Origin of the sequence: Oceanospirillum beijerinckii DSM 7166, from assembly GCF_000422425.1 — a bacterium.
GTDB classification, from domain to species: domain Bacteria; phylum Pseudomonadota; class Gammaproteobacteria; order Pseudomonadales; family Halomonadaceae; genus Oceanospirillum; species Oceanospirillum beijerinckii.
Genome location: NZ_AULT01000044.1, coordinates 1 through 57671, shown reverse-complemented (window position 1 = coordinate 57671; position 57671 = coordinate 1). Strand labels below are relative to the sequence as shown.

Sequence of the window (57671 nt, the reverse complement as noted above, 5' to 3'; positions counted from 1 at the left end):
CCCCCCTGATTCCATCTGCTATCTATCGCCGCAGCGCACAGAAGTGAAACGGCTCAGCGCCGATGGTAGTGTGGGGTCTCCCCATGTGAGAGTAGGGTATCGTCAAGCGCCTATTTAGTCTTTTTAGAAAAGACAGCAAACCCTGATCAGCAATGGTCAGGTTTTTTTCGTGTGGGTGGAAGAAAAGTCTGTAAGAAAAACAAAATCACAAAGTAGCTTGCAGGAACCCCCTGATCCTGAGTGAGGCTTGCACAAGGTGAGCAAAGAGAGGCGTCGATACCAGTTTATTTACGCAGCTGTATTTACTGTTGCCTTGATAGTTATTACTCACCTATCGATCTAAAAATATCCCCTGGGTGGTATATATCCAATATACAGATCAGTCGTATCTTATTAACCATCGAAAAAGCCGAGAATCGACATTATTTTGATGAATTGGCAACGATATCACAACAAGCCTGCCCGCAGGCTCGAAGAATTATTAGTGATACTGAGGTTTATTATGACTGCACCTTCGCATACCAGTTCTTATTACGCTGCATCGGCGAATGATAAAAACATCCGACCTGAGCTGACCGGAGAAGTAACCGCTGACGTATGTGTCATAGGTGCCGGTTTTACGGGTCTATCAACGGCCATTCATCTGGCGGAAAGTGGCTTTAAAGTTGTTGTAGTTGAAGCAAGTCGCATCGGTTTTGGTGCTTCTGGCCGCAATGGCGGTCAGATCGTACACAGCTACAGCCGTGATATGGACTTTATCACTAAACACTATGGCAAACAGACCGGCGATGAGATGGGGGCGATGGCCTTTGAAGGTGGCAAGATTATTCGCCGCTTGGTGAAAGATTACAACATTCAATGTGACCTGAAAGATGGCGGTATCTTTGCAGCCTGTAATAGCAAGCAGCTGAAAGAGCTTGAAGGGAAAAAAGCCCTGTGGGAATCCCATGGGCACACTGAGCTAGAGATGCTGACTGAGTCGAGTATTCAGCAGTATGTCGGCACTGATCGTTATAGTGGTGGACTGCTGGATAAGTCCGGTGGTCACTTTCATCCACTGAATCTTGTACTGGGTGAGGCTGCAGCTTTTGAATCTCTGGGAGGGGTGATTTATGAGGCCTCTCCTGTAACCCGGGTAGAGGAAGGTGCTAAAGCCAAAATTCACTCTGCCCGTGGTTGTGTCACGGCAGACTATGTTGTTGTAGCGGGTAACGCTTATCTAAATGGCCTGATTCCTAAGCTGGAACAGAAAGCGATGCCCTGTGGTACTCAGGTGATCACTACTGAACCTCTAAGCGAGCAGCAACAGAAAGAGTTATTGCCACAGGATAACTGCGTTGAAGATTGTAACTATCTGTTGGACTACTTCCGCCTGTCTGGCGATGGTCGTCTGATCTACGGTGGTGGTGTAACGTACGGTGCCCGTGAGCCAAGCAAGATCGAGTCTCTGATCGTGCCTAAGATGCTGAAAACTTTTCCTCAGCTAAAAAACACCCGTATTGATTACGCCTGGACCGGCAACTTCCTGTTGACTCTGATGCGCCTGCCACAGTTTGGCCGTATTGGCACCAATATCTACTATGCACAAGGTTACAGTGGTCATGGTGTCACCAGCTCACACTTGGCAGGTCGTGTGCTATCTGACGCGATCCAGGGGCAGGCAGAGCGTTACGATGTGTTTGCCAGCCTGCCGCAGTACCCATTCCCAGGTGGCCGTGCCTTCCGCGTGCCTTATACCGCCATCGGTGCAGCTTATTACAACCTGCGCGACAAACTGGGTATCTAATAAACACTATAATTCGACCCTGTTCCCAGTGATGAGCATCTTCTCTCTGAAGCTTAGCTCGAATGAAGGTGCGGCATATACCCCTATGGCTGCACCTAATAATGATAAAAAGTTTTGAAAAATCGATAAAAAGTATAACTAAGGTTCTGTTATGAGTAGTGAAATAGTTCATCCAATAATGGATCGGGAAAACTCCGGTATGGGGGTGAAAAGCTCGCCAACTACTTGGTTGGTTTTCTACGGTTTAATCTTTGCGGGCTTTGCCTATCTCTCGACACTTCATGTTGAAGGCGAGTCCTTCGGCTTTCACAGCATCCTTCCTGTCAGTTTTATTCTGATCGTTGCAGCTATCAGCCGAAAGGCGCTTGAAGCACTTTTTGCGGGTATTATCGCAGGTCTGTTGTTGTTGGATCCCGTCAATATCTTTACCAGTCTGGGTGATGTCTCCATGAATGTGGTAATGGATGAAACCATTGCCTGGATCGTGCTGGTGTGTGGCATGATGGGCGGTCTGATCAATATTCTGGAGCGTGGTGGTGCGGTTCTGAGCTTTGGTGATATGCTGGCCAGTCGTGTTAAAAGCAAGCGTAGTACCATGGTGACTACAGTTGTTCTTGGAATGCTGGTTTTCATCGATGATTACCTGAACTCTCTGGCGGTGTCTTCATCAATGAAGAGCTTGACTGACCGCTATAAGATCTCTCGCGAGAAGCTGGCTTTTCTTGTGGACTCTACTGCTGCCCCTGTCTGTATTCTGGTGCCTATCTCTACCTGGGCAGTGTATTTCGCTGCTCTGCTGGAAGAGAATGGTGCTGCCGCCGAGGGAGCCGGTATGTCTTTGTACATGCAGGCTATTCCCTTTATGGCCTATGGCTGGATCGCATTATTGGTCGTATTTCTAGTGGCTTCTGGTTTGTTAGGAGACCTAGGGGCAATGAAGGATGCGGAGAAGCGTGCTCAAGCTGGTCAACCTATTCCTGATGGTATTAAGCAAGACGGCTTCGATACCTCCCATACAAAAGCAGTAAAGCCTGTTGTTGGCCTATTTAACTTTCTGGCACCTATGGCTGTACTGGTTGCAGCCAGCGTTTACTACGAAATTGATCTGCTGCTGGGCGCACTGGTTGCATCTACTTTTACCATCGTGCTGTACTTCTGGCAGAATCTGCTGAGCTTCACACAACTGGTTGAGTCTATGATTGACGGCTTCCGTGTGATGCTGCACCCAATTGCAACTGTATGTGCGGGCTTTATGCTGAAAGAGGTCAATGACCAACTGGGCATGACCCCTTATATCATCGATACGTTGGCCCCTTTCTTGTCTAAAGAGATGATGCCCGCGCTGATCTTTGCCACCATGGCAGCGGTTGTATTCGCCACCGGTTCAAGCTGGGGGGTCTATATCATCACACTGCCAATCGTAGTGCCTATGGCGATGACTCTGGATATCAATATGCCGTTGGTTGTCGGTGCGCTGCTATCATCTTCTGCTTTTGGCAGTCACGCCTGTTTCTTTAGTGACTCCACTGTACTATCGGCACAGGGCTCCGGTTGTACCCCAATGCAGCACGCAGTGACTCAAATTCCTTACGTGGCTTTGGGTGCACTAATGACCTTCTTCGTATTCGTAGCTCTGGGCTTTGCCTTGGCCTAATCCTCTTTAACTGAACGCTTCACTGGTGCCTCTGCTTCTTACTGAAGTGGGGGTACTTCGTGTTTATGCTGATAAAAAATAGTTGTTTCCGACAAGGCTTTTGATCTGTAGATCAAAAGCCTTGTCGGAGTCTCCTTTTACTGCAACTAAATAAATATAAAACATGGAGTTTTTATGGTTATCCGATCTCATCGGGCGGCTTTACTGATATTGTCTGCCGTTAGTTTTGTCTGGGGCGCGGAGTTTGTACTAATTGATATGGCAGTAGAACAGATGCCTGTACACACTTTTAACGCTTTTCGTTTTACTCTGGCCGGGTTATCACTGATTCCCTTGCTAATCCTTTCCAAAGAGTTGATCCGGCCCGATCAGTTTTGGCCTTTGCTGCAAAAAGGCGCCATTCTGGGGTTTATGCTGTTTGTAGGCTTTTACGCGCAAACAGAGGGTTTGCGCCATACCAGCGTGTCTAATGCCGGTTTTATCACAGGCCTAAACGTGCCTTTAGTGCCTGTACTGGGTTTCCTGATCTTTAGAACAAAGGTCGCCAGAACAGTTTGGTTAAGTGTACTTTTAGCCACCGTGGGTCTATATATGCTGACTATGGGCGACAAGTTAGAGTTTAACAAAGGTGACTTGATGGTCTTGGTCTGTGCCTTTGCTTTTGCCATTCATATTGTGATGACCGGACGTTATGTGGATCATTTACCGGTAGTAGCGCTCAGTGTCGTACAGCTGCTGGCGGTAGGCTTTTACAGTATAGCCGGAGCGGTTTTGTCGTCAGAACCGGCTTTTTATTATCTGGAAGCCCAGCCGATGACCTGGGTCGATCAACTGATCGATCCTTTGATTATTGCGGCAATTCTGGTAGCCGGTTTATTGGGTACTGCTTTTGCCTATTGGGGCCAGTCAGCCTGTCAGAAAATTTTACCGGATTATAAAGTTGCTTTGGTCTTTGCTACAGAACCCGTCTTTGCATATATCACTGCCTGGCTGGTGTTAAGTGAGACTTTAGGTTTTATCGGTATTCTTGGTGCAATAGGCATTATTGCGGGTATGTTAGTGGCAGAGCTGGGGGATAGAAGGCATCCTCTAGAAGTCCAGGTACTTGATCAAACTGTAGCGCCTAAGTAAGCACTGGTACAAGAGTCTTTGACATTTATGCTGTTATTCTCTCAGGCCACCGCCTGGAGAGAATAGAAATATTTATATTGGGTGCATAGCCATTAATGCTTGGCTTCACTAATGCAGATAATAGAGGAATGAGTATTCGTTTTTAGTTTATTGACTGGGCCTCGTAGTTTCTTATGGAAAACTGCGAGGCCTTTAATTATTTTATGCTTTTATCTTACTCTCCTCAGATCCAACCAAGCAGTTGCCACCATAGATAGTTAAGAGGTAACAACAACAGAATTGTAGCGGCGGCTAAATAGAGACACAGTTTAGCCGCATGACCAATAGCTACTCCACCTAGAGGTAGAGCCATCAGTAAGGGGACTGACTGGTAGGGGAGTACCACTGTTGAGAAACCAAAAACTTGTGTCATCAAAACGGCTTCCAAACTAAAACCGGTATTAGCGCTCAGTTGTTCTGCCATCGGTGTAAGTAAAGCAGGAACCGATGCCAGGGTTCCGCTAATTCCGACAAAAAGTGCAGTCATGGATAAAGCGATAAAGTTCTGTAGATCATCACCTTGTTGTAAGGGCAGTTTATCGACTAACTGATCAGCCAGCAGTGCCCCCAGTCCCGTATGGTTAATGATAGCTCCAAGAGCCAATAAGCCCGAAACCACCAGTAATGAGTTTACATTCACCTTTCTACTAAAACTATCCTGACTAACTAAGCCAATTTTAGGCATTAGCAGTAAAGTCGCTGCTGCTAAGCCTACCCAAGCGGATGAGATATGGTGAATAGAATCCGTTACCCACATCAGCAGGGTTACTGACATAACGGCTATCAGCATATATTCATTTCGACTGACTCTTTCGGAGCTTTTTTGCTGATTACTGGCTTTAGGCTGATCAGGATAAAGCCATAGAATCAGCGCTATCAACAGAACTGATTTCAAGGCCCCCAGGACAGGAAAATGCAGAAGAAGGTATTCCGCATATTTAGGTGTCCATTGATGGATAGTTTCTGCTGTGCCTATCATGACCATATTAGGGATATTGGCTGGTAATATGGCAAAGGTTGGGATATGGCAGCCAAAGGCAGCAGCTAACACCAGTCCTATACGGCCATTGCTGTTGTCATCAAAACCGCAGTTGCAGGCAATGGCTACTACAATTGGCATCAGGACTACCACACGGCCTACGGAAGAGGGCATGACAAAACCCAATAGAATACCAATGACCACGATGCCGGTGACAAGCTGCAGATAACCTGAGTCTAACTTATGGGAAAATACACTGGCCATGCGTGCAGCCAGTCCTGTTTCTGTAATTGCGATGCCGATCACTAAACCTGAGAAAATTAGCCAGCAGGCAGTAGAAGCAAAACCGGAAAAAACAACATCAGCTGGTGCAATGGATAGCAGCATGGCCAACACCATGAGTAATAATGCTGTAATAGGTTCAGGAATCACACTGGTGGCAAACAGAACTATAATGCTTGCAACCAGTGTGGCTGATGTAGATTGGTTAAAGTCCAGATAGCTTGCTACTGGACTTATGAAAAAGGTTGCACATATGACTGTAATCAAGCTGAGTGCCAGTACCGGCTTGATGCTTGATGGCTGAAGCTTGGTTAACCGGGCTAATAAACTCAGTTTGGGTTGATTCATATTGTTTTCGCTCAACATAATCACCTCCTGTGGGAATTAGTATAATGACTCGTCAGAGTCCGCTGAACCCATTATGCCGCTAATTAAGAAGTGACGAAGGCGATAAAATGCCAAATAATATCGAATATAGGACAAATAATCAGGTGGTTAGGTCACCGTGTGCTCCTAGGAACAGATCCAACATTGGAGGGTTAGATAACCCCAAATGTCCAATTTTAGGCATTAAAGACACTATCTTATCTAGCAATGAGTTGGACTCTCATCGTCATATTCGTGGGCAACTGGCTTATGCCACAGCCGGAATCATCAAAGTTTATACTGAGGACGGTTGTTGGGTGATTCCATCCTCTCAGGCCGTATGGATTCCAGGTAATATGAGTCACTCGGTCACCGCTGAGGTCGATGCAGAAATCCGGCACCTGTTTGTTGATCCGGCTTGTTTAGGCCGATTCCCCAATCAGTGCAGCGTGTTAGATATGACGCCTTTACTCAGGGAACTTATTATGCGGGTAGCTGACTTTGGTGCGGACTATGAAACAGATAGTCCTGCAGCAAGAATTTGTGCTGTTATTCTTGATGAGCTTGAAGGTTTGAAACCCTCTTTGTTGTATCTGCCTGGTGCAGAAGATCGTCGTTTGCAGAAAGTGATGCAGGCGATGATTCAAAAGCCACAAGCTGAGCTTGGATTGAACCATTGGGCGGACTATGCCGGAGCCAGTATACGCACTCTGAGTCGATTATTTATTAAAGAAACAGGGATGAGTTTTCAGCAATGGCGTAAGCAATTATTACTTCAGGTTGCAGTTCATCGTTTGGAGCAAGGCACTAGTGTGACAGAGGTTTCCATTGAACTGGGTTATAAGAGCAATAGTGCTTTTGTGGCCATGTTTCGTCAGGCTCTTGGTAAAACGCCTGGTCGTTATTTCAAAAAAATGGTTCTTTAACAGTAGGTTTTAACAATATTCTCTCATATATCACCCAGGCTTGATAATGAAGTGTTTGATGAGGGAGTCATATCAAACACTCATCTTTATCTTTGCTATACATGTCGGTGATAACCTGAGACAGGCTTAGGCGACCAGGTTTTCATTGTGATCGATATGTTCCATCAGTTGTTCTAAAAGGGCATGGCGTTCAATCAGACCGATCACTTTACCCTCCTTTACCACGGGTAAAATACTGCGGTGATTTTTTAGAAAAGTTTCAGCAATATCCACGATATTAGCTTCCGGGCCAATACTCTCAACTTCTGTAGTCATGCGATCTCTAACCAGTTCGCCGACACTGGTGTAATAACTCCCCATTAGGGTGCCGCGCATACAATCCGCTTCTGAGATAAAGCCCACCAGATGCTGTTCCTGGTCGACTACAGGAGCACCGGATACTTTCGCTGATAATAGTTTGCGCAGTGCTCGAATCACACCGGTATCAGGCTCAATAGCAAGTGGGGCTGGATCCATAAAATCCTTGGCTTTAATGTTTTGCATAACAAGCTCCTAATTGGGCATAAAGTGAGCAAGAAAATTCTTCGTGCTGTACCTGTGCTATCGCAAAGAATAGGCCAAAAGTTTAGGTTTTTATTTTGTTGTTTAATTTCAGTTGGTTGGGTCGTTTACAGAGGGATGAAGTTAATACAGCACGGTTAAATCACGTATATAAATGATGCAGTGTCGGTTTGGATTTTAAAAAAACGCACGCCTTAGGTGCGCTTTTAAAAGTCTGGAATGGATCAGGAAGCGTTTCCAGGTTGAGTGAAAAGTACTGGCTGGATATATCAGCTAAGATGCTGTAGTGACACCTCAGTATTATCCACTATTTTTCTCATCACAAAACTGGAATGAACACCGGTAACCCCTGGAATTTGAGTGATAGTATCAAGCAGGAACTTTTGGTAGTACTCCATATCCGGTACGATGACTTTGACGGTGTAATCGGCGGATTGACCGGTGACCAGATAACATTCCACCACTTCCGGGCAGTTACGCACGGTTTTATCAAACTCTTCAAAACGATCCGGTGTATGGCGATCCAGTGCGATCTGGATATAAGCGGTGAGCTTCAAATCCAGCTGTGATTGGTTTAATCGTGCAACATAGCGATCAATATAGCCGTCTTCTTCCAACTGTTTGACCCGGCGTGAGCAGGGGGAGGGGGACAGGCCTACTTTCTCTGCCAGATCCTGATTACTGATACTGCTGTCTTTTTGCAGTTCATCCAAAATTCTTCTATCGGTGCGATCCAGCTTCATAAATTAGCCCTGATTTGCTTAAAACTACGAAATATACGGTTAATATAGCGTGCTATTTTTGGAGCTTGCAATAATATTGCGTATTTATTTTTAATGGTGAATAAAAATTGTCCAAAAATCCATTTTTTCTCTAATATTCGCAATCTTTATGCGCAGACATTGCTATATACTTGTTTTCGTTGGCAGAAATTAGCCAATGTGTCCCACAAGGACGCGTTTTTTGTGTGGTATAGCGCTCCACAAGAGCCTGCTGATAAGGGCAGCGTATTGCACCTGCCAACATATTTAATTTTGCTGTGATGATAAATAAGGATTTCACCGTGAACCGTTTTGACCATAAGAAATATGTCCCTTTCCCTGCTGTGCAGATTGAAAATCGCCAATGGCCTGACCAGGTTATCGACAAGGCACCGACCTGGTGTAGCGTTGACCTGCGTGACGGTAACCAGGCGCTAATCGATCCAATGACCGTTGAGCAGAAGAAGCGACTATTCTCTTTGCTGGTTAAACTGGGTTTTAAAGAGATTGAAGTGGGTTTCCCTGCAGCATCTCAACCGGATTTTGATTTTGTACGTGCCCTGATTGATGAAAATATGATCCCTGACGATGTCACTGTTCAGGTATTAACCCAGGCCCGTGAGCACCTGATCGACAGAACTATCGAAGCGTTAAAAGGTGTGAAGAAAGCCATTGTGCACGTATATAACTCAACCTCAACCGTTCAACGTGAGCAGGTGTTCCGTATGGAGCGCAGCCAGATTGTTGATATCGCGGTTTCCGGTGTGCGCATGGTGAAAGAGCGCGTTTGTCATCACACCGATACCGAGTGGCGTCTGGAGTACTCTCCAGAGAGTTTTACCGGTACAGAACTGGACTTCGCAGTAGAGATCTGTGATGCCGTAGTAGCCGAATGGGGACCAAGTCAGGACAACAAGATTATTCTGAACCTGCCGGCAACCGTCGAAATGTCGACACCTAATGTATTTGCAGACCAAATCGAGTGGTTCTGCCGTAATATTAAACACCGTGACTGTGTTGAGATCAGCCTGCATACCCACAACGACCGAGGTTGTGCCGTAGCCGCTGCTGAACTGGGCGTGATGGCTGGTGCTGATCGTGTTGAAGGCACCCTGATGGGGAACGGTGAGCGTACCGGTAATATGGATATCATCACCATGGCGATGAACCTTTATAGCCAGGGTGTTGATCCTGAACTGGACCTGTCCGGAGCGGAAGAGATTGTTGAGGTGGTTGAAGCCTGTACCAATATCCCTGTTAATCCACGCCACCCTTATATCGGTGAATTGGTTTATACCGCATTCTCTGGCAGTCATCAGGATGCGATTAAGAAATGCCTGAGTACTTACGATGAAGGCTCGGCCTGGAATATCGCTTATCTGCCGATTGATCCCCGTGATCTGGGGCGTAGCTATGAAGCGGTGATCCGTATTAACAGCCAGTCCGGTAAAGGTGGTGTGGCTTATATTCTGGAAAGTGAGTACGGCTTACAGCTTCCGCGTTGGATGCAAGTTGAGTTCGCCAGGAAGGTACAGGCCAGAACAGAAGCCGAAGCCCGCGAGCTTAAACAAGCCGAGATCTGGGATACGTTTAATCAGGCATATCTGCAAAACCCAGTGAATGCAGAACTGGTCAGCTATAAACTGGAGCGCAGCGATAAAGACTACCTGGAAGCGGTTGTGCGCCAATCCGGTGAAGAAAGTGCTCTGAAAGGTGAAGGCAATGGTGCCATTCATGCTTTAACTCAGGCGCTGCAGGTTGAGCTGGGTGAGATCATTGAAGTCACAGAATACAGTGAACATGCCCTGTCTTCTGGTAGCGATGCGAAAGCAGTGACCTATGTTCAGGTGAAGATCGGAGAAGAGACCGTTTACGGTGTCGCCGTGAGTGAAGATACCGTAGCGGCTAACCTGAATGCGGTACTGGCTGCTGTCAGTCCTGTATTAGCTGTAAAGGAAGTCGCTGCAGCCTGATTAGCCAAAGAGATTAAATTCAGACTTGCCATCTGATAAGACCGCTATCACCCGGAAGTGATCAAATAGCGGTCCGGTTGAGAGGGCTATTAACAGCCACAAGCTGATGAGCCTCCAAAACCACTTGTTAACCCGTTGCCTGAATACGAGCAGGCTGCGGGTTTTTTTGTGCTTTACTGATCGCCTTGTCCAAGTAGTTAACGTTTTTACACTATTTTTTAGTTCTATTAGCCCATTCTTTGTATGGCTTCCCTGTGTTACATTTTGTTAAACAATAGTTGTTCAAAGCGACTCTTCTGATCGTTTGTTAGCTATTTTTTATACAAATACTAATCAGGATTGGTGGAACCCACCTTTAAATAAATGTGCGGCCTTATCAGGCTAAGGGACCAACAACAATGTATGTTGTGATTTTCAGAGCAGAAATTAAGCGTTTTGATACAGAATACGAGAATACTGCTTTCAGGATGAGAGAATTGGCTACAGAAAAATTTGGTTGTACGCGTTTTATCACTTGTAGTGAAGGGGATACCGAACTGTCAGTTTCCTACTGGGAAACAGAGCAAGCGTTTGATGATTGGATGCAGCATCCAGAGCATCAAGCTGCTCAGGAACGAGCCAGAAAACGCTGGTATAAAAGCTGTAATATTGAAGTCACTGAGTTGGTGAGAGGGTGCGGATTTTAGTGAATATACTGACACCGGGTATTAGCTCTGATGTCAGCCAGCTAAGCCTGTCTTAGGTAGTTAGCTGGCTGATCTCCTGCAGCATAGGGATAGTACAGTTAGTAACCTCTTATCCTTTGTTACAGCCTTTAGGGACTAACCAGGAGCTACGGGCTTTGTTGTCTTTCAGGTAATCCGGTACTTCACCAACCTTCTGGCCTGTCATTTTCTCTATCTCACTGACTGATACCAGGTATTTGTCTAGTTCATTGCGCTTGGCATCTTGAGTGTTCGGCACGACCCAGCTGATTACTCGTTCATTACCCTTGCCACCTCTTAATACGACTTTCCACATCGCATCCGGGGTACGGATACCATGGCTTTGATAGAAGTAATCATCTGAAGAGTCATTTCCCCAGATTACGCCACCGATGACAAGTAGTTCATCAATATCACGGTAGCATTCAATAATCTCTTCCGTTTGGAGCCATGCGCCTCGGTTAGCGTTAGCCGCTTGCGGGATGATATTGGTCATATAGTTGGAATCATGAATCGCTTTAGGGTCCGAATCCATATGGTTGGCTGGTACCAGGTGGCCACGATCATAGCGACCGGTTTTTTGTTGGCCTTTATATGATTTGGTGGTGTTTTGTTGGCAATGCTTGGGAACGTTCTTGTCGAGATAAAACTTGTGGTGCCGTTTGGCATTACCTGTGTCGCGTTGAGCGTTGTAACGAAACCTAACGGCACCTTTCACATCGCAATCCAACCATATGGTAAAACCCGTGTAATCCAGCTTAAGTATCTGATCATCTGAATTATTATCAGCTAAGGCGGGTATGCTGATCAGTAAACTCAAAAACAAAATAAGTTGTCGCATAATTTGCTCCCTTTGACTTTCGGGCATCATAACAAATATACGACGAAATCAACCTGTTTTTTATGATGGCATGACAATATATGTCTTTGTATCGGTTTGCTCGTTGATTAAAGCTGACTTATCAGCGAAATTGCAAAGCTTTCCCTGGCAGTCATCGCTTATGTGTCAGTAGATAACGCATTTAAGCACCTGAAAAAGCTTTTTCGATGTTAATACCTGTCGATGTTAATACCTGTGTCTGGTAGGTTCTGCTGTCTTGGTATTCAGATTTGGTCAATGAGGTGGAGGTGAAGGAACTACTGATATTCAAATCTGTAGCTCCTGTAGTGAGAACTTACTTTACGTCTATGAAGTGCGATACTCATAGCGGTAAAGGCTGCGGGTATCGGGAGCTAACTGGATGGAGAGACGACAAGCGCCGTTGTCCTCTTGTGACACTGATACCAACTTAGGACCGCCAGTAACAGGGCGGAAGTTGAGCTTAAGTTTGACATCTTGTTTGTCCGTGGGTGCTTCGCACAGCGAAATTCGTTTGTACTCTTTATCTACTTGATAGTGTAGCGGTTGTATAATCAGTTCACTGACGACAGATTTTTTCTGGCTGTTGATGAGCTCCAGCTCACCCTGTAACCAGCCCGCACTATCCCAGCGCAGATTTCTATTGTTAGCGGTGATGCCAAATGCTTTGCCGATATTGGCAGAGTAAGTTTCATGTTTATCCAGATCTGGGATACGCACTTCGCCGACAAACTGTCTTAAACCGGCGTGGTCCTGCTGATAAAAACGCATAATGCCTGCTGGCATCGGTGTTCCCAGTCCTGCCTCAGATGTATTGCTGAGTTTGAGGCTAACACGGGCTTTAACTCGCTTAATGCTGTGGCTCAGGTCCAGTGGTAGTGAGTAGTGTTTTTCTACCCGGACACGCTCGGCATTAAACAGGGCAACCTGTTTTTTCTGTTTTGCTGCCATGCTGATGTTTCTGGGTAGCGTAAACAGTTTGTAATCGCCAATATTTTCAAGTTGAGCTTCGATTGGAGGAGCCATCGCTACCATCTCGGCATCCTGCATCATCTTGTTTCGCAGCTGATGCACCGGCATAGCGCGATTTACTTCACCTGCAAGTAGCTGTACACGTGCATCATTTAATGGAACATCGGTATGATTTTGCAGTGTAACCCAGGCGTCGAGATTGATACTGGTCTCTGAAGTGATATCGGAAATATAGCTGGCCTGCCAATCAAAACCATTACTGAGATAGGTTAGAGTGACAGGCGCTTCACCCGCAGCATTAGCCTGTACCTGCATTGAAAGAGTGGGTGGTTCGCTCAGGTGGCCTGGGACTTGATCAAAGCTGATCAGATCACCGTATTGATCAATAGGTAATGCCAGGATCTTCTGACTGGTTTCCCCCGGAACATCTGCTTTGATGACCATACGCTGATTCTGCACGGCAATAAGAGTCGCGTTAACAAAGAAAGGGCCGCCCATATTGCCGAAGAACCGGCCATTAAGTTGTAAACCAATCTTTTGACCAATAGAGGCTTTTAGCAGGGCTTCTAATGAGATGAGGTCGTAGGTGTAATTGCGTTCCAGTACGTTGATATCTGTGCCCGCGAGCAAGGCGCTATCAGCGATGATCTGTGGGGTTACTCCTTGAAAGCGAATATTCTGGATGCCCTGTTCCAGATTAATCGTACGGCTGTCCTGTATTAATGCCATACCGTTTTGATACAGAGTGACATTAAGCTGATTTCTCTGCTCTGGTGTTGAATCCTGGGCGATTACAGGCATGCTACTAGCCAGTAGCAGGGCGGTCATTTTTTTAAGCATGGAGAAGTCCTGTCTTAGCTTTCTCAAAGGCATCCCGAACTGATTATAAGCAGCTTATGATTGCAGAGGGAAGTTTGGCTTAGTTAATATAAAGGTAATTGATTGAGATGAAAGAAAAAATTCAGACTATCTGTGTGGTTGCCACAGTTTACGCACGAGGGAGTTACAGCCTGATTAGCCTGAAACATGTAGCTAAAAAAGGCTGCGGATTGTCAATAATACTGGCTGGCAGTGATTCCTTACAGGCAGTCTTCACCCACAATCACTTTAGGTTCACCAATTACACCTGCCGAATGCATTGCATTTAACAGTTCGTCCGAGGCAAGAAAAGCTCTTAGATGTTGTTCGGTACCCTCGCCAATAATCGTTATGTAGTTAGGATCATTTTCTGATTGGATTACAAAGTGATCATGAATGCCAAATTTGTTTCGGGTAGCTTGGTGGGCATCATAAACCAGTTTCCAGGTCGAGAAGTCATTCACTTTATGATTTACAACAAACATAGCCATTGGTATCTCCTCACAACAGGCCGCGTTTCTGTGAAATACCTGCTGGCACAAATTTTATAATTATAAGAGCAGGGGTGTTAATTGGAGTCTAGTGCCAGCGTAGGGATAGGTCAAAAAGCATTCTTTATTTCCCCTTCGGCAGCTCGTTGATAGCCTATTAGCGGCTTCGGATGACTGAGGCTTTGCATAAATATTGGAACTTTCACATGTGACTTATATATTAAATATAAACAATATAAAATGTATCGTGTTTTTCCGGGGGAGTCCCCTATACACTATTGAGTATCGTGTTAAGGTTGAATTATGAGCAAAAGTTACAAACAGATTAATCAGGATCAGAGGACATTTGGTGCTGCTTATCGTGAGCAAAGTCCGGGTACAATGAATGCCTTTATTGAGTTACATAAGGCAGCGTTTACTGAGGGTGCAGTATCGACCAAGTACAAAGAGTTAATTGCGACAGGTATTGCCATTGCGGCTCGTTGTGATGGTTGTATTGCTGCCCATGTTCAGGCAGCTTTGAAAGCTGGTGCCAGTAAACAAGAGCTGGTAGAAACCATTGATGTTGCGGTATTGATGGGTGGCGGCCCTTCAGTGATTTATGGTACTCAGGCACTGCAGGCTATTGAAGAGTTGGCGCAGTAATCACCTGTTTATCTGCGTATAACTCACAGTCAGTATCGCAATGGGATCAGGCCTCTGGTAGATATAATCTCCAGAGGCTTTTTATTGGGCTTTATCTTAAACTGCTATTTGAAAAAAGCGTGTGTTTACGGCTTCTTTCATCCTATCTTGATGCTAATATGATTAGCAATCTGCACAATTCAATGAGTTAACACTCTAATTTTACAGGTGTTTTATGAAGGACGATCAGGCTAGTTCCACCGCTTATACAGTTTTGCAGGGTATTTTATTTAGTGCCAGCAAACCTGATTATCAGCCGCTTATTCCTGCTGAAATGCAGCAGGCATGTCGAAAAATATTGTCAGCTTCTGCAGAGGGCAAAAAGAGATTAAGCCAGTTGGACAGTCGCTTATACCGCTCTTTTGCGCCCGTGATGGAAAATGCCATGATGCCGGGTATTACTCTGCATTATGTGCTACGCAAACGATATATTCGGGATGCGGTAGAAGCTGCGATTGAGGAAGGGTTCACTCAGATTGTCAACCTTGGTGCAGGCTTCGATACGCTGGCATGGGAGCTTCATCAGCAACATGCCGGGGTCAACTTTATCGAACTCGATCATCCGGCCACTAATGCGCAAAAAGCAAAGGCTCTGTTTGAGTTATCTCCTGACAATCTTCATCTTTTAGCCGTAGATTTTAGTGAAACAGATGCTAAAGGAGCGCTGGAGGGTTTTTCAGGCTTTGATCCTGAGCGTCGCACCTTCTATATCTGTGAAGGCGTCTTGATGTACCTGGATCAGCCAGATGTTGAGCGCCTTTTCTCTGGCTTAAAGCAGCTTACAGGCAGTGGTACGCGTTTTGTCTTTACCTGTGTGGTGCCAATGACGAGCCCGGATAATAACTGTGGTTGGTTGTTAAAACTGTATCTTAAGATCAAAGGTGAGCCTCTAAACTGGATGATTGAGCAGAAAGAGTTACCGCAATTTTTACAGCAGCAGAGTTATCAGTTACATGATTTGGCAGGAACTGAGCAGTTAAAGCAACGTTATCTGAAAGATATCAATCACGGCGTGTTGCACCAGGGAGAGTTTCTGGTGCTCTCCAGTGCAAATGACTAGGTGGGAATGGTGAAATGGCGGTAAAAATTACTTTAGCAAAAGATCCTGCTCAGACGGATGCGGTTTTGGCATTGCGCCATAAAGTGTTCTGTGAAGAAGAAGGGGTGATGGACCCGGTAGAGGACGGTCGTATTCTGGATCGTTTTGATGCCTATTCCACAACTCGCAACCTGGTGGCGTTAAACGAGAATGAGGTGATCGGAAGTTTAAGGATTACACTGGACTCTGAAATAGGTATTCCTGCAGACGAATATTATGATTTTCGTCGGTTCTTGCCCGATGGTGCCATTACGATGAATTGTGGCATGTATTGTGTTACCAAGCCCTTCCGTGGTGCACGTATAGCTTTGAGTTTAATTCTTATGGCTACTTATTATGCGGTGACCCATAAGGTGACTCATGTGGTCGCACCAATTAATCCTGCTATCTCTAAATTGCTGAGCCGTGTAGGCTTTGAGGTGTTGGATGATGAACAGCTTGATCCGCATATGGGGCTCAGGTTTATCCCTGTGCTTTTGGATATGAAGAATATTAATGACTTCTTCTACACCTTTGCAGAAAACAATCGTCTCTACAACTTTATTGAGTCCTATGAGTGTATTTTCTACAACAATGATGAGTATGTTGTTCGGGCGGGTGAGGTAGGGGATTCTGCTTTCGTGATCATCGAGGGCGAAATTGAGGTGCGTAAAGCTGGTACTGATACTGTTTTGGCAACGATGGGGCAGGGCGAAGTCTTCGGAGAGCTTGCTCTGCTGACAGATGATGTGCGTACCGCGGATGTGGTGGCTCGCTCTGATCTGCGTATTATGTCACTGCCGAAACAGGCTTTTCTGGATCATTTGATGAAGAATCCAGATCACGCCATGTGGATGTTGAAAAGCATAGGCAAGCGTATGAAGAATATGCTGGTTCACCCCGTTTAATACCTTGCTCTTATATAAGGGAGTATGCTGCTAGGGCGGTGGAGGGTAAGAAAAGAGTGAGCAGCAAAGAGAAAGTCTGGATTAGTGCATATAAGCAACTCTTTGCTGCATTCGCTTCTTATTAAACGCAAGTATAAATCATTGCTTATCCTCTCCGGTCAATGGTCAGAGAGAATAAAGGTACAGATGTCGAAAAGTTTTATTTTTCGGCTTGATTTTTTGTTATCTGATTTTTTAACGGCAGCATATTATGTTTTTTTAGCTGGGCTCTGAGCTGATGATAGCTAAGGCCCAGTGCTTCAGCAGATTTCTGCTGATGATATTGATTTTGTTGCAGTGCCTGCTCAATAAGCCGTCTTTCCAGTTGTTCGATCTGTTGTTGAAAATTGCCTTCCAGTTTCTCCATAAGATCACTGCTGTTAAGTAACCTTTTTGTTTTGTCCGGCATTCCTGTGGTGTCTGTGGTGCTGTTTATCCCAGTGTTTAACTGCCTGTCATCAGTGTTTTTAGAAAAATCACTGAGATCTGGAGTTGTTTTGCTGTTGTTGTGATTGTCGCTTTTACTGTCATCAATAGCGGTAGTTTGGTAGCGGCTCGACCAGGGTTTTTGAAAGGGGTCAATGACAATGTCATCGATTAATTCTTCCGGTTCTTCATGGCGATAAACGCTGCGTTCAATCACATTTCTCAACTCCCGGATATTGCCGGGCCAGTCATATGTATTCAGCTGTTCTAATGCTGTGCGCGAGAAGCCAGAGAAAAGTGGCCGTTCCAGCTCATTGCTCATCGCAATCGCAAAGTGGTTAGCCAGTAAAGCGATATCGCCCTCCCTTAGGCGCAGGGGGGGTATATGCAGTACATCAAAGGCTAAGCGGTCTAATAGATCTGCACGGAACTCTCCGTTTTGCGACATGGTTATCAAGTCAGCATTGGTCGCTGCGACCAGGCGCACATCCACCTGAATGGTCTTATGGCCGCCAACCCGCTCCAGTTCGCCGTATTCAATCACTCTGAGCAGCTTTTCCTGAACACTCTGGGAGCAAGTTGCCAGCTCATCCAGAAATAGAGTGCCTCCATCGGCTCGTTCAAAACGGCCTTTGTGCTGCCGGTTTGCCCCGGTAAAGGCGCCGCTCTCATGGCCGAATAACTCTGATTCCAGCAAGGTTTCGCTCATACTGGCGCAGTTGAGCTTAATAAAGGGGCCATCCCAACGGTTGGATAGAAAGTGCAGGCGCTCAGCGATCAACTCCTTACCTGTTCCGCGTTCACCCAATACTAAAACGGGTTTGTTGAGTGGGGCTACCTGGCTGAGGTGCTCCAGCAAATCTATCAGCAGTGGTGATTCACCAATCATTTGTTGCTTAACGGTATTCATCGCTAAATTTTAGTCTATTTAACTAAAAAATGGTTTTAATATTTTTTCCGGTTTTTCTGAAAAAGCTGGGAATTTTAATAATTTCTTTTTAAATCATAGGGTTATATTTTTTATATGTTGTTGGCACGCTATTCGCTATTAGATATGTGACTCTAGAAAAAGTGTGAATCAGCGCTTTTAGACAGGCAGGGCTATTGAAACGTTTACCCTGCTACGGAAATTTTGATAATCAGGAGTATAGAATAATGGGTATCTTTTCTCGTTTTCAAGATATTGTGAATGCCAACATCACTGCGCTATTGGATAAAGCTGAAGATCCTCAAAAGATGATCCGTATGATGATTCAGGAGATGCAGGAAACTCTGGTTGAGGTACGTACTACATCTGCCAGTGTAATTGCTGATCGTAAAACAGTAGAGCGTCGTTTGGAAAATCTGCAGCGTGAAGCGCAGGAGTGGGAAGAAAAAGCAGGTTTAGCGCTGTCTAAAGGCCGTGAAGACTTGGCTCGTGCAGCTTTGGCAGAGCAATCAGCATTAGATGAGATGGCACAGCAGGCTGAAGTTGAACTGGAACAGATCAATGGGCATCTCAGTGAGTTGGATAGTGAAATTACTCAGTTACAGCGTAAACTGGATGATGCTAAAGCCAAGCAGAAGTCGCTTATCGCTCGTGAGCAAAGCGCCCGTACCCGTCTGGATATGCGCCGTCGCTTTAGTCGTGAAAAGCTGGATGAAGCTTTTTCCAAGTTTGACCAATATGAGCGCCGTATGGATGACCTGGAAGCTGAGGTAGAAAGTTATGATTTGGGTAGTAAAGATTTGGCCGCTGAGATTGAAGAACTGGCCAAAGATGAGAAGGTTGATCAAGCGTTGGCTAAGTTAAAAGCCAAAATGGAGAAAAAAGACAAGGGTGAGTAACCATGTCAGGAATGCTGTTCTTTTTTGTACCCGCTGTCATCTTTATGGGGTTAGTGCTGCCGCTTTGGCTGGTATTGCACTACCTCAGCAAGTCCCGACAGTCTAGAGGTCTTTCGGCACAAGATAGGGAGGCACTGTCAGAAGCTCTGGCAGTGGTTGACAAACTGGAAGACCGAATTGAAACCTTAGAAGCGATCTTAGATGCGGATCATCCCCGTTGGCGGGAAAGAGAAGCCCGAGCCAGGGGAGCCGCATCAGCAAGGAGTCAATAATGTGGAAAGGTAAACCGGGTGGTTACGATATGAATCTGTACCGAAGTGATCGTCAGCGCTGGGTAGCAGGTGTTTGTGGCGGTATTGCCGAGAATATGGGTTGGCCTGTAGGTATGGTCCGCTTGATTGCAGTGACCCTGTTTGTTATCACTGGCAGCTTTGCGGTACTGGCTTATATTTTGGCGATATTCCTGTTGGATCGCCGTGATAAGGTGGTTGACGAGTACGATAGCTATCGTCGGGATCACGGTAAAGGGCCTAAGCCTTCTGGTCTGAAGGATAAAGTATTTAATTACCAGCAATCGGCTGGTGGCCAGGTAAAGGAGCTGTCCGGCAGATTAAAAGAACTGGATTCTCGTTTGCAGAATATGGAAAGTTATGTGACATCGAAAAAATACCAGTTTGATCAGGAACTAAGACGCTCTTAACGGGGGGGAGGAGCGCCCCCTTCATTACCCGCTCTATTTCATTAACTGGTTGAATTATTGCTTTCAACCAGTTAGTGCGATCCCCTCGAATTAACGCATTTGCTTTGTAAGTTTACATAACTTCGTTGCTTGTCAGGCAACATAACTCTGCAAAGAATACATTCCGTAAACAAACCAGAAACACGCTAATAATGCGCTTTTGCCATAATGCGCTTATCGAAAATCGAGATAGCGGATAGCAGAAAAGCAACTATAAATTTGTTCTTCTTTGGTGAGTCGCCATGTTATCCGTTGTGCAATTTGTTAAATGTTAAGGCGAGCATGGATTATGCATACGCAAGTGATTTTAGTTTTGTTCTTCTGTTTCTTGGTCTCGGCCTGTAACTCGAATGATTCAGAGGTGATCGTTCCTGTTGTCATTACTGTGGCTGATGAGTTTTCTGATGGTGAGGATCATGGGTGGCAAGCCGGATTTACTGATTATCCCGTGGGTGAAGATGAATTTTATGAGCTGGCATCTGGTGTCCGAGTGTTGCCAGAGTCCTTGGAGGGGCAGGGATTCATGTTGTCAGGAAATAACCACTCCGACGACCTGATGATGTATATCATGAAACCTGTTTCGGGGTTGGTGGCTGACATTGTCTATAACGTTGCTTTTGAGATTGGCTTTGCATCCAATGCCGGAGCAGGTTGTTTTGGTATTGGTGGTTCGCCAGGGGAATCAGTTTATGTGAAGTCTGGGGCTGCGATTTATCAACCAGTATCGGCTGTCATGGACTCAAATCATCTGCGCTTGAATCTGGATATGGGGGTTCAATCAAGCGGTGGCTCTGATGCGGTTGTAATCGGTAATGTAGGTGTATCAGAAAGTTGTGATGGCGAGACTTATAGCACTAAAAGGCTGGCTAATACTGGGCAAAGTTTTCAGGTTTTGACCGATGAATCAGGTCGGATATGGCTGATATTTGCCATAGATTCAGGTTTTGAGGGAATAAGCACAGTTTATATTACTGATGTGAAGGTTGTTCTTTCACCTAACAGTACTGTTTTCTAATCCGGTTATCGAGGTATTGCTGATCATATAAATATTTTCCTTTTCTTTCAATTTGATTGCAGTGAATTGGCTGTAAGTCTGCTTGGCTGTAAGTGTTATTGTTTCAATCGCAAATAGGCAATATTGCTAAATACCGAGTAGTCACCGAACCCATTTCTTCCGTTGTTTTTCTTTTCTCTTCTTTTGAGTCAGGTTTGACGGTATACAGGCCGTCAAACCTGATGCTTATCTGCTCCGCTAGTGCTATCTCCTTTGATGGGGTGCTTGAGGGGCTTAAGCGAATGAGCCTCACTGATGATTTTTACAAATCAATGACCCAGAATCTCCTCGTCAACAGCTTATGAAAGGGTATTATCGACTCATAGGAAGGTTTACTGAAATCAGTCAGATGTGGAATAGTTGCTGCTTAACTAATAGCCTTGACTTTAAAGCGTCTGTGAGATTCAGGTGATCCGTGCAGACCTCCTTCGGCTAATCAGGAGTGATAATGGAAAAGAAAATTTCAGGTGGATTAAAGCTGAATCGGCTGCGGTATTCGTTATATACGCCGATTTATGATCTGGTGGTTTCAGCGCTCCAGAAAAGCCGAAAAAAAGCCATTGACAGGTTGGATATCGCTCCAAAGAGTAAAATTTTAATTGTTGGAGCCGGTACCGGAGGCGATCTTGAATTACTGCCTGCAGATGCAGAAATAACGGCCATTGATATCACACCTTCAATGTTGAGCCGCTTAAGATCAAAGGCTGCTCAGTTAGATATGTCGGTAAACATTGAGGTCATGGATGCTTCGGAAATGAGTTTTCCTGATGAGCATTTTGATCTGGTGTTGTTGCATCTTATTTTAGCCGTAGTGCCAGATCCTGAAGGTTGTATCACAGAGGCCGAGCGAGTGCTAAAACCCGAGGGGCGGATCTCAATTATGGATAAGTTTGTTCCAGAAGGGCAGCAGGCCAGTTTTTTACGTAAAGCGGCTAACTTATTCACTCGAATCCTGTTTTCAGATATTACGCGTCAGGCAGAGCCTTATCTTCAATTGGCTAAGCTGAAAAAAGTATCGGATGAAGGTGTTTTTCTTTCGGGACAGTTCCGTCACTTGGTAGTGAAAAAAAACCGTCAGCGTTCCGCTTGACGGTATATCGTGTAATATCTTAGCTGCTAATATAAAAGCGGTTAAGATTAATAAGGCGCTGTTTTGGATAATCTGTTGATTCCGCTTTGTTTTGTTACTTTGGAGCTGCCCGGCGCTCAATACCTGCTTCATCCATCATGCGTGTGGAAATCTCCTCAATCGAGAAGTGGGTGGTATTGATGTAAGGGATGCCGTAACGCTGGTACAGCAGCTCTGCTTCAGCTACTTCCTGATCACACTGTTTCATGGACGCATAGCGACTGTCTGGTTTACGTTCATTACGAATTGCAGCCAAACGCATGGGGTCAATGGTCAGGCCGTAAAGCTTATGCTTATGCTGTTTCAGAGCCTTGGGCAGTTCACCGTATTCAAAATCCTCCTCCGTTAGGGGATAGTTTGCAGCACGAATGCCAAACTGCAGTGCCATATAGAGGCAGGTCGGCGTTTTACCACTGCGTGATGGTCCAATCAGGATAATATCTGCCTTGTCGTAATGGCGCGTTCTGCCGCCGTCATCGTTATCAATTGCATAGTGCACAGAATCGATACGGTCTTTGTAAACCTTATCATCTTCTTTTATTGAGTGGGATTTACCCACGCTATAAGAGGACGCTGAACCCAATTCCTCTTCCAGAGGCGCGAGAAAAGTAGAGAAAATATCCAGAGTAAAGGCATTTGCATTTCTCAGGGCCTCACGGACCTTTTTATCGACAATGGTGTCGACTACAACCGGGCGAATGCCATCAAGGTTCGCGACTTCATTGATCTGAGCAACCAGGCGTTCGGCTTTTTCCACCGTATCGACAAAGGGTTTAATGACATAAACAAATTCAGTATGCTCAAACTGTCCGAGCAGGCTTCTTCCCAGAGCCTCAACCGTGATGCCGGTGCCATCTGAAATAAAAAAAGCGGTACGTTTCATAATCGTCTGCAACTTCATGGTATCATTAGGAAAATTATTAAGTTATTGTCGAAGAATTCGTCTGAAAAGCAAGCGCAGGGGAGAATTAAGTTGAACGCATACATCGCGTGGTTCGATCAGCTTGGCATGCAGGATGTTGAGCATGTTGGTGGTAAAAACGCATCATTAGGTGAAATGATCAGCAATCTGGCAGGTGCAGGTGTTACCGTTCCTGGTGGTTTTGCAACGACCGCTCATGCTTATCGTGAATTCCTGAACCATGAAGGTCTGGCTGACCGCATTAACGCCGAATTGGCAAAACTGGATGTGGACGACGTTAACGCGCTGACCAAAACGGGTGCGTTAATTCGTGGCTGGATTCTGGAGACACCATTTCCTCCAGCGCTGGAAACCGCTTTGGAAGAGGCGTACGCACAACTGATGGACGGTAATGAGAATCTGAAAGTGGCGGTACGTTCTTCCGCGACTGCAGAAGATTTGCCGGATGCCTCTTTTGCCGGTCAGCAGGAAACCTTCCTGAATATTCATGGCCTGGACAATATTCGTATTGCAGTAAAAGAAGTTTTTGCTTCTCTGTTTAATGACCGTGCCATCTCTTATCGTGAGCATCAGGGTTTTGACCATGCGCTGGTCGCTCTGTCTGCGGGTATCCAGAAGATGGTACGCAGTGAAACCGGCTCCAGTGGTGTTATGTTTACCTTGGATACAGAGTCTGGTTTCCGTGATGCGGTATTTGTCACTGCGTCTTATGGTCTGGGTGAAACCGTAGTACAGGGTGCGGTAAACCCTGATGAATTCTATGTACACAAGCCAACACTGGCTGCGGATCGTTTTGCAGTATTGCGTCGTAATCTGGGCAGCAAGATGATCAAGATGGTTTACGGCGAAGCGGCAGAAGCCGGTAAGTCCGTTGAAACCGTCGAAGTTGATGCTGCAGAGCGCCGTCGTTTCTGTATCACTGACGAGGAAGTGATGGATCTGGCACGTCAGGCGGTCATCATCGAGCAGCACTACGGTCGTCCAATGGACATCGAATGGGCAAAAGACGGCGACGACGGCAAGCTGTACATCGTACAGGCTCGTCCTGAAACCGTTAAGAGCCGCAGTGATTCCAATGTAATGGAGCGTTACCTGCTGAAGGAACGCGGTGAAGTACTGGTTGAAGGCCGTTCCATTGGTCAGCGTATTGGTAAAGGTCCGGTACGAGTGATTCACAGCACCGATGAGATGGATCAGGTTCAACCCGGTGATGTACTGGTAACCGATATGACAGACCCGGATTGGGAGCCTGTTATGAAACGTGCATCTGCTATCGTAACCAACCGTGGTGGCCGTACCTGTCACGCAGCGATTATCGCCCGTGAGCTGGGTATTCCTGCCGTAGTCGGTTGTGGTGATGCGACAGAGCACCTGGCGACCGGTCAGTCTGTGACGGTATCCTGTGCGGAAGGTGATACTGGCTTTATCTATGCTGGTGATCTGGACTTTGAAAAGCTGACCAACAACGTAGACTCCATGCCGCCGATCCCATTCAAGATTATGATGAACGTGGGTAACCCGGATCGTGCATTCAGCTTTGCCAGTCTGCCGAACGAAGGTGTGGGTCTGGCCCGTCTGGAATTCATTATCAACCGCATGATCGGTGTACACCCGAAAGCCCTGATGGATTTCGATTCCCTGTCACCTGATCTGCAGCGCAGCATCGGTAGCCGTATTGCCGGTTACGAAAGCCCGGTGGACTTCTACGTGCAGAAGCTGGTGGAAGGTATCTCCACACTGGCTGCTGCCTTCTACCCGAAGAAGGTGATCGTACGCCTGTCTGACTTTAAGTCGAATGAATACGGTAACCTGATCGGCGGTAAGCTGTACGAGCCAGCAGAAGAGAACCCTATGCTGGGCTTCCGTGGTGCGTCCCGTTATATCTCTGAATCTTTCCGCAGCTGTTTCGAGCTGGAATGTCGTGCCCTGAAGCGCGTGCGTGACGAAATGGGCCTGACCAATGTTGAGATCATGGTGCCATTCGTTCGTACGCTGGGTGAAGCCCGTGAAGTGATCGACCTGCTGGCCGAGAACGGCCTGAAGCGTGGAGAGAACGATCTGCGTGTCATCATGATGTGTGAACTGCCTGCGAATGCTCTGTTGGCAGATCAGTTCCTGGATTACTTCGACGGTTTCTCGATCGGTTCTAACGATCTGACTCAGCTGACACTGGGTCTGGACCGTGACTCTGGTATCGTAGCCCATCTGTTTGATGAGCGTAACCCAGCGGTTAAAGCTCTGCTGCATATGGCTATCAGTGCTTGTAAGAAAGCCAACAAGTATGTCGGTATTTGTGGTCAGGGGCCTTCCGATCACCCGGATCTTGCCAAATGGCTGATGGAAGAGGGGATCGACAGCGTTTCCCTGAATCCGGATGCGGTGATGGAAACCTGGTTTATGCTGGCAGAGAAATAATAAGAGAAAGAGTAAGTTTTTAACTTTTCTTTCTGATAGCAAAAAATCCAAGCCGGTACAGTCTCTCTGTACCGGCTTTTTAGTCGGTCTTGTATAGTGACGCCCGTGTCCTGATATAATTCCGCGTCTGATTTATCTGTGAGATTAATAGCCCCATGTATATCGATCCCCAGTGGCGCATCCTGACCGTCGGTGATGGTGACCTGTCTTTTTCTGCTTCCCTGCTTAAATATCATCAACCCCAACAGTTGACTGCAACGGTTTATGACCAGCTGGCTGAGCTGGTACAGAAATACGGTGATCAGCACTACCGGGAGCTTTGTAATGAGCAGTGCTCTGTGTTAACGGGATTTGATGTCACTCGGACAGATAGCTGGGGCAAGCTCACAAAAAACAGTTTTGATCTGGTGATTTTTCAGTTCCCTCTGTTACCGGGTTTTAATTCACGGGAAGAGTTTGAGCAAAAATGCGGTGGCTTTGGTTTGAATGCTTTAAATCGAGCGTTACTGCGCACTTTCTTACTGAATTCAGTCGAGCATTTTCTGGACCCAGACGGCGCTGGGCTATGCTATATCACCTCTAAAGATGTTAAGCCTTATCGGGAATGGAGTATCGAAACTTCACTGATTCAGAATACCAAACTGCATTATTACGGTTCTATGCCATTTGATATTGAAAGATTCCCGGGTTACCGCATCCGTAATGTAGACCGAGACAAGCATGTTAAAGACACTAAGGGAATTACCTATGTTTGGGGTCCTAAGGCTGAGAATCTATTGGGAGATAGGCTCAGTAAAGCTAAATATCTGAATAAGGGATACTGTGCTTTGTGTCGCACAGGGCCGTTTGCGAGTGACAGAGATAAGCAAGAGCACGAACAGGCCAGAAAACACCAACAGATGCTGGATTATGAGCGTCAGTGGCAGCAATACCTGAGCAGTGATCTTTCCTTTTAAAGTGCTATCAGTAGGCTTTTACTCTGTAACAAGGGGTAGATAGGTCTTAATTAAGTGATATTCTATCTGATAGATTTTCTCTATCAGATATGCTTATATTTATTCATTGGACAGTTTCAGCGTCTAGGTCAAGAATGGCTTTTATATACTGCTAAGTCATAAGGTCTTCCCAAAAGGCCGTAGAATAAAAGTGAGCTTGCCATGATGAGTCCATTGCAGAAAGTCCAGCAAAAAACCTACGTTGATGAAGTTGTCAAACTGGATAACAACAGTTGGTGGGTATACCGACGTACGGTAGATTTTAACGGTACAGTGAGCCCAACACCGCGTATCGTATTTTTTGCCAATAGCCGCGATGTGGTGGACCAATGGATGGCTAAGCAAAACAGCTGATGCTAATGATTCATAAGTGATGCGCTTTAAAAAGCGATCACTTAGTCAGTAGTGAGACTTGATAGAGGTTGGTTATCAGTCCGTTCGGTTTTAATTTTATTTGCCAGCCAGATCAAACTGATTCCATCCAAACCAAATTCTAAGGAACACGGGCTTAGGTTCGTGTTTCTGCTCGCCTTAAGGAAGTTTGTCCGATGATTCCTGCTTATAGCGTATGCTTTGTAAGGGTTAAAGGGATTTCGGAATGCAATTTTAACAGCGGGATGCCATTTAAAGAGAGTAAGGGGTTTACATGAGCGCAGAAATGACGCCTTTTGAAATACGTCAACAGATTCGAAGTGGTGAGTTCACCGGTAATACGTCCGGTTTTGCTCAGGGATTTGTCCAGGGCAATCTGGCCATTATGCCAAAAGAGTGGGCCAATGAGTTTCTGCAGTTCTGTCAGCTGAACCCTAAGCCGTGTCCAATTGTCGGTATGTCCAGCCAACCGGGTGATTTTATGCTGCCGGATCTGGGCCAGGATGTGGATATCCGTACTGATATCCCTAAATACCGCATCTATGAAAACGGTACACTGGTTAAAGAAGTGACCGATGTTAAAGACTACTGGCGGGATGACTTTGTCACCTTCCTGCTGGGCTGTTCTTTCTCCTTTGAAGAAGCCCTGATCGCTGACGGTTTGGAAGTACGTAATATCACCGAAGGTGTGAACGTGCCGATGTACCGAACCAATATTGAATGTCGTCCGGCAGGTCGCTTTAGCGGTACGACGGTGGTGAGTATGCGTCCGATGAAACCGGCAGATGCGATTCGTGCGATTCAGATCTGTACCCGTTTCCCATCTGTTCACGGTGCGCCACTGCACTTTGGTGATCCGGCTCAGATCGGTATCTCTGATATCAATAATCCTGATTTTGGTGATGCGGTCACCATCAAAGAAGGTGAAGTGCCTGTGTTCTGGGCCTGTGGTGTAACCCCTCAGGTCGCCATTGAATGTGCTAAGCCACCGATCTGTATTACTCATAGCCCGGGTCATATGCTGATTACTGATCTGCCAAACAGCCGTCTGGCCGTACTTTAAGGAGCCCGTTATGACTTTGAAATTAAACTGCGATCTGGGTGAAAGTTTCGGTTCCTGGAAGATGGGATTGGATGAGGCGGTAATGCCGCATATCGATCAGGCCAATATCGCTTGTGGTTTCCATGCCGGTGACCCTCTGGTACTGCAGAAAACCCTGGCGATGGCGAAAGAAAATGGCGTGACTATCGGTGCGCACCCAGGCTACCCGGATCTGGTGGGTTTTGGTCGTCGTAGCATGAAGGTTTCGGCGGCTGAGCTGAAAGCCATGGTGCAGTATCAGATTGCAGCCATTGACGGTATGGCAGCCACGCAAGGTCTGACCCTGAGCTACGTGAAACCTCACGGTGCAATGTACAACGATATGATGGCGGATGCGTCGGTACGCGCCACCATTATGGCAGCGATTGCTGAATACCACCGTCCGGTTGTTTTGATGCTGCAAAGCACGCCAAACGCAGAAACTCATCTGGAAGAAGCCAAAGCAGCAGGCATTGAACTGTTGTTTGAGATCTTTGCTGACCGTTGTTACGACGATGATGGCAAGCTGCTGGCGCGTACTAAGCCAGGCGCAGTACACACCAAAGACAAGATGCTGGCACAGGTTAAGCAGCTGAAAGAGCAGGGCACCGTAACCACCGTTAGCGGCCATACCCTGACTCTGCGTGCCGACACCCTGTGTGTTCATGGCGACAATATGGACGGTGTCAACGCCATTCAGGAAATTCGTCAGTTGATCCAGAGCTGATCCGGCGGATTTAAGGATAGAGGCGTAAATATGGCAACAAAGAAAACCTCAAGCCAGATTGATCAAAGTGCTGAAGCGGGACTTCGTATTGAAGTGGCTGGTGAAAATGCCCTGATCATCTATTTTGGCGACAAAACCAGCCCAGAAGTGTCTGCCCGTGTACAACAAGCGGTGACCATTCTGCAGGAAGAGCTGGGCGATAAACTGATTGATATGGTGCCTTCCTATGCATCTCTGCTGGTGATCTATAACCTGATGCTGGTGGATCATCTGGAAGTGAAAAACCGTATCCGTCCCTTGCTGGCGTCACTGGGTAATGCAGCCAGTGCAGAGGGCCAGTTAGTGACACTGCCAGCGTATTACAGCACCGAATCCGGTCCCGATCTGGAAGGCTTAGCCAAGCGTGCTGAGCTGAGCGTAGAAGAAGTGATCAAGCTGCATAGCGAAACCGAATATCGCGTTTATGCTATCGGCTTTGCTCCCGGTTTTGCTTATCTGGGAGAGGTTGATACTCGCATTGCAGCGCCTCGTCTGTCGACGCCCCGCCAAAAAGTACCTCGTGGTGCGGTAGCGATTGCTGATCGTCAAACTGCGGTTTATCCCGCGGTATCTCCGGGTGGTTGGAATCTGATTGGTCTGTGCCCAACCCGTATGTTTGATCCTGAAGCCGAACCGACCATGCCGGTGCAAGTGGGTGATCGTATCAAATTTAATCCCATCGACCGGGACGAATTCCTGGCCTTGGGAGGTGAGCTATGAGTACCAATCAATCCAGTCTAGCAAGTCAGTCTAACCAAGCCAACAGTGGCTTTAAGGTGCAGCAACCGGGACTGTTAACCCTGATTCAGGATGCCGGTCGTTTGGGTCACCATAGAATCGGTTTGACGACCGGCGGTCCGCTGGATAGTCAGGCGTTTAAATGGGCTAACCGTCTGCTAGGCAATGAGCTGAATGCTACGGCGCTGGAAGTGAGTATCGGTGGTCTGGTACTGACTGCGGAAGTGGATACCTGGATTGTACTGACCGGTGCAGAAATGCCACTGAAGATTAATGGTCAGGAACAGGATCGTTGGCATGCACATCCGGTTAAAGCGGGTGATCAGATTGAAGTGGGTTTCTCAGCCTTGGGCGCGCGGGGTTATTTGGCGGTAGCCGGTGGTTTCCAGGTGGAACACAGCTTCTCCAGTAGCGCGACCGTGACCCGTGAAGGTATCGGTGGTCTGAACGGTGAAAAGCTGCAGCAGGGTGATTACCTGAAGTGTGCTGCGGTAAAGCCTGCACAAACCTTCCGTCTGCCGGAAGCGTATCGTCCAGATTACTCCGACCAGATCACACTGCGTGTCATTACCGGTTATCAGCAACATGCGTTCAGTGATTACCAGAAGCGTGTATTTTTTAGCAGCGAGTACAAGGTCACGGATCGTGCGGATCGCATGGGTTACCGTCTGGAAGGCCCGGAAGTAAAGCCTTCTATCGACGGTATTCTGTCGGAAGGTATCTGTCACGGTGCGATTCAGATTCCTGCCGACGGTCAGCCTATCGTGCTGCTGAATGATCGCCAAACCATCGGGGGTTATCCCAAAATCGGCTCTATGATCTCACTGGATACGGCCCGTATGGCGCAGCTGTTGCCGGGCTCTCGTGTGTCATTTGAAGAGATCACCATAGACGATGCGCACAACCTGCATTGTCTGGCTCATGCCCATTTTGAGCGTATTCAGCCTGAAGCGATCAGCTAATCGACCATTTTGAACGTCGCGCCTGTAGGCGAGAACGTTTTCTAACGTTTCTAGCGATTTATAAAATTAGCAATAAGGCATGCTTTGGCATGTTGGGTAAAAATAATGATTAACGAAGCAGCCCTTTCCAAGCAGATTGAAGATCTGCTGGTGTCCCGCAATCTGCGTGGCATGAAAACCGTCCAACCGGCACTGGCGACGGGTTACTACCTGCGTGCGGCCCGTGTGTTGAACAAATGTAAAGGCCACGTACTGATCGGCACTGGTTTCCCGGTGGTCGATACCTTTGAGACTGATGGCCCTGTAGGTGCGATTGCTCTGTATCGCGCACTGGAAACACTGGGTGCAACTCCGGTAATCGTATGCGGTCCTCCGGTTTCACAAAAGCTGATGGCAGATTTTCGTGTTCATGAGATCCGTGTTGGTGAGCATCAGGAGCGTAAGCTGGAAGCGTTCCAGGCGCTGTACAACTACCACCCGGATGCGGTGCTGTCTATCGAACGTCCAGGTCAGGCCGCTGATGGTGGTTACTACAATATGCGTGGTGAGAGCATCAGCGAGCGCACTGCCTGCTTTGACACCTTCGTGAAAAATGCCAAGTGTCCCACCATTGCCATTGGCGATGGTGGCAATGAGATCGGCATGGGTAATATCTCTGAAGCGCTGAAAGATCTGGATATTATGGCCTCGGCGACATGTGTGGACGAGCTGCTGATTGCTGACGTATCCAACTGGGGCGCTTACGGTATTATCGCTTTCCTGAGCCTGTGGAATGACAAAGACCTGCTGGCAGAAGTGAAGCCGCTGGAGATTCTGCAATATCTGTCCGATCTGGGCAGTGTTGATGGTGTTACCCGTAACAACGAGCTGGCCGAAGATGGTCTGCCGGTGGAAGAGGGTGATAGCATTCTGGTTGAGCTGCGTAAGCTGATCGGCCACGCAAACTAATTGGCTTGGTGTTGAATTCACCAATAAGCATTCACACAAAAGTTTCTCTTTAGCAGATGGCTTCATAGTTCAGCTGCTGGCCGAAAAATATCGAAATACTTTTGTGTCAGTGTGTACCAATCAAGATAAATTATTGTAGGTTGGAAAAGCCGCAAGGCACCTTCCGACAATAATCTGATACCGGAGTCAGTGTCGGATGGCGCTTCGTTTATTCAGCCTACTCTGGTATCGGGAAGGGTGTTAGTAAAAGCTTAAAGGGCACTGAAAGGTAAAGAGCCTATGCGGTTAAGAAACTTAAACACCTTTGTAAAGGTGGCGCGTTTGGGGAGTTTTCATGCGGCGGCTCAACAGCTGCATGCGACTCAGCCGACCATTTCTGCCCGTATCAGTGCTTTGGAAAGTGAACTGGGTACCCAGCTGTTTATCCGTGATAAAAGCGGTACCCGTTTGTCTTCCCGTGGTATTCAGTTGTTGCCTTATGCAGAAAAACTATTGGCGATCAGCCAAGAGATGAAACAGCAGTTAGCCCAGGACAGCCCTCAACGGGGTATCTTGCGGATCGGTATTACGGATACCCTGTCTCATTTATGGTTATCTGAGTTGCTCAAGCACTGGCAGAATCAGCATCCACTGATCTCTTTTGAACTGATCAGTGATGTGACGCCGACACTTATTAAGCAGTTAAAGGATAATCAGCTGGATCTGGCACTGATGGTATCGGATCAAACCCTGCCGGAAGAGTTAGTCACAGCACCATTGTGCAGTTATCCGCAGCATTGGGTGGCATCACCAGACTTAGCCGAGGCGGTGGGGAAAACCCTCGGTGATGATTTTATGGTTGATCCTGAATCTGTTGTGCAATCGATCAGTCAGATCAATGATCAGCGGGTGCGCAGTGTCAGGGATCTGGCACAGTTCCCCGTGTTAAGTTTTCCACGAAATACCCGTCCCTGGCATTATCTACAGCAATTATTTATGCCCTTGGCAGAGATGCCGGTGTTTCATACCTGCAGCTCGGTTGCCAGTTTGTTGACTCTGGTTACTCAGGGAATCGGAGTCGCATTGCTACCGGAACCTATTATCCGTCAAGAGATGGCAGCGGGTAACCTGGTCAAAATAAATGTCGCTGAACAGCCTCCATCCCTGGCATTCTGCTGTGGCTGGCGTCTGGATGATGACCGTATAGTGCCGCAATTATTGGCCGAAAGTGCCCGTGAAATTATGTCTGATAAGGCTTAAGCGGCCTTGTGATGCTAACTTTTTTGACTGGCGCTACCCAATGAAAACACTGTGCTTACTGGAGAAAAAGCGGTTTAAATGGATGCTGTTATCATCTGGTCTGTACCAGCGTTAAAAATGGCACCTGTTGTTGCAGTGAAAAAGCGGTACTCCAATAGGATAAAAAAGATTTATTTCCTATTTTTTTGCTAAATATAGAGATGTTTTCTTAAGTTTGTTTTGCTATTGAAAGCAAAATGTTTTCTTGGCTAAACTGCCATCAGCTAAGAAAACAGCCATAAGCCCCTGGATAAAGGGTTCGCAATTGAAGCCTGTTAACTCGAAACAGAACAGGTTGAAAATAGTGCGGAACGTTTATCGAGTGGGTAGAGCTGTTCGGCCAAAAGAAAAAGTCTGATCTGCTAATACCTTGTTCGCATTAACAAATTGCGGTGAGCAGAATCAGGTCGTTTCGCTGAGTAAAACCTTGTGATCAGCACGTTACCCGCTTTGTACTATTTTTAAATATAGGTTTAGTCCTGGCTGATAATGGCGTGCTTTTAAACAACGTGATCCGCGTTGTTGGGTCTGGCAACCGGGGTTTTATTTGGCATCCAATAATGAGTGAGAAGGAAAGGTCATATGAGCATCGCGTACCTGAATGGTGAATATCTACCGCTGGCAGAAGCCCGCATTTCTCCACTGGATCGTGGCTTCCTGTTTGGTGACGGTATCTACGAAGTGATTCCGTACTACAATGGTCAGTCTGTAGGTTTGATGCCTCACATTGAGCGTATGATCAATGGTCTGGCGGCTATCGAAATCAAAAGCACGTTGACCGCTGATGATTGGAAAACTCTGCTGGACGATCTGATCGCCCGTAACAGTGAAGTGGGTGAGAACCTGGGTGTATACGTACACGTATCCCGTGGTGCTGATGTTAAGCGTCTGCATGCTTACCCAGAAAATGTAGAGCCAACTATTTTCGCGTTTGCTTTCAAGATCAAAGATCCTGAGCCAGCTGACCGCACTCAAGCGCACCAGTACAGCATGATCACCACTGAAGATCTGCGCTGGCAGCGTTGTCACATCAAATCTACCGCTCTGCTGGGTAACGTGATCCACTATCAGGAAGGTCACGCTGCAGGTGCTGATGAAGCGATGCTGTTTAACGCTAAAGGTGAGCTGACTGAAGGTAGCTCCACTAACGTATTTATCGTTAAAGATGGCGTTGTGGTGACTCCTATTCAAGACAACCAGATCCTGCCGGGTATTACTCGTCGCATCGTTCTGGACAGTCTGAAAGCAGACGGCTCTATTCCGGTTGAAGAGCGTATTGTCACTATGGATGAAGTGCGTGCTGCTGATGAAGTTTGGATCACCAGCTCTTCTAAAGAGATCGCGCCGGTGACTAAACTGGACGGTAAGCCTGTGGGTAATGGCGAAGTAGGTGAAGTGTGGGAAAAAGCTTTCAAAATCTACACCGCTGCTAAATTTGATGCATAAGATCTGACTGTTTAATCCTTATTAATCATAGATTCTTACGCCTAAGGCGACGACTTGTTGTGATACTCAGACCTGATTGTTAAGCCGGGTCTAAGTAAAGCTACGGTCAGCCTCAAAACGCCTATCACTGAGCATTGAAGTGGTAGGCGTTTTTTTATCTCTAAAGCTATTGGGCCTGCAAGAAGCTCCACAGGTTTTAACTGCTCAAAAATCAATCTGATCAACCAAGCGGTTGAGATCGACATATCAGGCATCAATCCAGCGACAGCTTATATGCAAAGGTGGAGCTTATGTAAGGGTGTAAGGGCGGGGCTAAAGGGTGGTAAAATAGAAATATGATCATAATCTAATAAAGTGGTTTTTCACCCATGCTAACTGATTCAAACATCGCAGATAATACTGAAGCTATCTCAGACAACGCTAAGGCTCGAGCGCAACCTGACTTTCCTGTCTCAGCTAACCAATACCCGGTTAATGAATTCGATAACTACCACGCCCATCTCTATTACGATGCAGATAGCGTCGCTTTTGCAGCTCGGCTGCGGGAACAAATTGCAGAAAAATTCGATTTGTCCGTAGGCCGCCTACATGAAAAAAATGTCGGTCCTCACCCCATGTGGAGTTGCCAAATTACCTTCACGGGTAATGATTTTGATCGTTTTATGCCTTGGTTGGATCAAAATCGTAATGGCATGACCGTTCTGGTTCATGGGGTAACGGACAATGCTCTGAAAGATCATACTGAGCATGTTTATTGGCTGGGGGAGGCTGCTGAGCTGGATACTTCGATTTTTCGCTAGTGGTAATCCCTATCCTGACACAGGTGGCATGTCTTCTCTTTATATTGTTCTGCAAAGATGCTGGGGTGAAAGGTGAAAGAGCAGCTTACACAGGACTCTTGACGGATTCAGTGTGCCGTTGATTCTTTTCTACAAATTCTTGCACTCGGTTGATAGACTGCCTTAACTATCTGACTATTCAAAGTAATAGGTGTTTTGGTGCAACAACAATTTACTCCCGCTCAGTCTGACTTTATTCATCATACGCTGGATAAGAATTGTCATGCCCGTGTTATTGCTGGTCCGGGCAGTGGTAAAACCACGACCTTGTTGGGACGGGTAAAGTATCTGCTGGACTCGGGTATTCAGCCCTCCCGGATTCTGGTACTGGCCTTTAACCGCAATATTAAAAATCAATTTGAACGTAAGCTCTCCAGTTTGTTTTTTCAGTCCGAAAGTTACTCGGAAATTCCCGTGGTCAGTACTTTTCACGCCTGGGGGATTAGCCTGACCTATGAACTGTTTAAGATAAGACCCGACGATTCTCTTATCCTGAGCCATGAACCGGCGGATACCACCAGTTTGTCGATCCTGTTTAAAGGCATCTTTCGTGGCGGTGATTATGGTAAAAGAGGCGTAAAGGTCGTTCAAAAAGAGCGCAATGAGCTGATTAGTGCCGCCACTGTGTTGGACGTTTTGCCCGAAATTGCCGAGCAGGTTGAGTGGTTTAATGAACACTGGGCATCACGTCATGAGCTGATTGAGCATTGTGTTTATATCATGACCACCTATCGCAATATGATAGGCATGATAGGGGATATGCACGACAAGCGACCACCAGAGGTCGATACTCTGGAATGGGATAAATTAGTGAGTTTTGTTTCGCTGGTAGATGAGTATCTGGTATCCCGTGGCGTAACCCTGTTTGAAGATCAGATCTATCGTGCTGCCATGTATCTGTCCCGTTCCGTTCGCGCACGACAGTATTTGGAGGGTAAATACGATTATATTCTGGTGGATGAGTTTCAGGATGTCTCTGAGGTGTCTCAGTTCCTGATTGTTTGCGCCTGCAGTAAGCAGTGTCAGCTCAATGCTGTAGGTGATCCCCGTCAGAGTATTTTTGAGTTCGCCGGTTCTGATCCGCAATATCTGGTCTCGGGTATCGATTATTCACTGGGTCATATTCAAACCTATTATCTGTCCGAATCCTTCCGTTTTGGTAAGCAGATCGCGAACTATGCTAACAGGATTGGCCAAAGTCTAATGATGTCAGCTGCTTCTACCGGTGCTTATGATGATGGCTATGGTTACGACGATGGTTATGATGATCTGGATTTCTTTGATGAACACCACTCAGCCCTAACCGCTGATCAGGCCAATATTGTCGGTCTTAAAGTGCGGGACTCTGCTTATATTGAGCATGATGGTCAAAAGCTGGCGGCGATCACAGCTCAGTGGCTAACGACCAATAAAAGTGTGGTGTATATCGTTCGTACCCACGATCAGAAGATGGATGCCGAAGCTTTTCTGGTTAAGGCAGGTCTGCACTTTAAGCACAACGCTTCAGGTCGTCATAAAAGCCTGGTGGATAGCCTGTTATTTATTCTGGATTGCTGGACAATGGGAGGAATTGTCGGCGAGAGACCGCGTTTCTGGCACTATGCCGAAGGCCCAGCGGTCAATCCAGCTGTGCTGAGGCAGGATTCTGATAATCCAGCGGAACAGTTTGAGGCTTTTGTGCGTTCCTTTTTGTTGGTGGAAAAGCTTAAAGCGATTTCGCCCACCGCAATCCTCTTAGCGATGAATGAGCGTATCTATGAAGAGGTTCTGCGGGATTGTTGCGCTTTTTTGAGCCGCTATGGCCAGGAATTAACCAAATCACAGTTAGCCCGGATGATGGCTGAGCAATTTATAGAAACCATTGCCTCTCGTTATGATAAACAGTTGTGTGAAATTCAGGACTCAGAAAACTATATTCATGTGGAAGTTGCACACCGGGTAAAAGGCCTGGAGTTTGATAAGGTGGTGCTGTTTGATTTCTCCGAGGGCGTCTTTCCCTATGCCCGTATGCACTCCGAAGTGGATGAGGCTGGTGCGCCGAGTATTTTAAATGACGAAGATTATATTACCCAAGAACGGCGTTTGGCCTTTGTTGCCTGCACCCGTGCCAAGGAAGAGTTGATTTTCTATATACCTTCCGGTCGAACTATGTCACGCTTTCTTGCAAGCTAACTGTCAATTTGTTGTAACCACTGATTCCAGTCCGGTACGCTTGGATCAACGGCTCGAAACAGAGTAATTCCACTACCGGCCAACTGTTCTTCGGCTTGATATTGTAGCGCCCATCGGTCCATAAACCTGCCTGATCCTGAGTAATCACAACAGAGCCTGCTGTACCGGTAAAACCCGAGATCCAGCATCGCCCCTGACAGTGATCAGCCAGATATTCACTGCTATGTGGATCGGAGTCTGGGATTAGGTAAGCATCCAGCTGATATTCCTGCATCTGTTCACGCAAGGCGATTTGAAATTGTGCTCAAAAAACGTCCTTTGGTGTTGTCTCAAACCATTTTTATTATATTGGTAAATGGCCATTGTATATTTTATACAATTTATGAGCTGGCCAATTATCGTGATAGACACAGTCAAGAGATGAAGCTTGGATTCAAGAATAGGGCGTTATGATTGTGCGGAAGGAGCCAAGTCAATTACCAGAGAATTGCCCTGCAAACGGTTATAAAAGCAGAGGTAAAAGTGGGACTGATTGTTTGGCCTCAAGGCCCGAAAAGGATACAGTCCATCAAGAGTGTCAAAGGCTGTATCCTTTAGAAAATTAGATCAAACATAGGTTATACATCACTCAATATTTGACTCTATCGGAGCTGGCGCTTAACGATTAGCCAGAGAACCGATGTGAAAAGGCGGCAGTTCTTTTGCAAAGAAGGCTTTAAATTTTTTGATCAGGGAATTAATCAATTCATTTGTGTACTCTGCACGCAGATCATAGGCTTTTTGAACATAGTAGTCGTGATCTATTTCACCAGCATCATTCAGTTTTACTTCAATGTTGTCGTACACAGTGCTTGCCTCATCAGGGGGTGTCTCAATTTGATTGGGCTATTTTATGACTAGACTTTAGTCGATACAAACGATGAATTTTTCACTTATTGATGAGAAAAACTAAAGCTTTGGATGTTGATAGCGAAGGGGAGAAAGCCCCTTCTTATTTCATAATCCAAGGCAACGTTTAAGAGTGTGGGTTACTTGGCTGCCAGCTCAATCTGTGTTGGCAGTGGCCGCAGGCGCAGTTTACAGTTAATGCTCCGCTGGCCTTCGATGTTTCAACCCTAAGCACGTCTCCGCACTTAGGGCAGGTTGTTTCTATGCCTTGTCCTGCGTTAAACGCTTCAATGGCTGCAGTGATTTGAACCAGTTGTGGAAACTGTTTCAACAGAGCCTCCGGGATTTGATTCTGAGTATTAATAACCGCCTCGCTTTTCTATCAGTCGCACATCTTCGATCATTTCCTGAGCTTCCGCTTCAGTAATACCCCATTTATAGCGGTTTTGCAGCATAACGATGCGTACTTCAATTTCAGCATCGGTGACACTGGCTGAGCTGATGGAGATGCCCTTTTTCTGCTGTTGGGTATGTAGCAGCTCTTCACGCAGGATACGAGGATTATTGATATGTAGTTTGCGTATCATAATTAAGTCACTGCCCAGCGTCGCAGCATGCATAAGGTGAGCTTCGATACCAGACATTCTGGCAGCATAGTCCAGATATTCCTCGGCTTCCTGATTGCTGCGAATCTCTACCTCAAGCTCATCGGCTTCTCTTAGTACATCCTTCAGTGCTTGCTCACGGCTGACCTGAATACTGGCGTCAGCGGTAGCATTGGCTTGCAGAGCCAGCTCAACATTGGACAGACCTTTATCTGCATAGCCGAAGACACTAAACAGTGACAGTGCAAAGGTTAAAAAGAGTGTTAAACCCAATCGTTTTTTCATCGTGCTTCCTTTTTAATCATCCGATAAATCGTTTCGTGATAGGTGTGTGATAGATGCGCCGCCACTTTAGAAGATTCAAAAAAGGATGGGTATTACAGGGGATTACGTCCTTCGGGGTGACATATGGCCCGAGAATATCGGTTTATCTGTTGGGTAAAGGTTAGTCATCTGTACTATAACGAATAAAGTCAATGCACTTAGGAGCATACTTATGTCGTTACGTTTAAAAGCCTGGATTCTCGTGGCTCTTATTCTTGCCGCTTTGCTTGGCATGATGTTAACCGGCTTATTTACCTTGAGGTTGGCCAGTGATTCCGATAACAGAGCACGGGTTGAGCAGTTGCTGACTTCAACCTACAGCACCGTGGTTCAAATTGAAAAATATGTGGCAGAAGGGGCCATGAATGAAGCCAGTGCCAAGGCGTTGGCAACGCGGATTTTAAGAGAAAACAAGTACAGTGATTCAGAGTATGTCTATGTCGCCGATGAAAAAATGAATTTTGTGGCGACACCTCTGGACCCTCAGCTCCACGGCACCAGTTTCCATGATTTTAAGGATGGCAATGGCGACAGTGTCGGTCAGATCTTATTAAATGCGGTCAGTAAAAACGCATCCGGTACGGCTTGGTATGAATGGACGCAAAAGAAAGAGGACGGCTCGATAGAGGACAAGTTATCTATCGCACGTAAAACGCCTCTCTGGGGCTGGTATGTAGGCACGGGTATAGGATTTCATGAAGTGGATGCCCGCTTTTGGTCAACAGCACAATGGCAGGTGGTGATCTGCTTGCTGGCAGCCGGTATTTTGGGCGGTGGTTTTCTCTACTCGACCCAGAGGCTGCTTGCCCTGTTAGGTGGTGAGCCTAAGCAGGTGCTTGCAGTTGTACAAGCGGTATCCAATGGTGATTTGACAGGTGATTCAGCTTTACCCGCTCAGGTGCATAAAAGGTCTGTATTAGGTTCAACAATCAGGATGCGCTCTGCACTGGCAGAGATTGTGCAGTCGCTTTCGGGTACCGCATCTGAACTCAGGCAATCCACTCAGGGCACAGAGCAGCGTATCGGAGAGATCTTCCAACGTTTCGAGCTGCAAAACCAGGAAACAGATATGGTCGCCAGTGCAATGACACAGATGACCGCATCGGCTCAATCCGTTTCGCAGAATGCTAATGCCGCCGCTCATGAAACACACACGGCGGAAGAAGAGGGCAGTAAGGCCAGCGAGGTCGTTCAGTATACCGTTCAGTCTATCGACAACCTGGTCGGGCAGATCCATCAGGCTAACGAGGCGATTACGAGTTTAGGTAATGACGTTGAAAATATCGTATCCGTTCTGGATGTGATTCGCGGTATCGCAGAACAGACCAATCTACTGGCCCTGAATGCAGCCATTGAAGCCGCCCGTGCCGGTGAATCGGGCCGGGGCTTTGCGGTGGTGGCCGATGAGGTGCGTGCTCTGGCGGGGCGTACTCAGGAAAGCACGGAAGAGATTCAGCAGATGATTGAAAGCTTGCAGTCAGGATCAAAAAAGGCGATTGCCTCGATTGAAGCCAGTACATCATCCAGCCAGGGCACCGTCGAACAGGTTCAACAGGCAGAAAGTGCGTTGCAGCAGATTGCACAATCATTAACGGCGATTTCTGATATGAACAATCAAATTGCCAGCGCGGCTGAACAGCAAAATCAAGTTGCTGATGATATCTCTAAACGGATTAATATGATCTCTGAGAGTGCCAGCGAAGCATCGGATCTGGTGGCGATGGGACGGGATGCCGCAGGCCGTTTGGTACTGCAAAGTGATAACCTGGATAAAATTGTCGGCCACTTTAAACTGAAATAGTAACTCAGACTGAAATAGTGACTCGGGCTGAAATAGTAACTCAGACTGAAATAGTGACTCAGACTGAAATAGTGACTCGGCTTGAAATACACTTTAGAGATGGCGTTGTTTAAAACAACGGGAAAAGGGAAAATTTAGATCGTTTCAGATCTCAGATAAAGCTCCGAGGCTGGTGGTTAGCCTCGGAGAAGTCAGGCCTATCGGGCTATTTAATTGCAGCGACAACCGATATTTCGACCAGTAGCTCAGGCGATGCCATCTTAGCCTCGACACAAGCCCGCGCGGGGGCATGGCCCTCAGGCACCCAATTATCCCAGACAGCATTCATGCCCTGGAAATCCGCCATATCTTTAACATAGACGGTGGCCGATAAAATATGTTCGCGGGAGCTGCCAGCAGCCTCCAGTAAAGCATCCACTTTGGCCAGCATGGTTTCGGTTTGGCCTGTGATATCTGCACTGCGATCTTCCGCGACCTGGCCGCACAGGTAGATAGTGCCATTATGGATCACAGTCCGGCTCATACGGGCGCTGGTTTCAAAACGCTGGATTGTCATTAGGGTTTCCTTTGTTATTTGATTTCAATGTGTGTTTGATAAAAAAACTGAGGTGAGGCGCTATGGCTCACACCTCAGCTAAGGCATGCTATAAAACATGCAAGCAGGGTGATGCTATGAACGGGACGTCATGGCATAAAGCATTGCCAGAGGGTATAGCCCTCTCGTTTTAATTCTGTTGTTAACAGTGGGGTCACAGCTATTTATTGAGCCAGATCCGCCAGTTCCTCCAGCGTCAGCGGCTTAATCGGGCTGCGAATCTGGTAGTAACCCACTTCTTCCGGGGTTTTTCCCTGAACCTCGGCAATCAGATTTGATACCGTTAAACCACACATTCTGCCCTGACAAGGCCCCATACCTGAGCGGCAGAACGCTTTGGTCTGATTAGGGCCTGCGATGCCTTTAGCCGCAATTGCTCTGATTTCGCCTGCGGTGACCTCTTCGCAGCGACAGACAAGGGTGTCATCAGCGGGGGTGAGAAATTCGTCAGCAGGCTGATAGAGCTGGTCTAGAAATGGCCGAATTGCTTGCTGTTTATCTAGCAGTGATCTGAACGGTTCTGCGTGCTTAAGCAGTTGATCTTCGGTGAGATAACCCAGCGTTTGGGCAATTTTTAATGCCGCTATCCTGCCCTGATACTCTGCTGCCTTAGCTCCGGCGATACCGCCGCCATCACCCGCAATAAAAATATCTGCATGAGAGCTACGGCCCCAGGTATTTTTTTCCGGTGCCCAGCACTGTTGCAATGTATTCCATTGATGTTCCAGTCTCAATGCGCGACTCAGCTGGACATTGGGCACCACGCCTTGATGAACCAGTAAGGTTTGACAAGGCCGGTGATGGATCTTGCCATTAACCGAATATTCCACCTGCTGTAACAATTCGATCGGTTGCATATCTGGCTTAGCGGGATCAAATGCCTTGACGCTGGGCTGCCCATCAGAACAGGACAACGCTTTCAGGCCCGTCACATGCTTTTCGTAGTGGATACCGGCTTGTTTCAGCTCTAACAGCAGCTCCAGGCCTTTTTTCAGCAACGGGAGGTTCTTTAGTGCGCCGGGCAGATATTTCAGTGCCTTGCGATAACGTCCTTTCGGCGTTGTATCCAGTACAGCAGAGATCTCAACGCCAGCACGATGAAGCTGAGCGGCGATCAGTAACAGCAGAGGGCCACTCCCGGCAAGTACTAACGGCATCTTAGGTGCCAGAGCACTTTGTTTGAGCAGAATCTGAGCGGAACCACAGGTCATCACGCCCGGCAGCGTCCAACCGGGGAAGGGCACAGGACGTTCCATGGCACCCGTAGCAATCAGAATCTTGTTCGCGTTAATACGCCGACTGGTGTTGCTGGTCGCCATTGGGTTCGTCTGGGATGTTTGTTTAACCGGCGAGCCGCTATTTTCCGAGTCAGCGCTGTTAGTGGCAGCAAAAGTCTGCTGACTAAAGCATACGCTTTGATCCTGCTCGATGGACCACACCATACTGCCGGAAAAATAGTGTAACAGGCCTTGGGTAACGGCGTTATTTGAGTCCAATGCCTGATGCAGATCAGCCAGAAGCTGACGCCCCGCGTAGTAATCCGGCCCCAGTACTTTTTCATCCTGTAGCGCTGTTTGACCAATGGCACGATAGATCTGACCACCGGGGTTCGGTTGTTCATCCAGTAACGCAACGCGTAAGCCGTGTTGGCAGGCGGTACTGGCCGCAGACATACCCGCAGGGCCAGCACCAATAATCACCAGATCGTAGCTCGATTGCGCACCTGCTGCATTGGGGTTTTGTTGTGTCTCAATCGATAAGGATGCGGTTGTATTCATAGTTATCACTGCGCTTGTTTTTATACGGATCAAGATAAGTTGTTGTAGGTCGGAAAAGCCGATAGGCGCCTTCCGACAATAATCGGATATCGCAGTCAGTGTCGGATGGCGCTGCGCTTATCCAGCCTACTCTGATATCAAGTAACTTATCGGGAATGATATTAGCTGGCCTATCTGTCAGGTGTATTTGGCATCTATCTGCCTGATAGCTCACGGGCCTGATGCTGACGTTTAATCCGCATCCCTTCCTGTACTGTGGTCATACAACCCTGAACGTTTTCTATGCCATCAATTTCCAGCAGGCATTCAAAGCAGACACCCATCATGCAGTAGGGTGCGCGGGCACTGTTGCCTACGGTGGTTGTGCGGCCATAACGCAGACCCGAGGTTAATACCGCTGCGGCTGCGCTGTCGTTGGGCTGCATCTCTACCGGCTGATCATCAACATAAACCGTTACGGTTTTCCCGGCCTGCTCTGTTTCTGTACGGGTTGCCAAGCGCTTAAATGTGGCAACCTCTTTAACATCCGAAGGTGATGAAATGGCCGATTTAGCCGTTAAAACGTTGTCCATTGAAGGCCTCCAACGGTAGTTCGGTTTTATTATGTGAAATCCAGTCAGCGATAGGGCCTTGATGCAATGCGCCCAGTGTTACACCACTGTGGCAGGTCACAACATAAGCACCGGGATGGCGAGTCGATTCCTGATAGATAGGGTAGCCGTCTGGCGTCATTACCCTAAGAGCACCCCAGGTACGTACCAGTCGAACTTTATTTAAAACCGGGTACATCTTACGGGCACGGTTAGCGATCTGAGCCAGTACCTCAATGCGGGTATCAGTGATAAAGCCCACATCTTCTTTGGAGTCACCAATCTGAATGGTGCCTTCGTTGGTCTGACGCACATGACCCGTGGGGTAATTCAGCAAGGGTTTCAGGCGTTCACTGATCAATACCTGGCCCAGATTGGGTTCAACCGGAGCGTGCAGGCCAACCATAGGTGCCAGCTCTTTATTGCCCAGTCCCGCCGTTAATACCACTTTGTCGCAGTGCCACTTTTGATCCAGTCCTTTATCGTGGCAGGTCACCGTAAAGCCCTGATTCAGTGGTTTGATATCCGTGGTCTTACCGGAGTGAACAATACGTCCGCCGGACTGTAAAAACTGTTCTGTCATCGCACGGTAGAAGAGCAGCGGGTTCACATGGCCATCTTCAGGGCCCAGTGTCGCACCGGCCACTTCAGGGCCTGCTTCTGGCTCAAGCTCTTGTACCTGTTTCAGATCCAGCACCTGGAAGGGGTAATCACCCCCTGCCGCTTGCTGCATCTGTTGTAGCATCTGTTGACGGTTATTCAGCTCTTGTTCTGTCAGACAGAAGAAGAGACCGCCTTTCTGTTGTAGCTGAATATCGATACCTGTGCTGTCCAGCAGTTGATCGGCCAGAGAGCGCCACAGGCGAGCGGACTGACGGCTAATGGCGGCGTATTCCGGTAGGGTATCGCCTTTGCCCTGAACCCAAACCAGACCAAAGTTGCCTTGAGAAGCGCGCAGGGCGATATCACTTTCATCCAGTACCACCACCTGATGACCGTTACGTGTCAGACCCAGTGCGATAGCCAGACCGACAATGCCACCGCCTATAACAGCCACTTCAGCAGTATTCGTGGCCGTATTTGGATTAGAACTTTGCATTGCTTTTATATCCGTTTCTTAAACTGATCCCGATATGTCACCTGAGATATCGAGTGCGAACCCGAGTAGGCTGGATAAGCGAAGCGCCATCCGACGCTGAGCTTGCATTCAAACGAGTGCTTGCATCTGACCCACATTATTGTCGGAAGGCACTTGGCGGCTTTTCCGACCTACAGAACGTTTTAGGGATTAGGCATAAAGGTTGTCTCAACAGCGGAAGAATGCTCATGCTGCGCTATCTGTGTTGAGACAACCCGTTAAAGGCTTACTTCAGGGCTTGTTTGATGACACCATTGGCCCAGTCAGCACCGATATCGTTCATGATTTCAGGCCAAACCTTTTCGCGTACCACTTTGGCGTGGGCTGCGATCTGTGCATCAGATACAGGCACAATGTTGGCTCCGGCTTTTGCTAGCAGCTGCTCGTTCTTCTTCTGATCTTCACGAGCGGTGATCCAACGGGCCTGTTCAAAACGGTCAGCCGCAGCTTTCAGCTGCTCTTGCTGGCTATCGCTCAGGTCAGACAGCACCTCTTTGTTGATGATCAGGAACCACACCTCAAAGTGAGTATTGATGGGCAGGTAGCTCTTGGTTACATCACGGAAAGAAGCGTAGTAACCTTCCGCACCAGAACCCATCACACCGTCTACCACACCGGTTTGTACCGCGGTAAAAGCTTCAGAGAAGGGCAGAGGCGAACCGATAAAGCCGATATTGTCAGCGGTCAGCTGGAAGGTTTTGATCGGTGGCACACGCAGCTTGGCGTTTTTCTCAACGGTCGGATCGGCAGCACCGGAAACCTCTTTATTCAGTGATACACCACCGAAGTAAACCGGCCAGGCGGCCAGTACCTCAATATCCTGCTTACCGTACAACTCAGATACGGTGTTACGCATGGTGGAGCCTTTAGAGAAAACTTTTTCGGCCTCGCCCCAGGTGTTGACCAGATAAGGCATATAGATCAGCTGGAAGCGCTTATCTGCACCGGAAGCCGGTGGCTGAACCGCCATATCAATGGCACCCAGGCTGACACGCTCCTGAACAACGGTGTAGTCACCCAGCGCACTGGCGGGATAGATTTTGACCTTTACCTTACCATCGGTGGCGCTTTTAACATCTTCAGCAAAACGCTTGGCATCCAGATCAATCGCCGTTTCCTGAGGACGTACGTGGGACAGTTTCAGTGTTACCGCTTCTGCTACTGTGGTCAGAGAAGCGGACAGCGCTGCGGCCAGGGCCAGTTTTTTCATCAGGTTTGTTTTCATTATTTTCTCCTGCTTTTCAGCATATCTGGAAGGCAACCATGGAAAGCGCCTTAGAAAGGCATTCATGGGGTAGTTCCAGACGGTTTTTTTATGAGTCGATGACTCTTGCTTAGTGGATCAACACTCCTGGCCTGTGCTGCTTGCGCACTTCTAAATCGAAGGCCACAGGCTCGGAGTGGGTTAAAACCTTTGTTTTAGAACTGTTAGCTGTGTTTAATAACTGTTTTAGTACCCAAACATGCGTGGAATAAATTCCGACAGATCCGGCCAAACCGATACCAGCACCACCACAGGGATGTAGCCGAATAGAATCAAAGTCATGGCGGGTTTAATCAGCTCGGTAAACTTCACCTTGCCGATACGTGCACCCAGATAGAGGATGCTGGCGTAAGGTGGTGTTACCCCACCCATAGCGGTGTTAACACCCATAATGGCGGCGAACTGAATCGGGCTAACACCCAACGCAGACATCAGAGGTAACAGCAGTGGTGCGGTCAAAATAATGGCGGTGATATCGTTCACGATCATGCCGATGCCAAACAGGAACAGGTTGGTCAGAATCAGCAGCAGAACCTTGTCATCGGTGATTTCGAAGATCTTATCCACCATCATCTGAGGGATATCTTCCATCACATAGATCTGGCTCAGCATCAGACTGAACAGCACCATGATCAGGATGGCACCTATCGCAGAAGCAGACTCTTTGCCGGACTCCAGCAAAATCTTGAAGGTCAGGCCCTTGTAGATCATAAAACCCACGGGCAGGGCGTAGATCACAGCAACTGCAGCCGCTTCTGTTGGCGTCATAATGCCGCCGTAGATACCGCCCAGAATGATCACCGGCATCAGCAGGGCAGGGATGGCATTAATGGTTTTCTTACCGCCCTGCTTTAACAGTTCGGAGAACTCCAGCGGCTCATCCAGTACCAGTGGGAACTTGCGCGCCATAAACAGATTGACGATGCAGAAATTCAGCATAATCAACAGACCAGGGCCCAAGGTCGCCAGGAAGCTGGCCAGAATTGAGGTATCCGTTACCCAGCCGTAAACGATCATGGTCACGCTCGGTGGAATCAGCAGACCCAATACCGAAGAGTTAGCAATCAGCGCCGTGGCATAAGCTCTTGGATAGCCCTTACGCTCCATCTCTGGAATCAGCAGGGGACCAATAGCGGCAATACCCGTTAAACCACTGCCTGAAATTGCACCGATAATGGCGCAGCTGACAGAAGCCACTACACCCAGACCACCGCGTACCCGTCCGATAAAGACGTTCACAAACTGCAGCAGACTGGCGGCAATACCGCTGACACTCATAATGGTGCCCGCAAAGACAAACAGCGGAATCGCCAGTAGTACCGGGTTGGTTAACTGACTAAACCCCCACAGCATCATACCGCGCATAGTGGCTTCGCCGATCACCGTCATCACGATCAGACCCGCACCAAAACAGAACGGCAGTGGCACACCCAAGGTGAGCAAAAGTACCAGTACCCCGAAGGCCAGAATGGCAATCTCAACCATTGTTTTGCTCCTTGTTGTATCCCTTGTTTACTGACTCATTGACGTTCGAAGACGGATCTAACACCTGCATCTCATCCAGCTCATCAGTAGTCGGTTGTTGCAGATGCGCAGGCATAGGGCGCTGGCCCAGCAGACTCTGAACATTGCGCACCAGATGCCACAGGGTGAACAGCGTCATCAGTACCAGGCCCAAAAAGAGCGCGGATTCATAAACAATGGTTGGAATATAAAGGGTTGGACTTTCCTTACCCACGCGCATGGCGTAGTTAAAGTATTTCCAGGCCCAATAAGTTAACCAGCAGGAAATAGCGATACTGATCACCTCAGAGATGATATGCAGTATCAGGCGGGCACGGTCTGTACTGAGGAAAATCTCCAGTACATTGGCGCGGATTTGGGTATCTTCACGGGAAGCATTAACACTGCCCAGAATATAGAGCCAGATGGTGGGAATCAGCGCAGCTTCCTCCAGCCCCATCACAGGCATCTCGAAGACATAGCGCGTCAGCACCTGAACAAACTGACTCACTGCGACCGTACTGATCAGTGCGGTCAGGGTATAGCGGAAGAACTTCTCCATCAAAACCTCTCGTTTTTACATCTAAACAAAAGACCGCTGCTCTGTACTGAGCAGTCGAACGCTTGTCTAGTTGGGTCTGTTTTATTGTGTTGAGTAGGTGAGAGGAATGATGGTTTTTTAACCAAATAACATCAAATCGTTTGTTTTCATGATTTAATAACATAGTATTATTAACTAGCCTAAAAGCTCGGCCTGAAGGGCTGAAAAAATAGAATCGACCGATAAAAAAATCTCAGCACGCAACACGACAGTGGATAACGCATGATGAGCGCGGCGAATAACTGGCTAATAACCGACAAATAGCCAGCAGATAACCGGAAAATAACAAAGAGAGGGAGAAAAACGTGGCCAACCTAACCTACCGACAGATTGAAGCCTTTCGCGCCGTAATGATCAGCGGCACGACGAGTGGCGCAGCGGATATCCTGTGTGTCTCACAACCCGCCGTCAGCCGCCTGCTTAGCGACTTTGAAGACACCGTCGGCGTGCCCATGTTTGAACGCCAGAAAAAACGCCTCGTACCCACACCAGAAGCCCATATGTTCTACGCCGAAGTAGAACGCGCCTTTATCTCCCTGGAAAAACTCAAACGCGCTGCCGACGAACTGCGCGAACTGCACCGGGGCTCACTGCGTATCGCCTCCATGCCCGCTGCTTCATTAGAATTCGTTCCCTTTGCCGTTAAACGCTTTAGCGAAGATAACCCCGGCGTCTCCCTCTCATTCCAGATCCGTAGCACCCAACAGGTCGCCGACCTCGTCGCCAGCCAACAGTTTGATGTTGGCATCGTCTCCGCCGTACCCCATATGGATATGTCCATCCAAGTCGAACCCCTGGCCGACAGCCGCCTCGTCTGCGTCTTCCCACAAGACCACCCCCTCAGCGAAAAAGACCTCATCCGCCCAGAAGACCTGGAAGGAGAGTTCTTTATCTCCATGGGCACCGATCAGAGCCTGCGCCACAAAATCGACAGCGTGTTTGACTCCGCAGGAGTGAATCGAAAATTACTGGTGGATACACAACTATCTTCGGGGGCTTGTGCGTTTGTACAAGCGGGTATGGGAGTGTCGTTAGTTGATCCGCTGACTGCATTGCACTATCAGAAGCTGGGGATTCAGGTACGGCGTTTTGAACCGAGGATTGGGTACAGATATAACCTTATTTATCCAGCGCACCGAACCCAATCAGGGTTGGCCAAGGCTTTTGTTAAACGATTGAAGGATGATTTGAAGGGGTTGCAGGAGAGTAGTGAGGGGCTGGTGGAGTTGATGGGAGGGTAAGTTTACTAAGCACGATATGTGACAGAAACTGTTGGCAATTGGTTATGGAAATAACAGGACTTTATTTGTCGTATTGACGTTTTGTGCTCGTTTTAAAATTCTGGTGGAGCTTGTTTTGCAGGGTTAATATGTGTAGATATTCAAGATAAACAAGGGGTTATGCCTCGAATTTGCCTGATAAGGTGCAGTGGTATTATCTGGGATAACGAGCATGCCTATTATTTCGAATATATACGCATGCATGATATTAAAATGTTGATGGAGATACTCAGCAGTGTAGTGCAGTGTAAACTGTGATTATTGAGTATAAAGGATAGTACAAAGTGAGCTGTGTCACCGTAACGGAGTAAATATCAGAAAGGCTAATATTCGTGTTTTTTCTTTCATGCTACCGTCAGCCAAGGTGCTGACGTTTGAACGAGTTTCATAAGATCAACACCTTGGCTGACGGTAGGCCTAAACAGAATATTGCTCCACCTCTTCTGTTTTTAATTCCTTGAAAGTAAAGCAGTTTTATTTTTTGCTATTTACGATCAAAGCACGTGTCTACTGACTTCTATAGGTGCCTATCGTACCCACCAACAATTCGCCATAACCGATCTTCGCTGCGCTCGACGGTTAGGCTTTACGTTATGCGTTCATTGAGCATTGGAGAAAATATGAAGTCTGAAGAATTTGATAAATGTAGACAGTTCTTAGAAACAGCTATTTCCGAAAATCCTGAGAACAATGGGTTTTTAGAGGCTTATGTTAAACTCATAGAACTGAAAAGCACTTATGACAAATAAACAGATAAAGCTTTAATTGAAAAAGAGATCAGGCAGGCAGAGTTTAATGCTCAATACAATAGCACTGTTCACACTAACAATACTGAATACGATAAATCTGTTTATCAAAACAATACTGATTTCAATATGGCAGCTAACAATAATCAAGCAGCAAGTTATCAACATAACCAAACCCAACAATGGGGTGCTGTAAATAATGCTATGAATAATGGATGGCTCCCTCCACAAAGATAAGAACGCATAACAAGCGCATTAACGCAGACAAATAACGCTTGGCTTTTGTCGCTGCGTTCCTAGTTTAGCCAAGCATTATTTGCTCGTTATGCGGGCGTTATACGGTGGTCGTAGTAAGTCTGATTTCGACCCTAAGCGGACGTTTGAAAATTATATTCTTCAGCCTGAATAACCTGTTTCTGATAGCTAACGGGATTCTAAAATACCTAGACATGTCAAGAGAAAGATTAAGTGATTAAGCCAAATTGGGATGTTTTTAAAGCTAAGTTTAGTGAAAATCCTCAATCGAATTTTGAGTGGTTCTGCTATTCACTTTTCTGTCAAGAATTTAAGGTTCCGGCTGGTATTTTTAGATATAAAAACCAATCTGGAATAGAGACAAATCCGATTACCAAGGGCCATGAAGTAGTCGGCTGGCAATCAAAATTCTATGACACTAAGTTGTCAGACAATAAGTCTGAGCTGATAGGGATGGTTGCAAAAAGCAAAAAGAATTATCCAGGCCTAACCAAGATCATTTTCTACACCAACCAGGAATGGGGACAAGGTAAGAAGGAAAGTGATTCAAAGACCAAGAAAGAAGTCGAAAATACAGCAAAAGCATCAGGCATAGAGATAGAGTGGAGAACAGCAAGCTTTTTTGAGTCTCCATTTGTAACAGTTGAGAATGAGACATTTGCAAAACACTTTTTCTCCCCAGATAAAAGCATCTTTGATCTATTGGAAGAGAAGCAGAGGCACACATCAAATGTGCTGAATGAAATTCAAACTGATATGGGTTTCAACGATAAAAAGATCGAGATAGACAGATCTTATCTCTTAGAGAGTCTGCGTAAAAACCTGGATCAAAAACAGATTCTCATCGTAAGCGGCGTGGGCGGTGCTGGGAAAACAGCGGTCATCAAGAAGCTTCATGAAAAAGAGAAGGATAGTATTCCTTTTTATGTCTTTAAGGCTAGCGAATTCAATAAGGACTGTATTAATGACCTATTTAAGGAATATAGCTTAGAGGGTTTTTCGGCCGCTCACCGAAAGGAAACACACAAAATCATAGTGGTTGATTCTGCTGAAAAGCTTTTGGACTTGACCAACACAGATCCTTTTAAGGAATTCCTAACGATTTTAATAAAAGATAATTGGAAAATAATCTTCACTACTAGAAACAACTATTTGTCAGATTTGAATTATGACTTTGTTGATATCTATAAGATAAGACCAAGCAACTTTAGTATAGGCAATCTGAGTCAGAAAGAATTATCAGAAATAGCACATGCAAATGGTTTCAACCTTCCTAAAGATGTGAGGTTGTTGGAGTTGATCACAAATCCTTTCTATCTGTGCGAATATTTAAGGTTCTATACCGGCGAGAATATCGACTATGTGAATTTCAAAGAAAAGCTATGGAACAGGATAGTTGTTAAAACGAATCCGGCCAGAGAACAATGTTTCTTATCAACGGCTTTTCAGAGGGCTGGTGAGGGGCAATTCTTTGTCACCCCATCCTGCGATTCGAAAGTTTTAGATGCGTTGGTCAATGACGGAATTCTTGGCTATGAGACAGCTGGCCACTTTATTACACATGATATTTACGAGGAATGGGCGTTAGAAAAGAAGATTGCCGTCGAATACATACGCAAGGTGAACAACAAGGATTTCTTTGAAAAGATTGGAGCATCTCTGCCAGTCCGTCGCAGTTTTAGAAATTGGGTGTCAGAACGTTTGCTATTCGATTGGGAGTCCATAAGGCAATTTATAGTTGAAGTAATTCAGAGTGATGACATCTCCAACTTTTGGAAAGATGAGCTATGGATATCAGTCTTGCTTTCCAATCATTCAGAAACAGTTTTTGAATCGTTCAAGGGAGATTTGATTAGTAACGATCAGAGATTGTTAAAAAGACTGACCTTCTTGCTAAGGCTGGCTTGCATGGAAGTTGATTATGACATTCTAAAAATACTGGGAGTTAATGACTCAAACCTTCTTTCCATTAAATATGTGCTGACCAAGCCAAAGGGAATGGGCTGGCAGAGCGCGATTCGTTTCATCTACGATAATTTAGACGAGATAGGTGTCAAAAATATCAACTACGTATTGCCGGTGATTCATGAATGGAACAAAAAATCCAAAGAGGGTGAGACGACCCGGTTATCTAGCCTGATCGCTCTTAGGTATTATCAATGGACCATCGAAGAGGATGTCTATTTGTCTCGGGGAGACCATAAGGAAAATTTATTACAAACTATCCTCCACGGGGCAGGCATGATTAAACCGGAGATTGAAGAAATATTCGGAGATGTTATAAAAAATCGATGGAACAATCATAGAGATCCATTTTGCGATTTAATGAAAGCAATCCTGACCGACATGGATGCTCAGCCTGTCTGGATAACTCTTCCAGAACATGTCTTACAGATTGCTGATCTGTTTTGGTATCGTCAGCCTCAAAAAAACGGAAGTTTTTATAGTAGGATGGACGTTGAAGATGAGTTTTGCCTGAGTGGTTCTCATCACGATTACTTTCCTGAAAGTCCGTATCAGACCCCCATCTATTGGTTGCTACAGTCAGCGCTAAAAAAAACCATCGACTTCATTGTAGATTTTACAAATAAGACAACGGAATGTTTTGCTCACTCTCGCCTTGCGGGAAATGAAATAGAAGAAATTGATGTGTTTATCGGAGAGGGGGGGTTTGTCAAGCAATATATATGCAACCGGTTATGGTGTTCGTATCGAGGAACACAGGTTTCCACCCACTTGCTTTCATCTATTCACATGGCCTTAGAAAAGTTTTTTCTTGAGCACTGGAAAGACGTGGATTCCGAAATACTGGAACGCTGGCTTCTTTATCTTCTGCGTAATACTAAATCAGCATCCATTTCAGCAGTGGTGACAAGCATTGTCCTGGCTTACCCAGAGAAGACGTTTAATGTCGCTAAAATACTTTTCCAGACAAAGGATTTCTTCCATTTTGACACGAATAGATTGGTGCTGGATCAATCACACAAGAGCTCACTTATCTCGCTGAGAGATGGTTTTGGAGGCGCAAACTACAAGAATGCTCTCCATGAACAAAACAGAATAAAGGCTTGCGATGATCCTCACAGAAAAAAATCTCTTGAACAGCTTGCTTTGAGTTACCAGGTTTTCAGAAGTGAGGATACATCTGAGGAAGAAGCTGAGAAAAGGCAGAAGGTTTTATGGGGTATCTTTGACAAATACTATAGCCAGCTTCCAGATGAAGGCCAGGAAACCGGGGCCGATAAGACCTGGAGGCTTTTCCTAGCGAGGATGGATCGACGAAAGATGAAGGTTTCCACCGAAGAGAAAGAAGGGGGAATCGAGATATCTTTTAATCCTGAAATTGATTCTAAGCTCAAGGAGTACAGTGAAGCATCATTAAAGAAGAGTTCCGAGCCGATGAGATACACTTCTCTGAAGTTATGGGCAAGCTATAGAAAGGACAAGGACGAACGCTATAAACAATATGAGCAGTACGAGAAGAACCCTCAACTAGCCTTAAAAGAAGCTAAGGAAATAATCGAGAGGCTCAATTCGGATGCTGATGAAAGTTTCAATCTATTTAATAGTGCCATACCGGCGGATGTTTGCTCCATCCTGACTATTGATTATTTCAATCAGCTTTCCGAAGAAGAGAGAGAATACTGTAAAGATATTATTTTGGAGTATTCGCAGATTCCACTGATGCCTAATTACCAATATCAGATATCAGACGGAACCACGTCGGCCATTTCAGCACTGCCAGTAGTGTTTCAGAATTTTCCGACGGAAAGGGATGGCATCAAGGTATTATTACTCCTAACATTGTTTGATGATCACCCTATTGGTATGGGAGGGGGTAAGTATTCCATCTATCCTAGTATGGCGATTCATAAGTTATGGAATGACCATTTTTTAGATATGCAGTCTCTGTTGATTGGATATTTTATGCTCAAACCAAAGTATGAAGGATTGAGAATAAAACTTCGCAATGAGGGCTACGAAAAAGGAGTCTATGAGATTGACGAACAAAAGTTCAGCGAGAATTTCTTCAAGGAGTATGAACACGACCTGCAAAAAGTAATCGGGAATACGGTTTCGATAGATGACTTAAAGGAGCTGGATAAAACTGATCTACATATATTAAATACGGGTTTTCAATTGATTCCCATGAAAACGGACAATGCTATACATAAACAGATTGCATTATCCGTAATCGCCACATTTGCAGCTCCTCTGTTATCTCGTGAGCGAGAAGATAAAATAGACTATTCAGTCCGCCATGCCTTTCTGGAAAGGTTTGCGTATTTTGTTCTTAATGCTTCAGAGCAAGACATTCCCAATTATTTGAAACCATTTCTTGATGACTTCAACGGATCAGAGCCTATCGCGGATTTATTTAACGAATTAATTTTAGCTGAAGATAGGTTGGATACTTACGATAATTTCTGGAAGGTCTGGAATCTATTTTTAGAGAAGATGGTTAATCTGTGTAAGGATGGGGGTGGATACTGGCATGTGGATAGAATTATAGAAAGCTATTTATTTGCACGAGTTCCTTGGAAAGAAACAGCTACTGATTGGCATACATTCAAAGATAGCAATAACCAATTTTTCTCAAAAATAGCCAAGAATATTGGTCATTGCCCATCAACGTTGTACGCTCTGGCTAAATCGCTGAATAACGTCGCTAGTCGGTATCTCAATCCCGGTATAGCCTGGTTGTCTGAAATGTTGACTAGCAACGAAGGATTGTGGGAAGCCAAACTCGAAGCCAATACAGTTTATTACCTAGAAAGTCTCGTCAGAAAGTATATCTACAAAGAGCGTGAAAAAATTCGAAGGACAAAGCAATTGAAAGAAGAGATTTTGGTAATATTGGAGTTCTTGGTAGAGAAGGGTTCTGTCGTCGGGTATATGTCACGAGAGAACATATTATGACGCCCTAAATCAGGAATGTCCGATTAACAGGTGCCTTATAGTGATAATATTAAACGCAAAAGGGGACACCCACAAAATTAAATTAGTGATTTCTGAATTTGCCGACTACGCTTAATCCATATAAAGATTAAGGCCACTCATAGAGGAGGCGGTTATGATCCGTGCTCGGCAAGAACAGATTTGTGCTTCAGACAGCAAAAGAGAACACCCATAAAATTAGCAACCTCTGAATTTGCTGACTACGTTTAGTCCATACAAGGATTAAGGTCACTCATGGAGTAGGCGGTTATGACCCGTGCTCGGCAAGAACAGATTTGTCCATCGGATACCCCTTATTACCACTGTATCGCTCGCTGTGTTCGGCGGGCGTTTTTGTGTGGTGAGGATGAGTTCTTAGATCTGTCATTTGAGCATCGGCAGTGGAGAAGTTAACGGATGACTGGCAAGGATACGCCTCATGATCATAGTTATAAGCGGCTTTTCTCCCATGCGGAGATGGTTACTCAGTTACTACAGACATTTGTCGATGAGGATTGGGTCACGCAGTTGGACTTCAGTAGCCTACAGAAGGTCGATAGCAGCTTTATCACTAAGGAATTTCGTGAACGGGAAGATGATGTTATCTGGCGGGTAAAGTTTCAGGATAAGTGGCTTTATTTGTATATCCTTTTGGAGTTTCAAAGCTCTGTTGATCCGCTAATGGCTGTTCGCATGATGGGCTATATTGCCTTGCTCTATCAGGATCTAGCTAATCAGAAGCTGTTAGGCAAAAACGCTAAGCTCCCTCCTGTGTTACCTCTGGTGCTTTATAATGGCGACAAGCGATGGAAGGCAGCGACACAGGTTAAAGACTTGCTGGATCAGGATATTCCTCCCTCTCTGCTTAGATACAGTCCCGATGTGCACTATCTGTTGTTAGACGAGGGCGCTATTGTCGATAATAATCAGATACCAAAAAGTATACAGAATCTGGTGGTGGCACTGTTTAAGCTTGAACATGTCAAAGATCTACAAGAGTGGCATCGGGTATACTCAGAATTTACAGGTCAGCTGTTGAGCAGTGATCAGCATGAATTGAAAAAGGATTTTGCCAGTTGGCTGTATAAGAGTTTTATCAGAAAGGAGCGGTTGGGTCTGAATCCCAGAGAGAATCCCATTTCTGATATCAATGATTTTTACGAGGTGCATACTGTGTTGGCTAATCGAATAGATGAGTGGGAGCGCCAAATTGCTGATAAGGCAATGCATGAGGGTGAATATAAGGTAATCCATCGCTTACTAACAAAAAAATTCGGTGAGTTACCGAATTGGGCTGTTGAAAAGTTACAGTCGGCTTCCTCTCAAGAGTTACACAAATATGAAGATCATTTTCTGGATGCTAAAACGTTGGAGCAGGTCTTTTCGTAATCTCAGATTTGCTTAAAACGGATACATGTTAGGGGGAGTATTAGGGAGTAAAAGGGGGACACCCACAAAATTAAATTAGTGATTTCTGAAATTGCCGACTACGCTTAATCCATACAAAGATTAATGCTACTCATGGAGGAGGCGGTTATGACCCGTGCTCGGCAAGAACAGATTTGTGCTTCGGATACCCCTTATTACCACTGTATCGCTCGCTGTGTTCGGCGGGCGTTTTTATGTGGTGGGGATGAGTTTTCAGGTCAGTCATTTGAGCATCGTCGGCAGTGGATTGTGGAGCGTTTGACGCTGTTAGATCAGATGTTTGCAGTCGATATCTGTGCTTACGCCATCATGTCTAATCACTACCACCTTGTTTTATATATCAATCAGTCAGAGGCTGAAAGCTGGTCTATTGATGAGGTGATTACACGTTGGCAGATTTTGTTTAAGGGGCCGATCTTAGTTCAGCGTTACCAGCGGGGAGAGTGGGGTGGTCTAATAGATGTAACCAGTCCAGTTAAGGATAATTCCATTAACTGGAGAGAAAATAATGACCAGAAAAAGTTACACCAAAGAATTTAAGCTGGATGCCATTTCATTGGTACTCGAACAGGATTATAAAGTCGCTGAAGCAGCCAGAAGTCTTGAGATCAATGACAATCTGCTCAGACGCTGGATCAAAGAGCATCAGGCTCAGGATGAACAGGCCTTTCGGGGCAATGGTAAGCTAACAGATGAACAGCTGGAAATCCGTCGCCTGAAAGAGCTGGTGCGTCGTCTTGAGATGGAGAAAGATATCTTAAAAAAGGCGACGGTCTT

General features: G+C 46.4%; 51 protein-coding genes. 33 read left to right on the top strand and 18 right to left on the bottom strand.

What is annotated here, in order from left to right; genetic code table 11:
- The first annotated feature begins 502 nt into the window (after positions 1–502).
- The 3 genes from H579_RS0113605 (at position 503) to H579_RS0113595 (ending at position 4571) form a co-directional block, all read left to right on the top strand.
- Positions 503–1786: an NAD(P)/FAD-dependent oxidoreductase gene (locus H579_RS0113605; RefSeq protein ID WP_028301146.1), complete on the top strand. Its 1284-nt coding sequence runs from the start codon at positions 503–505 to the stop codon at positions 1784–1786.
- A gap of 151 nt (positions 1787–1937) precedes the next feature.
- Positions 1938–3440 carry a Na+/H+ antiporter NhaC family protein gene (locus H579_RS0113600; protein ID WP_028301145.1) on the top strand — a complete coding sequence of 501 codons (1503 nt, stop codon included), beginning with the start codon at positions 1938–1940 and terminating at the stop codon, positions 3438–3440.
- Between the two features lie 174 nt (positions 3441–3614).
- Complete coding sequence (locus H579_RS0113595; RefSeq protein ID WP_028301144.1) at positions 3615–4571, top strand: DMT family transporter; 957 nt, start codon at positions 3615–3617, stop codon at positions 4569–4571.
- A gap of 223 nt (positions 4572–4794) precedes the next feature.
- Here H579_RS0113595 and H579_RS0113590 read toward each other — a convergent pair whose 3' ends face one another.
- Positions 4795–6237, bottom strand: a complete 1443-nt coding sequence (locus tag H579_RS0113590; protein ID WP_245583275.1) for an SLC13 family permease — start codon at positions 6235–6237, stop codon at positions 4795–4797.
- A gap of 233 nt (positions 6238–6470) precedes the next feature.
- On the opposite strand from H579_RS0113590, the gene H579_RS0113585 reads away from it, so the two are divergent.
- A complete protein-coding gene (locus tag H579_RS0113585) occupies positions 6471–7163 on the top strand; it encodes an AraC family transcriptional regulator (RefSeq protein ID WP_245583274.1) in 693 nt (230 codons plus the stop codon).
- A 126-nt stretch (positions 7164–7289) separates the two neighbouring features.
- Here the strand turns inward: H579_RS0113585 and H579_RS0113580 are convergent, their stop codons facing one another.
- Positions 7290–7706 (bottom strand): CBS domain-containing protein, encoded by a 417-nt coding sequence (locus H579_RS0113580; protein ID WP_028301141.1) that lies wholly within the window; start codon positions 7704–7706, stop codon positions 7290–7292.
- 287 nt (positions 7707–7993) lie between these two features.
- Positions 7994–8467 (bottom strand): Lrp/AsnC family transcriptional regulator, encoded by a 474-nt coding sequence (locus tag H579_RS0113575; RefSeq protein WP_028301140.1) that lies wholly within the window; start codon positions 8465–8467, stop codon positions 7994–7996.
- A gap of 320 nt (positions 8468–8787) precedes the next feature.
- Here H579_RS0113575 and leuA point away from each other — a divergent pair, with 320 nt between their 5' ends.
- Positions 8788–10458 carry a 2-isopropylmalate synthase gene (gene leuA / locus H579_RS0113570; RefSeq protein WP_028301139.1) on the top strand — a complete coding sequence of 557 codons (1671 nt, stop codon included), beginning with the start codon at positions 8788–8790 and terminating at the stop codon, positions 10456–10458.
- A gap of 398 nt (positions 10459–10856) precedes the next feature.
- Positions 10857–11144, top strand: coding sequence for an antibiotic biosynthesis monooxygenase family protein (locus H579_RS0113565; RefSeq protein WP_028301138.1), 288 nt, complete (start codon positions 10857–10859; stop codon positions 11142–11144).
- A gap of 109 nt (positions 11145–11253) precedes the next feature.
- Here H579_RS0113565 and H579_RS0113560 read toward each other — a convergent pair whose 3' ends face one another.
- The 3 genes from H579_RS0113560 to H579_RS0113550 all read right to left on the bottom strand — a co-directional run bounded on the left by H579_RS0113560 (position 11254) and on the right by H579_RS0113550 (position 14342).
- Positions 11254–12003: a DNA/RNA non-specific endonuclease gene (locus tag H579_RS0113560; RefSeq protein WP_028301137.1), complete on the bottom strand. Its 750-nt coding sequence runs from the start codon at positions 12001–12003 to the stop codon at positions 11254–11256.
- Positions 12004–12348: 345 nt separating this feature from the next.
- Entirely contained in the window at positions 12349–13833 is a 1485-nt protein-coding gene (locus H579_RS0113555; protein WP_028301136.1) for a DUF4139 domain-containing protein, read from the bottom strand.
- 239 nt (positions 13834–14072) lie between these two features.
- Entirely contained in the window at positions 14073–14342 is a 270-nt protein-coding gene (locus H579_RS0113550) for a DUF3764 family protein (RefSeq protein ID WP_028301135.1), read from the bottom strand.
- 303 nt (positions 14343–14645) lie between these two features.
- On the opposite strand from H579_RS0113550, the gene H579_RS0113545 reads away from it, so the two are divergent.
- The 3 genes from H579_RS0113545 to H579_RS0113535 all read left to right on the top strand — a co-directional run bounded on the left by H579_RS0113545 (position 14646) and on the right by H579_RS0113535 (position 17012).
- Positions 14646–14987, top strand: a complete 342-nt coding sequence (locus tag H579_RS0113545) for a carboxymuconolactone decarboxylase family protein (protein ID WP_028301134.1) — start codon at positions 14646–14648, stop codon at positions 14985–14987.
- A gap of 214 nt (positions 14988–15201) precedes the next feature.
- Positions 15202–16086, top strand: a complete 885-nt coding sequence (locus H579_RS0113540) for a class I SAM-dependent methyltransferase (RefSeq protein ID WP_028301133.1) — start codon at positions 15202–15204, stop codon at positions 16084–16086.
- Positions 16087–16100: 14 nt separating this feature from the next.
- Positions 16101–17012, top strand: a complete 912-nt coding sequence (locus tag H579_RS0113535) for an N-acyl amino acid synthase FeeM domain-containing protein (RefSeq protein WP_028301132.1) — start codon at positions 16101–16103, stop codon at positions 17010–17012.
- Between the two features lie 199 nt (positions 17013–17211).
- Here H579_RS0113535 and pspF read toward each other — a convergent pair whose 3' ends face one another.
- The gene (gene pspF / locus H579_RS25625) at positions 17212–18387 is read right to left on the bottom strand and encodes a phage shock protein operon transcriptional activator (protein ID WP_036566304.1); all 1176 of its coding nucleotides are present in this window, start codon (positions 18385–18387) and stop codon (positions 17212–17214) included.
- A gap of 245 nt (positions 18388–18632) precedes the next feature.
- On the opposite strand from pspF, the gene pspA reads away from it, so the two are divergent.
- From pspA to H579_RS0113505, 5 genes are all read left to right on the top strand, one after another.
- On the top strand, positions 18633–19304 hold the full coding sequence (gene pspA, locus H579_RS0113525; RefSeq protein ID WP_028301131.1) for a phage shock protein PspA: 672 nt from the start codon (positions 18633–18635) through the stop codon (positions 19302–19304).
- Positions 19305–19306: 2 nt separating this feature from the next.
- Positions 19307–19576: an envelope stress response membrane protein PspB gene (pspB, locus tag H579_RS0113520; RefSeq protein WP_028301130.1), complete on the top strand. Its 270-nt coding sequence runs from the start codon at positions 19307–19309 to the stop codon at positions 19574–19576.
- Complete coding sequence (locus H579_RS0113515; RefSeq protein WP_036566303.1) at positions 19576–20004, top strand: PspC domain-containing protein; 429 nt, start codon at positions 19576–19578, stop codon at positions 20002–20004. Before pspB ends, H579_RS0113515 begins: the two co-directional genes overlap by 1 nt.
- A gap of 328 nt (positions 20005–20332) precedes the next feature.
- Positions 20333–21058: a hypothetical protein gene (locus H579_RS0113510; protein WP_036566302.1), complete on the top strand. Its 726-nt coding sequence runs from the start codon at positions 20333–20335 to the stop codon at positions 21056–21058.
- 487 nt (positions 21059–21545) lie between these two features.
- Positions 21546–22187, top strand: a complete 642-nt coding sequence (locus tag H579_RS0113505; RefSeq protein ID WP_028301127.1) for a class I SAM-dependent methyltransferase — start codon at positions 21546–21548, stop codon at positions 22185–22187.
- A 94-nt stretch (positions 22188–22281) separates the two neighbouring features.
- On the opposite strand, the gene ppsR is transcribed toward H579_RS0113505, so the two are convergent.
- Positions 22282–23109: a posphoenolpyruvate synthetase regulatory kinase/phosphorylase PpsR gene (gene ppsR, locus H579_RS0113500; protein WP_028301126.1), complete on the bottom strand. Its 828-nt coding sequence runs from the start codon at positions 23107–23109 to the stop codon at positions 22282–22284.
- A gap of 90 nt (positions 23110–23199) precedes the next feature.
- Between ppsR and ppsA the strand changes: the two genes are divergently transcribed.
- The 12 genes from ppsA to H579_RS0113440 all read left to right on the top strand — a co-directional run bounded on the left by ppsA (position 23200) and on the right by H579_RS0113440 (position 37160).
- Positions 23200–25563 carry a phosphoenolpyruvate synthase gene (gene ppsA, locus H579_RS0113495; protein WP_036566301.1) on the top strand — a complete coding sequence of 788 codons (2364 nt, stop codon included), beginning with the start codon at positions 23200–23202 and terminating at the stop codon, positions 25561–25563.
- A gap of 155 nt (positions 25564–25718) precedes the next feature.
- The gene (locus H579_RS0113490; protein WP_028301124.1) at positions 25719–26519 is read left to right on the top strand and encodes a class I SAM-dependent methyltransferase; all 801 of its coding nucleotides are present in this window, start codon (positions 25719–25721) and stop codon (positions 26517–26519) included.
- Positions 26520–26720: 201 nt separating this feature from the next.
- Positions 26721–26912, top strand: coding sequence for a hypothetical protein (locus tag H579_RS0113485; RefSeq protein WP_028301123.1), 192 nt, complete (start codon positions 26721–26723; stop codon positions 26910–26912).
- A gap of 292 nt (positions 26913–27204) precedes the next feature.
- Entirely contained in the window at positions 27205–27993 is a 789-nt protein-coding gene (locus tag H579_RS0113480; RefSeq protein WP_028301122.1) for a putative hydro-lyase, read from the top strand.
- Between the two features lie 10 nt (positions 27994–28003).
- Positions 28004–28738 carry a 5-oxoprolinase subunit PxpA gene (locus H579_RS0113475; RefSeq protein ID WP_028301121.1) on the top strand — a complete coding sequence of 245 codons (735 nt, stop codon included), beginning with the start codon at positions 28004–28006 and terminating at the stop codon, positions 28736–28738.
- A 30-nt stretch (positions 28739–28768) separates the two neighbouring features.
- Positions 28769–29497, top strand: a complete 729-nt coding sequence (pxpB, locus tag H579_RS0113470) for a 5-oxoprolinase subunit PxpB (RefSeq protein ID WP_051227624.1) — start codon at positions 28769–28771, stop codon at positions 29495–29497.
- The gene (locus tag H579_RS0113465) at positions 29494–30477 is read left to right on the top strand and encodes a 5-oxoprolinase subunit C family protein (RefSeq protein WP_051227623.1); all 984 of its coding nucleotides are present in this window, start codon (positions 29494–29496) and stop codon (positions 30475–30477) included. The genes pxpB and H579_RS0113465 overlap by 4 nt, the downstream gene beginning before the upstream one ends.
- Positions 30478–30582: 105 nt before the next feature.
- Positions 30583–31425, top strand: coding sequence for a DUF4392 domain-containing protein (locus tag H579_RS0113460; RefSeq protein WP_036566299.1), 843 nt, complete (start codon positions 30583–30585; stop codon positions 31423–31425).
- 279 nt (positions 31426–31704) lie between these two features.
- Complete coding sequence (locus H579_RS0113455; RefSeq protein WP_028301117.1) at positions 31705–32664, top strand: LysR family transcriptional regulator; 960 nt, start codon at positions 31705–31707, stop codon at positions 32662–32664.
- Positions 32665–33285: 621 nt separating this feature from the next.
- Positions 33286–34149 (top strand): aminotransferase class IV, encoded by an 864-nt coding sequence (locus tag H579_RS0113450; protein ID WP_028301116.1) that lies wholly within the window; start codon positions 33286–33288, stop codon positions 34147–34149.
- A 368-nt stretch (positions 34150–34517) separates the two neighbouring features.
- Positions 34518–34949, top strand: coding sequence for a DOPA 4,5-dioxygenase family protein (locus H579_RS25620; protein WP_084624125.1), 432 nt, complete (start codon positions 34518–34520; stop codon positions 34947–34949).
- 198 nt (positions 34950–35147) lie between these two features.
- Entirely contained in the window at positions 35148–37160 is a 2013-nt protein-coding gene (locus H579_RS0113440; RefSeq protein WP_028301115.1) for a UvrD-helicase domain-containing protein, read from the top strand.
- Here H579_RS0113440 and H579_RS0113435 read toward each other — a convergent pair.
- The 3 genes from H579_RS0113435 to H579_RS0113425 form a co-directional block, all read right to left on the bottom strand.
- Positions 37135–37434, bottom strand: a complete 300-nt coding sequence (locus H579_RS0113435) for an aminopeptidase P family N-terminal domain-containing protein (protein WP_245583273.1) — start codon at positions 37432–37434, stop codon at positions 37135–37137. The two genes, H579_RS0113440 and H579_RS0113435, sit on opposite strands and share 26 nt — an antisense overlap.
- Before the next feature lie 383 nt (positions 37435–37817).
- Entirely contained in the window at positions 37818–38006 is a 189-nt protein-coding gene (locus H579_RS0113430) for an RSP_7527 family protein (RefSeq protein WP_028301113.1), read from the bottom strand.
- Positions 38007–38407: 401 nt separating this feature from the next.
- A complete protein-coding gene (locus H579_RS0113425; RefSeq protein WP_028301112.1) occupies positions 38408–38938 on the bottom strand; it encodes a hypothetical protein in 531 nt (176 codons plus the stop codon).
- A 211-nt stretch (positions 38939–39149) separates the two neighbouring features.
- Between H579_RS0113425 and H579_RS0113420 the strand changes: the two genes are divergently transcribed.
- Positions 39150–40778, top strand: coding sequence for a methyl-accepting chemotaxis protein (locus H579_RS0113420; RefSeq protein ID WP_028301111.1), 1629 nt, complete (start codon positions 39150–39152; stop codon positions 40776–40778).
- Positions 40779–40983: 205 nt separating this feature from the next.
- Here the strand turns inward: H579_RS0113420 and H579_RS0113415 are convergent, their stop codons facing one another.
- The 7 genes from H579_RS0113415 to H579_RS25615 all read right to left on the bottom strand — a co-directional run bounded on the left by H579_RS0113415 (position 40984) and on the right by H579_RS25615 (position 48208).
- On the bottom strand, positions 40984–41334 hold the full coding sequence (locus tag H579_RS0113415; RefSeq protein ID WP_028301110.1) for a RidA family protein: 351 nt from the start codon (positions 41332–41334) through the stop codon (positions 40984–40986).
- A 203-nt stretch (positions 41335–41537) separates the two neighbouring features.
- Complete coding sequence (locus H579_RS0113410; RefSeq protein WP_084624123.1) at positions 41538–43151, bottom strand: NAD(P)/FAD-dependent oxidoreductase; 1614 nt, start codon at positions 43149–43151, stop codon at positions 41538–41540.
- A gap of 194 nt (positions 43152–43345) precedes the next feature.
- Positions 43346–43723 (bottom strand): (2Fe-2S)-binding protein, encoded by a 378-nt coding sequence (locus H579_RS0113405; protein ID WP_084624122.1) that lies wholly within the window; start codon positions 43721–43723, stop codon positions 43346–43348.
- Positions 43701–44840, bottom strand: a complete 1140-nt coding sequence (locus H579_RS0113400; protein ID WP_028301107.1) for an NAD(P)/FAD-dependent oxidoreductase — start codon at positions 44838–44840, stop codon at positions 43701–43703. The genes H579_RS0113405 and H579_RS0113400 overlap by 23 nt, the downstream gene beginning before the upstream one ends.
- Before the next feature lie 265 nt (positions 44841–45105).
- Complete coding sequence (gene dctP, locus H579_RS0113395; RefSeq protein WP_028301106.1) at positions 45106–46104, bottom strand: TRAP transporter substrate-binding protein DctP; 999 nt, start codon at positions 46102–46104, stop codon at positions 45106–45108.
- A gap of 225 nt (positions 46105–46329) precedes the next feature.
- Positions 46330–47628, bottom strand: a complete 1299-nt coding sequence (locus H579_RS0113390) for a TRAP transporter large permease (RefSeq protein WP_028301105.1) — start codon at positions 47626–47628, stop codon at positions 46330–46332.
- Positions 47621–48208 carry a TRAP transporter small permease gene (locus H579_RS25615; RefSeq protein WP_051227622.1) on the bottom strand — a complete coding sequence of 196 codons (588 nt, stop codon included), beginning with the start codon at positions 48206–48208 and terminating at the stop codon, positions 47621–47623. The genes H579_RS0113390 and H579_RS25615 overlap by 8 nt, the downstream gene beginning before the upstream one ends.
- Before the next feature lie 344 nt (positions 48209–48552).
- Between H579_RS25615 and H579_RS0113380 the strand changes: the two genes are divergently transcribed.
- From H579_RS0113380 to H579_RS0113350, 6 genes are all read left to right on the top strand, one after another.
- Complete coding sequence (locus H579_RS0113380; protein WP_028301104.1) at positions 48553–49488, top strand: LysR substrate-binding domain-containing protein; 936 nt, start codon at positions 48553–48555, stop codon at positions 49486–49488.
- Between the two features lie 659 nt (positions 49489–50147).
- Entirely contained in the window at positions 50148–50276 is a 129-nt protein-coding gene (locus H579_RS29890; RefSeq protein WP_281167054.1) for a hypothetical protein, read from the top strand.
- A 465-nt stretch (positions 50277–50741) separates the two neighbouring features.
- Positions 50742–55448, top strand: coding sequence for an AVAST type 4 anti-phage nuclease Avs4 (gene avs4, locus H579_RS0113365; RefSeq protein ID WP_028301103.1), 4707 nt, complete (start codon positions 50742–50744; stop codon positions 55446–55448).
- A gap of 435 nt (positions 55449–55883) precedes the next feature.
- Entirely contained in the window at positions 55884–56855 is a 972-nt protein-coding gene (locus H579_RS0113360; RefSeq protein ID WP_028301102.1) for an Rpn family recombination-promoting nuclease/putative transposase, read from the top strand.
- 147 nt (positions 56856–57002) lie between these two features.
- Positions 57003–57434, top strand: a complete 432-nt coding sequence (locus H579_RS0113355) for a hypothetical protein (protein WP_051227621.1) — start codon at positions 57003–57005, stop codon at positions 57432–57434.
- On the top strand, positions 57400–57671 hold a 272-nt coding region (locus tag H579_RS0113350), incomplete at its 3' end, for an IS3 family transposase (protein ID WP_028301100.1). The genes H579_RS0113355 and H579_RS0113350, both read left to right, overlap by 35 nt.

Bases quoted from the DNA above. Each gene is read 5' to 3' on its own strand.
- H579_RS0113460 (WP_036566299.1), top strand. From the start codon at position 30,583: ATGATTAACGAAGCAGCCCTTTCCAAGCAGATTGAAGATCTGCTGGTG.
- H579_RS0113360 (WP_028301102.1), top strand. From the start codon at position 55,884: ATGACTGGCAAGGATACGCCTCATGATCATAGTTATAAGCGGCTTTTC.
- pspB (WP_028301130.1), top strand. From the start codon at position 19,307: ATGTCAGGAATGCTGTTCTTTTTTGTACCCGCTGTCATCTTTATGGGG.
- H579_RS0113455 (WP_028301117.1), top strand. From the start codon at position 31,705: ATGCGGTTAAGAAACTTAAACACCTTTGTAAAGGTGGCGCGTTTGGGG.
- pspF (WP_036566304.1), bottom strand. From the start codon at position 18,387: ATGAATACCGTTAAGCAACAAATGATTGGTGAATCACCACTGCTGATA.
- H579_RS0113480 (WP_028301122.1), top strand. From the start codon at position 27,205: ATGAGCGCAGAAATGACGCCTTTTGAAATACGTCAACAGATTCGAAGT.
- H579_RS0113595 (WP_028301144.1), top strand. From the start codon at position 3,615: ATGGTTATCCGATCTCATCGGGCGGCTTTACTGATATTGTCTGCCGTT.
- H579_RS0113575 (WP_028301140.1), bottom strand. From the start codon at position 8,467: ATGAAGCTGGATCGCACCGATAGAAGAATTTTGGATGAACTGCAAAAA.
- H579_RS0113580 (WP_028301141.1), bottom strand. From the start codon at position 7,706: ATGCAAAACATTAAAGCCAAGGATTTTATGGATCCAGCCCCACTTGCT.
- H579_RS0113490 (WP_028301124.1), top strand. From the start codon at position 25,719: ATGTATATCGATCCCCAGTGGCGCATCCTGACCGTCGGTGATGGTGAC.
- H579_RS0113565 (WP_028301138.1), top strand. From the start codon at position 10,857: ATGTATGTTGTGATTTTCAGAGCAGAAATTAAGCGTTTTGATACAGAA.
- H579_RS0113390 (WP_028301105.1), bottom strand. From the start codon at position 47,628: ATGGTTGAGATTGCCATTCTGGCCTTCGGGGTACTGGTACTTTTGCTC.
- H579_RS25620 (WP_084624125.1), top strand. From the start codon at position 34,518: ATGCTAACTGATTCAAACATCGCAGATAATACTGAAGCTATCTCAGAC.
- dctP (WP_028301106.1), bottom strand. From the start codon at position 46,104: ATGAAAACAAACCTGATGAAAAAACTGGCCCTGGCCGCAGCGCTGTCC.
- H579_RS0113540 (WP_028301133.1), top strand. From the start codon at position 15,202: ATGAAGGACGATCAGGCTAGTTCCACCGCTTATACAGTTTTGCAGGGT.
- H579_RS0113505 (WP_028301127.1), top strand. From the start codon at position 21,546: ATGGAAAAGAAAATTTCAGGTGGATTAAAGCTGAATCGGCTGCGGTAT.
- H579_RS0113545 (WP_028301134.1), top strand. From the start codon at position 14,646: ATGAGCAAAAGTTACAAACAGATTAATCAGGATCAGAGGACATTTGGT.
- H579_RS25615 (WP_051227622.1), bottom strand. From the start codon at position 48,208: ATGGAGAAGTTCTTCCGCTATACCCTGACCGCACTGATCAGTACGGTC.
- H579_RS0113600 (WP_028301145.1), top strand. From the start codon at position 1,938: ATGAGTAGTGAAATAGTTCATCCAATAATGGATCGGGAAAACTCCGGT.
- H579_RS0113510 (WP_036566302.1), top strand. From the start codon at position 20,333: ATGCATACGCAAGTGATTTTAGTTTTGTTCTTCTGTTTCTTGGTCTCG.
- H579_RS29890 (WP_281167054.1), top strand. From the start codon at position 50,148: ATGAAGTCTGAAGAATTTGATAAATGTAGACAGTTCTTAGAAACAGCT.
- H579_RS0113400 (WP_028301107.1), bottom strand. From the start codon at position 44,840: ATGCAAAGTTCTAATCCAAATACGGCCACGAATACTGCTGAAGTGGCT.
- pspA (WP_028301131.1), top strand. From the start codon at position 18,633: ATGGGTATCTTTTCTCGTTTTCAAGATATTGTGAATGCCAACATCACT.
- H579_RS0113410 (WP_084624123.1), bottom strand. From the start codon at position 43,151: ATGAATACAACCGCATCCTTATCGATTGAGACACAACAAAACCCCAAT.
- H579_RS0113425 (WP_028301112.1), bottom strand. From the start codon at position 38,938: ATGAAAAAACGATTGGGTTTAACACTCTTTTTAACCTTTGCACTGTCA.
- H579_RS0113405 (WP_084624122.1), bottom strand. From the start codon at position 43,723: ATGGACAACGTTTTAACGGCTAAATCGGCCATTTCATCACCTTCGGAT.
- H579_RS0113465 (WP_051227623.1), top strand. From the start codon at position 29,494: ATGAGTACCAATCAATCCAGTCTAGCAAGTCAGTCTAACCAAGCCAAC.
- H579_RS0113605 (WP_028301146.1), top strand. From the start codon at position 503: ATGACTGCACCTTCGCATACCAGTTCTTATTACGCTGCATCGGCGAAT.
- H579_RS0113420 (WP_028301111.1), top strand. From the start codon at position 39,150: ATGTCGTTACGTTTAAAAGCCTGGATTCTCGTGGCTCTTATTCTTGCC.
- H579_RS0113355 (WP_051227621.1), top strand. From the start codon at position 57,003: ATGACCCGTGCTCGGCAAGAACAGATTTGTGCTTCGGATACCCCTTAT.
- H579_RS0113550 (WP_028301135.1), bottom strand. From the start codon at position 14,342: ATGGCTATGTTTGTTGTAAATCATAAAGTGAATGACTTCTCGACCTGG.
- H579_RS0113450 (WP_028301116.1), top strand. From the start codon at position 33,286: ATGAGCATCGCGTACCTGAATGGTGAATATCTACCGCTGGCAGAAGCC.
- H579_RS0113435 (WP_245583273.1), bottom strand. From the start codon at position 37,434: ATGCAGGAATATCAGCTGGATGCTTACCTAATCCCAGACTCCGATCCA.
- ppsR (WP_028301126.1), bottom strand. From the start codon at position 23,109: ATGAAACGTACCGCTTTTTTTATTTCAGATGGCACCGGCATCACGGTT.
- H579_RS0113415 (WP_028301110.1), bottom strand. From the start codon at position 41,334: ATGACAATCCAGCGTTTTGAAACCAGCGCCCGTATGAGCCGGACTGTG.
- H579_RS0113590 (WP_245583275.1), bottom strand. From the start codon at position 6,237: ATGTTGAGCGAAAACAATATGAATCAACCCAAACTGAGTTTATTAGCC.
- H579_RS0113560 (WP_028301137.1), bottom strand. From the start codon at position 12,003: ATGCGACAACTTATTTTGTTTTTGAGTTTACTGATCAGCATACCCGCC.
- H579_RS0113555 (WP_028301136.1), bottom strand. From the start codon at position 13,833: ATGCTTAAAAAAATGACCGCCCTGCTACTGGCTAGTAGCATGCCTGTA.
- H579_RS0113475 (WP_028301121.1), top strand. From the start codon at position 28,004: ATGACTTTGAAATTAAACTGCGATCTGGGTGAAAGTTTCGGTTCCTGG.
- H579_RS0113515 (WP_036566303.1), top strand. From the start codon at position 19,576: ATGTGGAAAGGTAAACCGGGTGGTTACGATATGAATCTGTACCGAAGT.
- pxpB (WP_051227624.1), top strand. From the start codon at position 28,769: ATGGCAACAAAGAAAACCTCAAGCCAGATTGATCAAAGTGCTGAAGCG.
- H579_RS0113485 (WP_028301123.1), top strand. From the start codon at position 26,721: ATGATGAGTCCATTGCAGAAAGTCCAGCAAAAAACCTACGTTGATGAA.
- H579_RS0113535 (WP_028301132.1), top strand. From the start codon at position 16,101: ATGGCGGTAAAAATTACTTTAGCAAAAGATCCTGCTCAGACGGATGCG.